This is a genomic window from Spirosoma pulveris, assembly GCF_054781875.1.
Genome location: NZ_BAAGTO010000001.1, coordinates 1,845,489 through 1,903,159 on the forward strand (window position 1 = coordinate 1,845,489; position 57,671 = coordinate 1,903,159).

The following is a 57,671-nucleotide window of genomic DNA, read 5'->3' on the forward strand; positions in this document are numbered from 1 at the left end:
TGGATTCCGGTCGTTTTGCATCAATTACGAAAAGGAGTTCAGCATCAAGGAAAACGCCATCGACGAAACTATTCAGCCGGGTACCGCGTACGTGGTGGTGGAAGAAACGGACCTGTCGGAGCTGGTGAAGAAAGTTCGGCAATCCAATTACGAACTCGGTCAGGAAATCGGTATTATTTCCTTTAATGAAACGACGCTCAAGGAGTTGCTGAACATCACGGTTATTACCACCGACTTTGAAGCCATGGGCTACACGGCAGCTTCGCTACTACTTGATAACAAACGAATTAAAGTAAAGAACCCGTTCTACATGATCCGGCGGGGGTCATTGTGAGTGAGGTACGGGACCAACTGGCTCCGGCCACCCTGCTTGCTGTCCAGCCGTCAGGCTTAAAGTGCATGTACTGATGGTAAAAATTAGCCTGTCGGCTGGACAGCAGGATGCGGTCCCGTACCTTAAACTGCGTTCATAGCAACTCGTTTCCCTCTACTGAAAAAGGAAGTAGTCATAAATAGTTCGTGTAACCTCAGCGATGGTTCGTTCGCGAACAGTGCCGTCTTTTTTGGACGCTTTGACAAAAACAGAAATGGCAACATGACCCGCGTTGTCGGGCAGGCTTATGATGCCAACATCGCTGGCTGTCAGCCCAATAGTACCTGTCTTATGCAGCACTTCGGTGTTGGGCGGCAAAGCACCTTTCAGTCGGGCAAGACCCGTTTCACAACGCTTCATAATGTCCAGCATCAGCGCCTGGCTGGCCGGTTTAAGCACCGGCTGTGTGTAGAGTTTGGTCAATAAAAGCGTCATGGCTTCGGGAGTGGACGTATCCCGAATGTCGTTTTCGAACGCTACGTAACTCGCCTGACGGGTCGATGCCGTGCTATACTTAGCCAGCGAATCATAGCGGGCAGGCGACCAGGGCTGATTCATGTCCATTGGAATCCCCACACAGTCGGCAATGAGCCAGGCTGTTGGCCGGTCGACCCGCAAGCCATCAATGCCCATCCGCTTCATACAGGCGTTCACCGCAGCAGGCCCGCCCGCCAGCCGCAGACAAATATCCGTCGCGCTGTTATCACTGATAAGCAGCATCAGTTCGAGCAGACTCCTGACCGACAAAGAGAGATCGGTATTGGGCGAATTGGGCCAGTTAAACCGCTCAGACAACATCCCACTGCCGGGGTGAAAGTCCGTTTTAACAATCGGAACAAGCTGATCGAGGGCGATACTGCCGCTGTCCACACGGCTCAGGAGTTGGGTAGCAATGGCCACTTTGTACGAGCTGGCCATGGGAAAGTGGTCTTTCCCGTTTTGTTCAATTGTCTTTCCACTTTCAATATGAACGGCGCATATCCCAACGATGCCCTCTGACATGTTGGACAGGCGCAGAAGCTCTTTTTCGAGCCGGACAGGCACCGTAAAAGCTGGTACTGGCGCGGCTGCCTTACTGGCTTTCGGCTTCTGAGCAGTTGCCAGCAGCGTACAGAAAAGCAGGGCGAAGGTTAGAAATCGGGGCGATGCGTACATAACTGAAGGAGTAAGGGCCGGGTTTATTTCTTTTTCCGGGGCATAGCGGCCGTCATGGTCATCTCAACGCTGGAACCGAAAACCAATTTAGCCGCCCCAATGGTAGCGCGGGCAGGGTACGACCCCTCTTTAAAATACTGCTTGTAGATGGCATTCATCTTTGGAAAATCGTCCATATTGCTCAGATACACCGTCACGTTCACCACATCATCGAGAGAAGCCCCGGCATCTTCCAGAATGGTTTTAATATTCTTGATAGTCTGAACGGTTTCGGCCTCGATACCGCCCTCAACCAGTTTACCGGTTTGCGGGTCATTTCCAACCTGACCTGATACAAACACAAACCCGTTACTTATCACCCCCGGACTAAAAGGATAGGGCGTTGCGGGTGCAACCCGTGCTTTCACAATCTGCTTGTGCTGACCGGATACCGAGAAACTTACACTGACTGCCAGGAGACAAAGGAAAATATACTTCATAGGAGAAATTATTAATCAGGTTGTTTTAAAAGTTAGATACGCTCTTTATTTCGACAGAAAATCCCGCAAAACTGTGTTGTATTCGTCTTTTGCGTTCAGGTACGGGAAATGGCCTTTTTGATGGAAGGTATGCACCTGTGCCGTCTTGTAATACTGTTTTAATTGCGTTCGCAGTTCGACTGGAACGAGCGGGTCATTATCCGACTCCAGAATGAGCACCGGAATTTTAGTTTGATTACCGTCCATTGCCTGAAACTTATCGACCACGCAATGGTAGCGAGCCAGAAACTGCGCTTTCGACATGCGCCCATAGGAATTTTCGAGCAACTGCGCCCCAACGAGTGGATTGTTTTCTGAAGCAGGAATGACGACATCCGTTAAATTTTGCCGTAAGCTACCCATCACAACCCACTCGGGCAACCAGCCTGCAACGGCAACTTTACCCTTATTCTTTTCTTCCAGCAAATTGTTTTTCGGAAAGGTATTCCCGAAAACCACTTTTTTGACTCGTTGCGGATAAGCTGCGGCCAAATACTGCGTCAGATAACCACCCAGCGAACTCCCCACCACGATTGTCGAATCGACGTTCTCTTTGTCAAGAATCGCGACAATACCTTTGCCCAGGGCAGTGAGGTTATCAACGGGTGGATAGGTCACACTGATGACCCGGTAAGTAGGGCTGAATTCGTTCATCTGCTGCCACCAGAAATCGTAGCCGCCCGTCATGCCGTGTAAAAACAGGATCGTTTGGGGACCTTTCCCTAACACGGTATACGTCCAGTCGTAGCCCTGCGTGTTTATGGTTGACGTGGGTAATTGTCGAAAAGCAGCCAATCCATTGATGAGTGCTTTGTCGGCTCCCGTGTAGAGTGCAATAGCGTCTTTCTGGGGAACAGGATACAGGTAAACACCCGCAATCAGGAGGACAGGAATCAGCCAGAGTAACCGTTTTTTCATGAAAAGTGCCGGAAGGTTAAAACAAGGTACGTGGGTAAAAATAACCACTTTAGCGGAATCCGGACAGCTTTCCTGCATTCTTTCATCTTTTGTTCCGAAAAATTCAACCATGTACGTTTCTCTAGCTTTTACAGCCAGCAAAACCAACTAAATTCACGATTAGAGTCAACCTCAATTCAGCGAATAGCATGGTAAAACGCATTCTTGTATTCTGTATCGCCTTCCTCGGCTGGCACGTTTCGAAGGCTCAGGTTACCCAAAGCGCCCAAACGTCGTCGGACAGTATTATGATTACGATTTTCCTGAAGCATCAGCAGGACAAAAGCCTGAAGCAGATTCAGGAAATTCAGAATCAGAACAAGTTTCTGGAAATGTTTCCGCCTAAAGAAGCACGCGTCATTTCGTGGTACGTTATGATGGGTATTGGGCAGGTCGTCACTGTCCGAATCCCCGCCAAAAACCTGCGAGCTCTCAATCTGACCATCGAGAATGGCGCCTGGGGAGCCTATAATACCGAGTTTTACCCCACTTACGACTTCGTACCGGTCTGGCAAAACGCCATTAAAAGTAAGAAGTAAGCATTCGATTGACTTGCGAAATGACTGTAATCGGTAGCCATAGCCACTTTTCGTTGTAAGTCAATAAATGAGATTTAGCGATCTATTTAATGTTGAGTTAAAATACATATACATGGTTGCCCCTTTTAGGAGGTCAGCAAATAGACGCCAACTTGGCGCATCCGCATCCAAACCTAACTGCAAATTATCGTAATAGCCTTGAATATCTTTAGTGTAGCGACCCATCGCTTCTAGGAAATCGAGCAAATTCACGTTTCCCCAAGAATCAGGATTGGCCTGTAAATCTTGCACTAAAAGTTGCAGAAAGGCTTCGAAAGATTGTTTGTCAGTAACCTCAAAGTTTAGCATGTTTTCAAAAGCTTCCTTATTTAGGTGTATCTCGTGTCACACGTAACCCGCCAATGAGCAAAGGCTTAACTCACTCATTGCCAGAACAACTACCTATTAGGCCAATAAGCACCCTACCGAGTCAGCCTATAAATGAACAAGGCAGTGCGTTGAATCAGCGATGGAAATTCCTTTGTATTGATGGTTTCTTCGATGCTGTGTGCCCCTTTGCCCGATGCACCCAGGCCATCCAGACAGGGCATGTATTGCGCCACAAACGACACGTCACCCGCCCCGCGTGCGCCGGGGTCGAAGGCGGTTACCGCACCCAGTCCCATATCCCGGCTGAGTTTGTCCAGTTGCTTCCGCAGGTCATCGTTGGCAGCGGTTGGCTCCATAGACGGGATGCCATCGGTGAATGAGATCGTGGCTTTGGTCTGGGGAAGGCTTTTCTCGACAATTTCACGCATTCTGGCGCGGGCGTTCTCTTTCTGGCTTTCGGTCAGGAAACGCAGGTCGCCTTGTACCAAGGCCGTTCCAGCTACAATGTTGGTTTTGCCGATGGTTTCGGCTTTGGCAGTCTTGTCGTCGTAATGCACTTCGGAACCGCCCACAATCAGACCGGGATTGAACGTCAGGTACTGCTCCTGCCCGAGCGTCCGCCGAAACTCGTTTACTATTCGCACAGCTTCGTAAATAGCGCCATAGCCCATTTCGCTGAAAACCCGGGATGAGTGGCCGGTGCGCGCTTTCACGTTCAGTGTCCAGCTGCTGGCACCCCGCCGTCCGGTAGTTACACTGCCTAAGCCTTGAGCCGTTTCAAACGCCAGAGCGATATCACATTTTCGTGCCCGTTCGATGAAGTCAATGCGGCTGGCTTCCCCTCCCCCACTCTCTTCATCGCCCGTAAAGTAAACGGTGATGGATGTATCGTCCAGCAGTTTCTGGGCGTGGAGGGCTTTGAGTGCTGCGATGATCAGCACATCGCCCCCTTTCATATCATTGACGCCCTGTCCGGAAGCCGTCGAGTCGTTGATTCGGGTGAACGGCTCCATAGGCAGGCTCTTTTCGAAGACAGTATCCAGGTGCCCGATCAGGAACAGCTTTTTCCCTTTTTTGCCCTGCCTTGTCGCCACCAGATGGCCGGCCCGGTTAAGCGAATCGGGCAGCGTAACCCATTCCGTTTTGAAGCCTAGCTTGTCCAGTTCGTCCGACATCAGCTTACCAACCGTCCTAACGCCTTCTTTATTGAGCGTCCCGCTGTTGATATTAACTACTTTTTCGAGAAAAGCTTCCGTCTCCGGCATCTGCTTTTTGACGGTGGCCATGACGCTCGCTTCGGGTTTTGACAGTGACTGAGCCGACACGCCATACCCGGCGAGCAGTAAAAAGATGAAGAGCTGTTTCATGTATCGTTTGGCTAGGTACCGGGCTAAAATACGGAATACTATTCTGTTATTCTCACTATCTTCGGTCGAAAATAAACGCCCTGACGACGTTTTCGTCCGGCACACTCATCCCTACATTCATGAAACAGATTTCCCTCTTACTGCTTATCTGCTGCCAAACGCTGGTCAGCACCTACGCACAGAAACCCACTACCGACAAAGCACAGCCTAAAGAAGAAAAACCAGTCTCGCTCAGCCGAGGCCTTAATATTGACTCGCAGGTAGTGACCACCGGTCAGGTAACGATTAAAGGACAGCGTGTTCCCTACAAAGCCACCGTGGGTACCATTCCCGTTTGGGATGAAGAAGGCAAACCCGTTGCCGGGGTATTTTTTACCTATTTTGAACGTTCCGATGTAGCCGATCGGGCGGCTCGTCCGCTGGTGATTTCCTTTAACGGGGGGCCCGGTACAGCGTCCGTCTGGATGATGATAGGCTACACAGGCCCGCGCATCCTGAAAATTGACGACGAAGGTTACCCCATTCAGCCTTACGGCATCAAAGACAACCCGAACTCGATTCTGGACGTTGCCGACATCGTTTATGTGGACCCCGTCAATACGGGTTTCTCCCGTCCGGTCAACAAAGACGTTCCTGCTGCCAAGTTGTTTTTCGGCGTCAACGCTGATATCAAATACTTAGCCGACTGGATCAACACCTTCGTCAGTCGTTACAACCGCTGGGCATCGCCCAAGTACCTGATTGGCGAAAGCTACGGCACCACACGCGTGTCGGGGCTGGCGCTGGAATTGCAGAATGCGCACTGGATGTACCTCAATGGTGTAATTCTGGTATCGCCGACCGATTTGGGCATCGAGCGGGACGGTCCGGCAAAAGGGGTACTGAAACTGCCTTATTTTGCAGCAACGGCCTGGTACCACAAGGCGCTGCCCGCCGATTTGCAGAAGAAAGACCTGACCGACATTTTGCCCGAAGTGGAGAAATTTACCATTCAGGAGTACCTGCCTGCTCTGGCGCTGGGCGGCTCTATCAGCGATCAGAAGCGGAAAGAGATTGCGGCTAAAGTAGCGCGGTATTCGGGGCTTTCGGAAACGGCCGTTATGCAGCAGAATCTGGACGTACCTACTAATTTCTTCTGGAAAGAACTCCTGCGCGACAAAAGCCAGACGGTAGGTCGGCTGGATTCCCGTTACCTGGGAATGGACAGCAAAGACGCCGGTATTGCACCCGATTACAACTCCGAGCTAACCTCCTGGCTCCACTCGTTTACGCCCGCCATCAACATGTTCATGCGCGACGAGCTGAACTACAAGACCGATCTTAAATATTATATGTTTGGCCCTACATTTCCGTGGGATAACAGCAACAACAAAACCGGCGAAAATCTGCGTCAGGCCATGGCACAAAATCCATACCTCCATCTGCTGGTTCAATCGGGCTATTACGATGGTGCCTGTGATTATTTCAACGCCAAATACAACATGTGGCAAATGGACGCCAGTGGCAAGCTGAAAGACCGGATGGATTGGGAAGGCTATCGGAGCGGGCACATGATGTACCTCCGCAAGGAAGACCTTGCCACCAGTAATGAACACCTTCGCAAATTCATCCAGAAAAGCACACCCAAAAACAGCGAGCCCGCCAAATATTCGGGAAGCCGGTAGTAGCAAGGTTTGCTGGCGCGGGCACGAGTATTTTCTCGTGCCCGCGCCAGCAAACCTGCTAACCCTACAATGTTAATTACGCGGATGACTTTAGATAAAACCGATATTTTCAGCCAATTCCGGCACGAACTTCACCAGTTTCCTGAAGTGTCGTGTCAGGAAGTTGAGACCCGGAGACGGATTCAGAACTTCGTTAGCCAGTTCAATCCAACGCGTATTACGGAGGTAGCCCAAACGGGGTTGCTGCTTCAATACGGGCAGGATTTGGCAGGGCCGGTTACACTGGTCCGGGCCGATATTGATGCCCTGCCCATTCAGGAAATCAATACGTTTGGTCATAAATCGTCCGTTGACGGTGTTTCGCACAAATGCGGGCACGATGGTCATGCCACTATCCTGGCAAGACTGGCCGCTTTATTGGCCGAAAAGCCCGTTACACGTGGCCGGGTGTACCTTATTTTTCAACCCGCCGAAGAAAATGGTAAAGGTGCCGAAGCTGTTCTGAACGACCCGGCCTTTGCTGACATCCGACCCGACAGAGCTTTTGCACTGCATAATCTGCCGGGCTACAAACCGGGTGTTATCGTCTGTAGACCGGGATCGTTCACCTCGTCGGTGCTCAGCCTGATCGTATCCTTTACGGGCAAAGTGTCGCATTCGGCCGAGCCCGAAAAAGGAGTGAATCCGGCATATGTGATGGCCGATTTTATTTTACAAACGAGACAAGTCCAGTATCCTGACCCGCAGTCAGAAGACTTCGCGCTGGTCACCCCTGTCTATACCACCATGGGTGAGACATCCTATGGTATATCGGCCGGGTATGGCGAGGTTCACATGACGCTCAGAACCCGGAATGCGAAACGGATGGAATCGCTTACAAACCAGTTGCTGACCCTGCTCTCCGACCTATCTGACGAAAGTGGTATTCTGGTAGAAACCGCCTATACCGAAGCGTTCTACGCCAATGAAAACGATCCGGAGGCTGTTGAGCAAATCAGGCAAAGTGCGCTGAAACTAGGCTATCCTTATATCGAAAATGCAGCACCCTTTAAATGGGGTGAAGATTTTGGACTATTTACCCAGAAATACAAAGGGGCCATGTTTGGCATCGGCAACGGTGAAAACTCGCCCGCCCTGCATAACGATGATTACGATTTCAACGATACCCTCATCGAACCGGCCGCCCGCTTATTCTTCGAATTGATCCAGCTTGAACATCGCTAAGGTTATGTAGTACCTCCCTGGACGGTGGTATGACGAAAAAACAGAGTCAGTACGGGTGATACATCGCAGCACGTACGTAGTAGCGAGTGCTCCCGATTATAACCTACTCTTTCTACTGCAAAGTCATCGATTTGTACCGCTCCCATCGACTTTCCCCTACCTAATTTTGTTTCGGTACCAATTTGAAAACTATGCGCTCAACCACCCTCATGATCCTGCTTACCAGTCTGCTGCTGGGCTCATGCCAGTCGCATAAATCAAGCCTGAGCGCCCTGAGCCATCAAAAAAAATACTGTCAGCCAGCGGTCATGCTGGAGTATGATTCGAGCTACCTGCCCATTCCTGATGTCCAGGCCATCTTACAGACAGACACTAGTCTTACCAATCGCTTTTCAACCCATGATCTGCTCGTCGCCAATGCTGCGGGCATTTTGCCCTTACTCCAGGACTTCATCAGATTGAAGAAGGTGCTCCCGGCAGGCAATGATCAGGAGCGTTCTGCCAAACGGCAACAAATCAATGACCGCCTTTGGCTGGCCTCCATGCAGGTGTCGGGCATTGCGGGTGAACTCGATTGTGAGGCTGAGCGGGCAACCCGACTGGCCACCTACCTGCAACAACTGAATAGCAAACGTATCCAGCAGTTAACCGTACTTTCCATAGTTGTTGGTGCCCTCACGACTGTAGCAACCGCGTTTATTCAGGCCGATACGCCCAATAAAACAGTAAGCATCAGTGGCGGTGTGGCGAGTGCCTTACTGGCTGCCAAAGCTGCAGTTTCGTCGAAGCGAACCATTCATCTGGTGGATGAACGGAATTTACTGACCGACATCTGGGACCAGCGACTACAGTCAACGTTTTATCCGCCGTTTCTCTGGCGAATGCTGACCGAGAACGCACTGAGCTATGGCGGTCAGCATTCGGTCAGTTTTAACATACGACAGCGCTGGGCAGAGTATACGTTAGCGGGCACTTCTCCAGCAGAAAAACAGCTCTATTTCCGAACCGAAGGTGATTACGGAGCCGACGACCTATCGACGCGGGCCGGAATGCTAAACCAGCTTCAGGCGGAAGTCCGCCTTTTTTATCAGGACTTGCAGAGTCTGCACCTCAGCCTATCGAAACAATTTTGATGCCTGTATACGGGTAGATAAACCGGCTTAGGCATACAACTGATCCCGTTTACCTGCTTCTGAATACCGATTGAAATGAACTCGTAAAGCGTCGATCAGTCCAGTACAGGGGCTTAGTCATCCATTTTCTGCTGTTGTATCTCTTCCCGATCGAGTTCATTTTCCAGCTCATGAAACAGGTCGACGTCGATTTGCTGGGTGTCCCGCAAACCCAACAACGCATTTCGTTGCGCCTGAATGGCCGGCAACAGCAGTTTCTGGCGGAGTTGATGCCGGGACGTAACCGTTACCGGATCGCCCTGTTCAAGTTCATCCACGCGTGCCTGATGCCGATCAATGATTTTCCGGACGGTTTCGCCGGTAAGTCCCTCCTTGTCGACCACCCCCTGAATTGCACGTAGCGCCTGCTTCGATAACCGTTGCCGAACTTCTTTTTTAGAAAGATAGTCGGTGGATTGTTGTCCAAAATGCAGCATCCGAATGAAGGCAGGCAGAAAAATGCCCTGTCCCACCAGCGTGAACAGAATGACGCAAAAAGTAATGAACACGATCAGATTTCGATCAGGAAAGGGCATGCCGTTGGGAAGACGGGTCGGAATCGACAGCGCTGCGGCCAGCGAAACGATCCCCCGCATACTGATGTAAGCCAGCAAGGTTATGTGTTTGCGGGATGGGAAAAGCGGAGGGCTTTGCACCACCTTATGCACCTGATTTGACAGCGCATTGACCAGAAAAATATACAGGAAGCGAATCGCCACCGCCGTTACGCTGATGAGCAGACCAACCTCAATCAGTTCGCCCAGCGACTGCCCTTTGATGTCGGCAACAATGTCGGGCAACTGCAACCCAATCAAAATAAAGATCAGCCCGTTCAGCAGAACCACCACAAAGTCCCAGACAGCCACCGCCTGCATCCGCGTTGTTGGGCTATGGACCCTCGATTGCTTGTGACCAACGACCAATCCTGCCGAAACCACGCTTAGTACACCACTTAACGCCATATGTTCGGCAGCTAAATAGGCCAGATAGGCCGTTACGAATGTCAATACGGTTTCCAGTGCCGGTTCCAGATGGGCATATTTATGCAGCCATGCAGAAAGGTAACCCACGGCTAAGCCGGTGGCAACCCCGCCCCCGGCCAGCCGTGCGAAATCCAGCAGCGAGCCAGTCAGCGAAAAGCTTCCCGTACTCACCGTAACCAGCGCCAACTGAAAGATTACCAGCGCCGTCGCATCGTTCACCAGACTTTCTCCTTCCAGAATAATGGCAATTTTTCGGGGCACCGACAGCGTTTTCATGACGGCTGTTGCCGCCACGGCATCGGAAGGCGAAACAACGGCTCCCAGCAACAAACCCGTTGCCAGCGTAAAGCCCGGAATGAACAGATTAGCTACGTAGGCTATGCCGAGACTGGTAGCCAATACAAGGCCCAGGGCAAGCACGACAACAGGTTCCAGATTCCGGCGAAAATCGCCCCAGTTAGTGTACCAGGCCGCACTGTAAAGCAGGGGCGGTAAAAAAACCACCAGCACAACCGACGAGTCCAGGTCTACATTCGGTAAGCCGGGAAAGAAGCTGATAAAAAGACCGCCAACGGTCAGCAAGATCGGAAAGGCTAGGTTCAGCCGACGGGCGATGATGGCCAGTCCGATTACAAAAATTAATAGCAAAAGAACCGTTTCCAGTTGATGCATTCCGTTTTACGCTTCGTAGCTGACTCCTTTACATTGTGGATCAGTTAACAAACGTAGGGCCTATCGCACTGTTAAAACCGGTATAAACAGACGATTTTTCGGTAAAATGTGCGGATTTAACCATAGCCATACGAAGAGGATACTGCCGCTGGCCATAGCCTTTTCCGGGTGAGATACGCATGCGGCTTTCGTCAACGACCCGCTCTGGTCTCCCAGGAGCAGGTTTCCAGAAAGATCCGGCCTTGAAGGGTCTGTTGGGATACGCCCTCGGTAATGGACAAGGTGGCAGGTCCGCCAACGGTTCCCCACACCTGATTGGAATTAGTGGCAGCCTCATACGCCACCAATGTGTGGGTTGTGGCAGGGTTAATGGTAAGCCGAAAGGTGATGTTATCGTGCCGGAACAAAATCTCTCCTCCAGTCAGAATTTTAGGATGGTCGGGGCTGCCAAAGATAGACCACCCCTCCCCGCTGAAGTGATACCACATCCAGCTCCCCCCCTGGCGCTCGGGCGTGTCGTCTATCCGCCCCTGCTCATGATACCCCTGACCGGCAATTGTTGCTCGATACGCATCCCACACCAGTGATCCCGAAACGTTACTGTTCGGAATCTGCGAAACATAGCTAAACCGGGGGCTTCCCCAATCGGCACCACTCATCAGCGTCATCAGGATACCGGGCATCGCCCCCGTAGGAAAGGCCGCAAACGGCGGACGAGTGGGCGTCAGCATAAATGCCCCTGTCACTTCCCGGAAGTTTACCCGAATCGAATGCACACGATCCGTTTCTGAGCCCACAGACTCAATGACCAACTGCGACGAAACGACCAGCCGTTCGGCCGAAGCCTTAATTACCGACTGGGGTATCTCTTTGACAAATCGCTTGACAACGCCCTCCTTCGTTTTCAGCGCCATTGTGAACAACCCGTGCTTACTTTCGGCTGCGTTTGCACTGCTCCACCAGTTTTGTGGAATAAACGCCAGCACAATTGAACTACCATCAGCCAGGAAGAAGTCGAAATACCACCACTGTAGCTGCACGCTGGGCCTGGCAAAATTTCGGGTCTGGAGTTTATACAAGCGGGCGGTATTTTGCCAGTTCTCGTAGTCCAGAAAGTGATCGACCGTTGCACCGGGAATGGCCCAGCTAACCAGTCGCTTTAGAAACGGATCGGGTGGCAGCGTGTACTTGCCTGCTTTATCAGGCTTAACCGGATATGCTTTTTCGATAAACTGCCGGGGCAATTCCCCGTAATAACGGGGTTGGGATGCAGTGCTGCCGGGATTATTTTCCCACTTCAGTTGCAAATCGGTGAACGGAATTTCGATTTTCAACAGGAGCAGATCCGTCCGTTTCGCGAAGCGCGTCTGGAGCATCGGGATGACCTGCTCACGGGCTAGCAGTTGAATAAAATCCGGGGGCGATAACGACGGCCGAAAGCTGACTTTCCGGGAATTGAGTTGCCAATCGGTCTTCGTAACGAGCACATAAAGTGTTTCTGACGCGATAGCGAACCGTAACGGGGCAAAAGTCAACAGGAAAAAGAAGGCAACGGACCGCTTATTCATCATGTGTAGGCCCTACCGTATTCAGCCGTAAGGAATGTGCCTAAAGATAGGCGTCTGGCGTAAATGAACACCGATATGGTGGCTCAAAACAATGAAATTTGCCATTTATCGCTGCCGGGCCCTACCGTTTTTAATAAATTGACGCGTGGCCACAGCGACAGCAGATTTAGGCCCTATTTTGCAGCGCAATGAATCTGAAAAGAAAACTACCCCTGATTAGCTGGCTGCTGTTTGCGAGCCTGCACATATATGGGCAAGCCACCGCTCCCCTTCCGGTAAAAGTCGTTATCGTGACCATGTTTGAAATTGGTGCCGACACTGGCGACCGACCCGGCGAGTTTCAGTATTGGGTCGAGCGGCTGCCGTTGCCGCAAACCATCCCCTTTCCGCAGGGGTATCGAAATCTGCGGTACAACCCCGACAAGCAAGTGCTGGGCATTTGTACTGGCATGGGAACGGCCCGCTCGGCGGCTTCGATCATGGCGCTGGGTATGGACCCCCGCTTCGATTTATCCCATGCCTACTGGCTCGTGGCGGGCATTGCCGGAATCGACCCGCAGGACGGCAGTGCGGGCTCGGCGGTTTGGGCAGAATGGCTGGTCGATGGTGACCTCGCCCACGAAATAGACCCGCGCGAAATGCCAAAGGAATGGTCTACGGGTTACTTGCCCTTACGGCGCACCAAGCCCTATGAGCAACCCGTTCAGGACAACGATTTCACAGTCGCCATTCACCTCAATCCGAGTCTGGCCAACTGGGCGTTCGACCTGACCAAAAACATAAAACTGGCCGACTCCGAAACGCTCCAAAAAATGCGGGCCGTGTACCGCGATTTCCCCGAAGCCCGGAAACCACCCCGTGTGATGATGGGCGACCACATTGCCGCCATGACCTTCTGGCACGGTAAATACCTGAACGATTGGGCCAATGACTGGGTAGACTACTGGACGAAAGGAAAAGGAAATTTCGTTACCTCGGCTATGGAAGATACCGGGACCGGGCAATCACTGCAATGGCTCACCAATGCCGGCAAGGCTGACATCAATCGGTACATGGTGCTCCGAACGGCCAGCAATTATACCATGCAGCCATCCGGCGTAACAGCCGCGCAAAACCTGACCAATGGCGGCAAAGCAGTTGGAGAGCGGTACACGGCCTATATTCCAGCCCTCGAAGCTGCGTACCAAGCAGGTAGTTTGGTTGTCAACAAAGTAGTTGCCGACTGGTCGATTTTCAAAGACAAATTACCGGGAAACTAACACGATTACAGAATCGACCCATGTTTTGTGTGTTGTGCGGGCGGTTTCTCAAAACTGCCCGCACAACACACAAAACACAAAGGCATTGCCCAAATCCATAAATACCCCGAAACCGAATGCGTAAACTGCTTTCACTTTTATCGACTCTCCTACTTACCACACTGGTACAGGCGCAGTCTGGTCAACGACCGGGGCTTTCGGTCACTCCACTCAATGAGCGTGTGTATGTCCATACAACTTATGGTATGTACGGCGGAACGCCCGTTCCATCCAATGGGCTGATTATTAAGACCAAAGATGGCATTGTACTCGTCGACACCGGTTGGGATACCAACACCAATACCGATAACACCCGCGAGTTGCTCCAGTGGGTCAGCAAAAATCTGCATCAGCCGGTTCGGTTATGTATTGTCACGCATGGTCACGAAGACCGGGTGGGTGGCATCAGTGAACTCAGAAAGGCGGGTATCCGGGTGGTGAGTACGCCCCTGACGGCTCAGAAATCAGTGAAACTCGGGTTTGAATCCCCGGAGGGTATTTTATCGAACGATACGACTTTTTCAATCGGCAAAGAACCAATTCGCTGTTACTTTCCGGGGCAGGGCCATACTGCCGACAATATTGTTGTCTGGTTACCGAATCAGAAGATCCTCTACGGTGGCTGTCTCGTAAAAAGCGTTGCCGTCTTTGGGATGGGCAATCTGGCCGACGCTAACCTGAACGAATGGGGAAATTCGATCCAGAATCTGATGACGCAGTTTAAAACGGCCCGGATTGTTGTACCGGGGCATGACGAGTGGACGGATACCCGATCGCTGGCCCATACGCTTCAACTGCTAAAAAAACACGCTGAGGCAAAAAAGTAATCCCATCTATAACGTTCTCTCATGCCTAAACTCCTATTCATGGATCACGACGGGGCGATTGACGACCTGCTGTCGCAGTTGCTGGTCCTGACCATGCCCGATATCGAACTTATCGGCATCACCGTCACGCCCGCCGATTGCTACATCGAGCCCGCCCTCGAATCGGCGTATAAATTACTTCAGTTGATGGGTCAGGAACACGTTCCGCTAGCCCGGGGCGATTACTACGGTATCAATGCCTTTCCGAGCGAATGGCGGGCACGACCCGAAATCATCAACGCCCTGCCGCTCCTCATTAATCTGCCTGCATCGCCCGATCCCTATAGCTATTTGAGTGCTCCGGATCTCATGATCCAGAAGCTGGCTTCGGCAACCGAAAAGGTAACCATCCTGATGACCGGCCCCTGCTCCAATCTGGTTATGGCCCTCGAAAAAGCCCCGGAGCTGAAGGACACTATTGCCGAAATTGTGTGGATGGCCGGTGCTTTTCGCGTAACGGGAAACGTTCAGACATTTCAGCACGATGGCACCGCCGAATGGAATGTATTCTGGGACCCGGTCAATGCGCAGAAGCTGTTCTCGTACGAATTGCCCCTCACGCTGATTCCGCTCGACGTAACGAACCATGTACCCGTCACGAAACAGTTTCTGTCGACGCTGGCCAGCCAGATGGATCATAAACTCTCCAACCTGACCGGTCAGTTCTGGGCGTTGACCCTCGACACTATCCCCAGTTATCACTACACCTATTTCATGTGGGATATTCTGGCTACCAGCTACCTGGCCCTACCGGAACAATTCACGATCGAAGTTGCCAAAGCCAATGTCAGCACGCGACCGCCCAACGCCGGTCAAACGTATCTGGACGAGAACGGCTATACCGTACGCTTCGCAACAGGTGTCAATGTCGCGTATTTTTACGAATACCTGCTGGCGCAGTTCAGGCAGTAAACTGTAGTGCCGATCGTCCCGGTCGGGGGTAGAACGGGTTTCTGAGAACTACCCGACCGGGACAATCGGCATTACACCGCTACTAATTCTTTATTGTATTTATTTCGGTAATCGACGGGAGATAATCCGGTGATTCGTTTGAAAATTGTTCGAAATGCCTTGGTGTCTGAATAGCCAACATCGTACATAATTTCGTTCACTGTTTTTCGACTGGTTTCCAGACTTTTTTTAGCCGCTTCTATTTTCACCCGCTGCATATATTCATTGACCGAATTGGAAGTCGCTTTCTTAAATCGACGCTCCATATTTCGCCGACCCAGTGCGAATTTCGAAGCCAGTTCATCGACGGAAATCTTTTCCTGAAAATTCAGTTCAATAAATTCCTGTGCTTTTCGGATCGGCTCGTCTTCGTGCTCCTTCTGCCCCTGAAAAATAGTGAACGACAATTGATTATCGCGCTGAATTTCTATCGCAAAAACTTTGGCCGAAAGCACAGCAATCTCCCGACCGGCATATTTCCCGATCAGGTGTAAGATCAGATTCAGGTAGGAGAATGCACCACCACTGGAATAAATGCCCTGCTCATCAGTAATTATTTTCTCGGGAACCAGGTCGACTTCGGGAAACAACTGGCGGAACTGATTGGCCGCCAGCCAGTGTGTAGCGCATTTCCGGCCGTTTACCAGGCCCGTCGATGCCAGTAGAAAAGCCCCCAGACAAAGGCTGGCAATTTCGGCGCCACCGCTGCGCTGTTTGAGTATCCAGGGAATAAACTCCCTGTTCTTTTCAATGGCCTCTTCTAGTTCACCATCCAGAGCAGGAATGATAATCAAATCCGTTTTTTTAACGTCCTCAATCAGCGAATCGGCATGTACGGTAAACAGGCCTCCACTCACCGGCGTTTCGCGGGTAAGACCAACTAATTTGACGGAGAAAAGCGGTTTTTCACCCCGCATTTTACAAAACTGATTTACCTGAGTAAACAGTTGCCGTGTACCTTCCAGACTGCCTAAAATAGCCCCTTTCGGTACAAGAATGGATATGTGTTTCATACGTTAAAAATAACAAAATCCGGCGTCGTAATCAACCCGATTTTTGACGTATTTACCCCCGAAATATCCTGCGGCACAGCCCTATATTTGTGAGGCTGAAAACAATATCAAAATGTAGAACCGACCGTCTCAGCCGGGTGACATCTTCGTGTCTTTAGCCCGATAGCGGCAGTCCGTACACCAGCCTGAACCCTACAAATCAATACGATGAGAAAAGTGATTTTATTTATGCACGTCTCGCTCGACGGCTTCGTCTGCGGCCCCAATGGAGAACAGGACTGGATGACGATGGACGATGACGAAGTGGGGCATTATTTGATCCCGGACTTACAGAAAACGGTCGATACCCTGCTGGTTGGCCGCGTTCTTTATCAGGGTTTCCTCAGCTTCTGGCCGACCGTCACGAACAACCCTGACATACCCGCCGAACTCGCCGACTTTGCCAACTGGATGAATACGACACCTAAAGTTGTGTTTTCAAAAACATTGACAAATGTGGACTGGCAAAACTCCCGCCTGGCCGATACCGACGTTGCCACAGAAATTGCCATGTTAAAACAGCAACCGGGGGGCGACATGGTGGTATTTGGCGGTGCTGAATTTGTCGCATCACTGGCCAAACTTAACCTGATCGATGAGTATCGGATTAAACTCGAACCTATTGTTCTCGGCACCGGAAAAGCACTCTTTAAAGACGTTACCGAACGGGTTAAGCTGACGCTTACCAAAGCCAAATCATTCGATTCCGGCGTGGTTGGGCTTTATTATCAGGTTAATAGAAAGTAGTAGAGAAAGGGAACGTTACAAACAAATCCATAAAATGAACACACTAGTCATTTGTAAAAGCACAAGAAGAGACAGGATTATTTATTGGACTGCTACCCTTTTGGTTGTTGGCTTCGATGCAGGGGGCGCCTTGGGCTTTAATACGCCTTTAGCTATCGAAGGAACCCGGCACCTTGGGTTTCCGGACTATTTCAGGGTAGAACTCGGTCTGGGAAAAATCCTTGGCGGTATCTTACTGGTTCTCCCTATGATACCGGCCCGTATTAAAGAATGGGCTTACGTGGGGTTTGGCATTTCAATGATTTCGGCCATTATCGCTAACCTGGTAGTCGACGGACCTGTACAGGCAAGTCTTCCCCTTGTTTGCCTGATGCTGTTAATCGTTTCCTATATATACTACCATCGCACTCATAAGCAACCACAGACACTCACCTAGTTCACGACGTTTAAGTTGTAAGTCTACGGTTTAGGCACGTCCAAACCGTAGGCTTACAACTTAAACTACTGCCGTGGCTTCATCAGTTTCCGTTTGAAGTAATCGGCGGTGGCGGCACTCATTTTAATGGCGTTGCTGTGCTTCATCCAGTGGTGTGTATCATCAACAATGACCAGGGTTTCCATCGGAACACCCTGCTTGTCCAGCCGCCGGACCAGGTCGGTACTCTGAGAAAACCGAACGTTACGGTCATCGTCGCCGTGAATGATCAGCACGGGGGATGTCCAGCTGCCAACCGATGAAACGGGGGATGATTCCCACACCACCTTAGCGGCTTTTTCGGCATCGGGGATTTTCTCGAACCGGTCGGTCTGGCTGCTGCCGTTACGTTGCTGACTCCAGTCGTGAACCCCGTGAATATCAACGCCAGCCGCGAACAGTTTAGAATCGCGGGCGAGGGCCAGCGCGGTCAGGTACCCCCCGTACGAACCGCCATAAATACCAATTTTAGCTGCGTCGACCTGAGGCTGTTCCGTAAGCCAGACGGCGGCCGCCCGAACATCCTGATACTCTGAGGCTCCGTTGGCTCCGCCATTGGCCGGTTGATGGAAGTCGTAGCCGTACCCGATGCCCAGCCGGTAATTCACCGACAGCACCACAAACCCCTGACTGGCCAGGTACTGGTTGAGCGCATACGAATTGGCGTAATAATCGGAGTAATTCCAGCCGAGCAGCATCTGACGGGGCGGACCACCGTGTACATAGATCAACGCGGGCTTTTTTCCCGATCCACCTACGGGCTCAAATAGCTGGCCATGTACAGTCATGCCGTCCGGTGCCTTGAAGACCACCTGTTTGGGCGTCACCAACTGGTTTTGCGGAAAGCTGGCTGGTACCAGATCCTGCGCCAGAATTTTGGGGGTTCCCTTCGAGAAGGCCATAACGGTGGGCAAGGGAGGGCGCTGGGCAGTAGCGCTGATCATGGCTATCGTGGCCCCATCGCCCGTAACAACGGGCGTCCATTCCAGACCTGTTCCGGGCGTTACCACTTCCATAGCGGCTTTATCAACAGGCACCCTCACCACGTGCCGACGGTCGATATCCAGCTTATCAGGGCCAGTATTGCCACTGAACAAAAGCCACTTGCGGTCGGGGCTCAGCGTAATGTGTTCGGCCATAAAGGGCGCGGGTGTCAGCAACAATGGGGAACCGCCCGACGATGGCATGGAATACAGATGGGGCCAGCCATCCTGATACGATAAAAAAACAATGCGCTCGTTCGCTGCCCAGTGCAAATTGAATCCGCCATGCGTAGTGGGCTGCGATCCTGCCAGCGTTTTGGGAGCCTGCCAGATTTGCGAAGCCGTACCCGATGCCACATCGGCAGTCCAGATCGACCATGGGCGGTGTTTACGAGTCAGGAGCGAGTCGGGCGCACCACCGGAACCGGGTGTACGGACAAATACCAACCGCTTGCCATCCGGCGACCAGCGTGGTGACTCATCCTGCGAGAACGACGGCGCAATCCAGGTAATGGGCGTCGTTTCGTTGGTAAAAACGCCCACAAACGCGTGGTCTTTCCGATCGCATACAAAGGCCAGCTTCGACCCATCCGGCGACCATTGAATGGAACTGTTCGTACCCCGTGCGGTAAACAGAGCTTTTGCCGGAGCCGACCCATCCACGGGCGAGATCCAGACCTGACCACCTTTAATGAACGCAATACGGGCTGGCGTGCCACCGGCCGGCGAAATAACGGGGGCATCGCCTTCCGCAATCGCTTTGGGTTCGCCACCCGCGAAAGGCACCGTCCAGATCTGCACTTTGGGGGCCGTTGGCGACGACAGTGTATTGACCGGGAGTTCATCATCCCAGTTGGAGCCGTGGTCGCCACCGCGCACATAAACGACCCATTTCCCGTCATCCGAAATCGACAGACTCGTTAGTTCCTGACCGTCGTCATCGGTATAGTTTGTCAGTTTTCGAGGAGTAAAATTGGGCCCTTCTGCAACATACACATTGCGTTTACCCTGTTCGGCAAAGGCCCACGCAATCCGCGAACCCTGAGCTGCGCTGGTAAGTTCTGTGGGAAAGGGGTAGCTTTTAACGGATTCGAGAGAGAACGTTTGCGCTCTGGCGAATTGATAAAATCCCAGTAACAGGCATAGCCACGTAAACTTTTTCATGATAGCGCGGTATAAGATAAACGGCTTGGTTAGGTTGTCTGTGAAACACAATCAAATAAGCCTTTTATTTTCTATTTTACCCAGTTGTCAGGATAAAATCCTACCATTCAGACCTATTATACCAGCAAGTTATCCGTGAAATTTGTTTTCACTCCATCCTGAGACGACTTATCGGTAACGAGTGCAAACATCCGGGTAAGTACCGTAGTTGACTACTAAATTCATGACGTTATGAACTTATACGAAAGTGTATTTGCCCACAACCGCCAGTGGGTTACCGAACAATTAGAACAGGACTCGAATTATTTCAATCGCATGGCCGACGGCCAACAGCCGGAATTTCTTTACATCGGCTGTTCAGACAGTCGGGTACAACCCGAAGATTTCATGGGTGTGAAGCCGGGCGAAGTATTTGTCCATCGCAACATTGCCAATCTGGTTCCCAACAACGATACCAATGCTTACTCGGTAGTCCAGTATGCAGTTGAACATTTACAGGTACAGCATATCATTGTGTGCGGCCATTACGGCTGCGGAGGCATCAGGGCATCTCTCGATAACAAAGACCTTGGAGCGCTTAACAGTTGGATTCGTAATATTGATGATGTCTATCGCCTGCATCGCCAGGAGCTGGACGCCCTGCCGGATGATGCCGCCCGTTTCCGTCGGCTGGTGGAGTTAAATGTGCAGGAACAATGCCTGAACATCATGAAGCTCTCGTACGTACAAAAAGCCAGAGCACAGGGCGATTATCCCCGCATTCACGGCTGGGTGTACGACATTTCCCAGGGAACGGTTGTCGACTTGAAAATCAACATGGCCAACTTTAAGGAAGAACTGGCCCTGTACCGCTTGATTTAACGACAGGGGTCGGTAAGATACTGGTTGATAACAGCTCAGTATTGTGGTGTCAGCTTCTTTAAGTGACACTACAATACCGAGATCGTTTTCAGGCTGGATGTTGTCAGTCCGGCTCGTCGCTTTTAATTCGAAACACAGCCCCCTCTATCGCTTCATTTACCCGAATCTGGCAGGCCAGTCGGCTATCCGAATCGACATCGGGCAGGGTATCCAGCATATCCAGTTCAGCATCCTGAGCGGCTGGCAGGTCGTCAAAGCCGTTCAACACCTGAACGTGGCAGGTTGCACAGAGAGCCATGCCCCCGCACGTAGCCAGGATGTTGTATTCCGAAGCCTTCAGCACTTCCATCAGGCTCAGGTTAATACCTTCGGGGATTTCGAGATCCTGCCGCTCGCCCTTACGGTCTTCAATGGTGAAATTGATCATGGTTGTCGTTGGCTAAATGAATGACGCCAGCTGCTTACTACTGCAAACGAATGTTTGCTTACTAACAGACACGAGTAAATACCCGCGCCGGCTGGAGCCAGCTACTTGGTCATTAAAATGTGGGAACACCGTTTACGGTGGTGTATTTGAAACTCAGCTTCTGGTTGGGGTGTACGTGACGGAAGGCACCCTGACACATGAGCGCGGCTTCATGAAAACCACATAAAATCAGTTTCAGCTTACCCGGATACGTATTAATATCGCCGATGGCGTAAATACGGTCGACACCGGTCGAGTAGTCGGTTGTATTCACGCTGATGGCGGCTTTGTCGATGGTAAGTCCCCAATCGGCAATGGGTCCGAGTTTGGGCGTCAGGCCAAAGAGCGGAATCAGGTGATCCGCTTCGATGCTTTTGACGGATTTGTCTTTCGCCGTAATGCTCACCTCCTGCAAATGCCCGTTTCCATTGATACTGGTAATATTGGATTGCAGCACCAGATTAATCTTCCCCTGGCTCGCCAGATGGAACACCTTCTCGGCCGAATCAGGAGCACCACGAAAAGTGTCGCTGCGGTGAACCAGCGTCACTTCACGGGCAATGTCGGCCAGGAAAACCGTCCAGTCGAGGGCCGAGTCTCCCCCACCAGCCAGCACCACCCGGCGGTCGCGGAGTTGCTCCGGGTTCTTGACCATGTAGGCAACGCCCTTTCCTTCAAACCGCTCGAGGTTCACGATTTCCGGCTTGCGCGGCTCAAAACAGCCAAGGCCACCGGCAATGACAACCACCTGGCAATGGACAGCCGTGCCATCGCTGGTGGTGACGATGTACGAGCCATCAGGTTGTTTTTCCAATCCGTCAACGCGCTCACCCAGCGTAAAACCGGGGTTAAAGGGAGCTATCTGCTCCATCAGGTTATCGACAAGCGTTTGGGCATTCACCGCCGGATAGCCCGGAATATCGTAGATCGGTTTCTGCGGATAAATTTCTGAAAGCTGACCACCCACCTGCGGCAGGGCATCGATCAGGTGGCAACGCATTTTCAATAAACCAGCTTCAAAAACGGCGAACAGGCCCACCGGACCCGCGCCAATTATGCACATATCTGTTGTTATCATGTTGGGTTGTGAACGAATCGGGTTACCCTTCTTCGTTCGTCTTGGTTGTGTACAGGCGAATGGCCAGGCCGTCAAAAGACTTGTATCCTGCGTTAGAACAGGGTTATCAGGCGATACAAAGGTAAGTCCGACACACCCCTGAGGTAAATCATATCTGGTAATGAAGTATTAACAAATGGAATGAGAGTAGCCTTCTCAGCGCTACATCATGCGTCAAGGAAAATACCTCTGATTACCTCAAATCGGGCCTTTGAGCGGAGTTCTCCATTTCCTAATTGATCCAGAGCGCGACAAAACTGCGTTTCTTTGGGTCGGGTTAACCGGGGCAGTTGGTTGCCCACTATTTGTGGGAATAGCCGATCAACCTAACCAAACAGTAAACTCTCTCAACGACGATGAAAACATTACGCGCAACGGTTCCTTTGTTTTTACTCACACTGGTCCTGTTGAGCGTTACCCCGGCGCTGAGCCAGACCCGAAGTAATCAAAACTCCGACCCTTATGCGGAGGCTTCCCAGAATGACCGGGGAAAGGATAATTCGGTAAGCTTAGGCTGGACTGGTTGAGTTAGTAGGCTTCCGGCAACCGGAGTACCGACGGTAACCCGTCGCTTCAGGTAGACGGACGGTTGATTTGAAGGGAAAGTTTTAGAGCCATACATCCGGAACATAGCGTTTTAAAAACTCCCCTTCAAATCAACCGTTTGCTGTATATTTACGGCTATCCTTACCCAAATTCCTATCCTTATGAAACTCTCTCTACTCCTGGCTGTCTGCCTGTTAACATATTCTGCCTGGGCACAAACCGATGTGCAGAAGCGCTACCAGACCCAGCTCATCATGGCCGAAGATGGCAGCACGGTCGAGCTCGACGCCGGTACGTTCACCTTTACCGGGAGCCTGTCGTTGGAAGATAAAAAGCGCATTGTGATTCGGGGGAAAGGGGTCGACAAAACGATACTTAGTTTCAAAGGACAGACGGACGGAGCCGAAGGCCTGCGCGTGTCCAATGCCGAAAACATCGTTATCGAAAACCTGACCATTCAGGATTCAAAAGGCGATGGCATCAAGACCATGAACGTGAAGGGCATTACGTTCCGAAACGTAAAGGTAGAATGGACGGGGCCGCCCAAAGCCGAGAATGGCGGGTACGGCCTGTATCCGGTGCAGTGCGACAATGTGCTCATCGACGGGTGTACTGCCATTGGCGCTTCCGATGCAGGTATTTACGTGGGGCAGTCCCGCGGGATCGTGGTCAAGAACAGCAAGGCTTACCATAACGTGGCGGGTATAGAGATTGAGAACTCCCGTAATGCCGACGTTTTCGATAACGAAGCCTACGACAATACGGGCGGCATTCTGGTGTTCGACCTGCCCGATCTGGTTCAGAAACAGGGTGGTAATGTGCGGGTGTTCAACAACTATATTCACGACAATAACTTCCCGAATTTTGCACCGGAAGGCAATATCGTTGCCAGCGTTTCGGACGGTACGGGGCTGTTGATTCTGGCTGCTAACAATGTCGAAGTGTTCAATAACCGCTTCCTCCGCAACCAGACCATCGGCACCGGCGTCATTAGTTACCTCATTACCGAACGGCCCATCACCGACAAAGGCTATTACCCGTTTTCGACGGCTATTTCCATTCACGATAACGTCTACGAGCGCAATCCCGGCCCGGCCAGTTCGCGGGGTCGCTACGGCAAGATATTCGATGCGATCCTGAAATCGGGGCAGCCCGTTCCGCACATTTTGTACGATGGCATTGCGGACCCCGCTACGTTCGACAAAGACGGCAAACCACTGGCCAACAAGCGCATTTGTATTCGAAACAACAAAAATCAGAGTCTGGTCAACCTCGATGCCGGGCGTGAGTTCAAAAACGTTTCTTTTAGCCCTGACCCTTTTGACTGCCAGCTAACTCCTTTGAAAACAAGCGCCGGCAACGGCCGTTAACCGCATGCGAACCTACCTGATCTGGTCGCTGCTGCTGCTGGTCGGCTGGCTCACGCTGGCGGGCTGGCGGTCGGACGCGATCCCCGAAAAACTATCCGACTACGGCTTTTTCACCGGTAATCCGGTGGAGCAGAAACCGGCTGCGGGGGTTGTACCGTATGCGCTCAACACGCCCTTATTTTCCGATTATGCCGAAAAGCTGCGGTTCGTAAAACTGCCCGCCGGTCGGTCGGTCGCGTACAATGACTCCAGCGTACTGAACTTCCCGGAAGGCACCACGCTCATTAAGACGTTCTACTACCCCGCGGATTTCCGAAATCCGGCCAAAGGGCGACGCCTGATGGAAACCCGGCTGCTGGTTCATCAGGCCAGCGGCTGGAAAGCCTTCGACTACGTCTGGAATGACGAACAGACCGACGCGTTTCTGGAAGTTGCCGGTGATACCAAAACGGTCAGCTACATCGACGCCGATGGACAGATCCAGCAGCACCCGTACACCATCCCAAATCTCAACCAGTGCAAAGGGTGCCATAACCGAAACGAAGTCATGACACCCATTGGGCCGTCTGTCCGGCAACTGAACGGCAACCTTGCTTACGGCTCTGTAGGTACCGAAAACCAGCTTACGCACTGGCAGAAAGCGGGGATGCTCGCCGGATTACCGTCGCTGGCCAACTGTCCTAAAGCCCCCGTCTGGAACGATCCTCAAACAGGCTCCCTAAACGACCGGGCACGAATCTGGCTCGATATAAACTGCGCTCACTGCCATAACCCCAAAGGCCCGGCCATGACCTCGGGTCTGAATCTGAGCCTTACCGAAACCGACCCCACCGCCCTGGGTATTTTGAAAACGCCCGTTGCTGCCGGTCGTGGATCGGGTGGGCATCCGTATGATATTGTTCCGGGTAAGCCCGAAGAATCCATTCTGATCTACCGACTCAGCTCCACCGACCCCGGCGTCATGATGCCCGAACTCGGGCGTAAAACAGCCCATCGTGAAAGTCTTGCCCTCCTGCGCGACTGGATAAAAGCGATGAAATGAGGGAGAACAGCGGTTATTTAGTAAGTTAGCGGGTGGGTAATTCGCCGTGATCAAACGGGGAATCACCCACAATAAACCATAACGATACAGCCTCAAATTACCTCATGAGATACTTTCTCCCTGCTTTACTGCTGGCAGGCTCGTCTGCATTGGCGCAGCAAGCGCCGTCGGTGGGTCGTACCGTTGCCCATGTCGCGACCTATCAGCCCCCCACATTTACGGATGCCGATCGGCTCAAAAAGCTGGAACCGGCCTTCCCCATCGTCGAAAAACTCTTCCGCGATGTTGCCGAAAAACGGCACATTCCGGGAATGGCTTACGGGATTGTCCTCGACGGAAAACTGGTTTACTCCGGCGGACTAGGTTACACCAACGTCGATAAAAAGATAGCGGCAACGCCTAAATCGCTGTTCCGGATTGCGTCGATGACCAAAAGTCTGACGTCCATGGCGGTCCTGAAACTCCGCGACGATGGCAAGCTCCGGCTCGACGACCCTGCCGAAAAGTACATTCCTGAACTGAAGGCGCACAAGTACCTCACCGCCGACGCCCCTAAAATCCTGGTTCGTAACCTTTTAACCCATTCAGCCGGTTTTCCTGAAGACAATCCCTGGGGCGACCGTCAGTTGGCCGATACCGACGACGACCTGACGAAGCTCATCCAAGGCGGCATCTCGAACGCCAACGTACCGAGCTTCGCCTACGAATACAGCAACCTCGCCTTTGCCATGCTGGGCCGTATCATCTCAACGGTATCCGGCAAACCCTATCAGCAATACATCACCGAAAACATCCTGAAACCGCTGGGCATGAACGATACCCAATGGGAGTACACCAAAGTCCCGGCCGACAGGCTTGCCCTTGGCTACCGCTGGCAGGAGGATGGTTCGGGAACGGGTAAGTGGCTTGACGAACCGCTGCTGCACGACGGTTCGCACGGGGCAATGGGTGGACTGATTACGTCCATTGAAGATTTCAGCAAGTACGTAGCCGTTCATGAAGCCGCCTGGCCACCCCGCAATGACGTTGATAACGGACCCATAAAACGAAGCTCTATTCGGGAGATGCAACAACCCTGGACATTTTCGGGCCTGGCCGCTCAGGCAAAGAACTCGGCGGGTCAGGTGTGCCCCGTAACGAGTGGGTATGGTTATGGGCTGGGCTGGAATAAAAACTGCGTTGGTCTGGTGGGTGTAGGACACAGTGGCGGTCTGCCCGGCTTCGGCAGTCAATGGCGCATTCTGCCCGAGTACGGCATTGGCGTTATTTCCTATGGCAACGTAACGTACGCAGGCCTGGGTGTTGTCAACACCGCCGTGCTCGACACCCTGGTTGCATTGGCCAAACTACAGCCCCGCCAGTTACCCGTGTCGCCAATCCTGGCCCAACGCAAAGCCGAACTGTTAAAGCTCCTGCCCGACTGGACGAATGCAGAACGCAGCGGAATTTTTGCAGAGAACTTCTTCCCGGATAAATCGATCGCCATTCGCCGGAAAATGGTGCAGGATCTATACGCCAAAGCCGGATCCATTAAGCGAGTGGGCGAGTTAATTCCCGAAAACCAGTTACGCGGACATTTTGTGATGGAGGGCGAAAAAGCCAGCATCGACGTTTTCTTTACCCTTACCCCCGAAAACCCCGCCCTGATTCAGCAACTGGATTTTCGGGAAGTGAACAACTAGTTTTACATGTCAGACTTCACAATATCAACCGCTAGCGGGCAGGACATTCCGGCGCTCGACCGTCTGGTCAATAGTGCGTACCGGGGCGACAGTTCGCGCCAAGGATGGACTACCGAGGCCGATCTCCTCGACGGTATCCGCACCAGCGAAGAATCCTTGCGGGCCATTTTCTCCAACCCGAACGCACAAATTTTAAAATACGAGCAAGCCCGCCAGTTGCTGGGATGTGTTTACCTGGAGCAGAAAGGCAACGACCTGTATCTGGGGATGCTTACCGTTTCGCCCGAAGCGCAGGCGGGCGGCATTGGCAAGCAACTACTGATGGCCGCTGAAGAGGTGGCCATCGCTAAAAAATGTCGAGCCGTGACCATGACAGTCATCACCCAGCGGCACGAATTAATTGCCTGGTACGAACGGCGCGGTTACCGATCAACCGGCGAAACCCAGCCTTTTCCCGACGATCCGCGTTTCGGCATCCCCAAACAACCTCTTGCCTTTATCGTTATGGAAAAGGAATTGTAGGCTGAGCGGGTATCCTGCGCTGTATTTTTAAATAGCTTCATTCACAGAGCCATTGATGGGAAAAGGCATTCTTATTCTGTTTTGCCAGCAAACCCTTTTTGCGTTTGCCGATTTAACTCTATAATTTCACCACAGTAAAACAAAACACGATACCTCAAGCCATATGTCAGCTTCCAAACGCGTCCTGATTGCCGAAGATAGCTCTGTTATCCAGAATCTGGCCCGCAAAATCCTTGAATTCCAGAACTACGATATCACAGCCGTAAAAAATGGTGAACAAGTGTTGCAAATTTTGGAGAAAGAAGACTTCAGTATCCTTCTCCTTGACATCAACATGCCGCTGATGGATGGTATGGAATGCGTTCGGCGCGTTCGGGCACTCCCCGAAAAAGAAAAAGCCGCAGTGCCTATTGTAGCCATTACCGGCAACGCCAAAAATTACACCGAAGAAGAGTTTAAAACCGCCGGTTTCAACGACGTTCTGGTGAAACCCCTCAACTTCGATCGCCTGGTTGAAGTGGTTAATCAATTGACGGATAAATAAAAGTAGGAGTCAGGAGTGAGTAGCGAGGAGTGAGGAGGGCTAACGCATGCTTTTGCTGACGCGTCAGCCCTCCTCACTCCTCGCTACTCACTCCTGACTCCTAATAACTATGATCATTACCCTACTCGGTACGGGAACATCGTCGGGGGTGCCGCTTATTGGCTGTACCTGTGAAGTGTGCCGTTCGGTTGACTTTCGGGACAAACGACTCCGTACCTCCGTCCACATTGCCGTGGACGGGCGTAGTTTTGTTATCGATACCGGGCCCGATTTTCGGCAGCAGGTCCTACGGCTCAATCTGCAGCAGCTCGACGCCGTTCTGTTCACCCACGAACACAAAGACCATACAGCAGGGCTCGATGAGATTCGGGCGTATAACTTTCGGTCGGGAAAAGACATTCCGGTTTACGGGCGCCCCACTGTTCTGGCGCAGTTACAGCGTGAATTTGCCTACGTATTCGCCGAAAATAAATATCCCGGAACGCCCCACGTTCAGCTGCATGAGCTGACCAATAAACCGTTCGATGTACTGGGTGTTCAGTTCATACCTATTGAGGTTATGCACCACAAACTACCCGTTTACGGTTTCCGCGTTGGCGACTTCACCTACCTCACCGACCTGAACTACATCTCCGACGAGGAACTGAAAAAAGTGTACGGCACTAAAATTCTGGTACTCGATGCGCTACAGTTAAAACCTCATATTTCGCATTTTACGCTCGATGAAGCAATCGCCCTGGCCAAACGCGTTAATGCCGATCGGACTTACTTCATTCACATCAGCCATAAACTCGGCTTACACCGCGACGTCGAAAAAGAATTGCCCGCCAACATACGGCTCGGCTACGATGGCTTGCAGCTAAAACTGTAATACCGCCTTTCCAGGTCGGTTGGAAGCTATCTGCAACAAGCCAGCCCGAAAGGGTGCTCCGACAAACCAATTCCCTCTACGCATCGTTACGCCAGTAGATTCTTACGCACACGATGCTGACTGCCATAAAGCCTTCCCGCCCGTTTTCGAATACCTTGCTGGATAAGTACCGACAGCAGGGCGATGCTCCTGCCGATGCCTCTATTGCGGCCGTCGTTGAGGCCAGTGGCCCAACGGGCTTGCGTTCACTGATGCAGTGGCTTGCCAACACCAGCGATTTTTCGACCGATAGCCAGCACCCGGCCATCCGGACTTTCTTTACTGAATACAGCACATTACCCGATTGGGCTGAGCCCGACCGAATGAAACGGGGTATGGCTTTTTTCAAGAAACACGCCCAGCAAATTGGTCTGACTCTCGGCTTTTTCTCGCTCCCCTATTCCTATCTGGGAGCCAACGGCGCACAAGTTCTCTGGCTTACCGAACGCATAAAAAATGACACCGCCCGCCGATTGCAGGAAACCGGCGAATGGGTTTTTGCCGTTAATAATGCCAAAGAGTGGCCGTTTAATGGGCAAATAGGCAGTCCAAATGCAGGAACAGCCATCTGCCGTACGCAGAAAATCCGGCTGATCCATGCCGGTGCCCGCTGGTTTTCGCTGCACTCCGGCCGCTGGAACATGGACTGGGGTTATCCGGTCAACCAGGAAGATATGGCCGGTACGAGTCTGTCGTTTTCCTACATCGTGTTGCAGGGATTACGAAAAGCGAAGGTTGCCATGACCGAACAGGAAGAAGAGGATTATCTGCACCATATCAATGTAGTTGGCTACCTCCATGGCGTGGCAGAAGAGCTTATTCCAACGAACATGCGCGAAGCCTACAACCTTGGTACGGCCATTGCCCGGCGGCAATTTGCCCCGTCCGAAGCGGGCATTGGGCTAACCCGCTCGCTGTTAAATGCCATAGCTACAGCGGCATCATCCAGCCAGCTTACCGGCAATGGCCCGGCCCAGTCCGCAACGCCCGCCCGCCAGGGAACGATAGGTCCTGAAACCATCCGGAACCTCGCAGCCGGTGAAATGCGTTTCTTCATGGGCGACCAATACGCCGACTGGCTCGGCATTCCCCACGTTCCCGTTGAGAAGCGGGTTGCCGGGTTATTAAATCGCCTGCCTATTTTCCAGCGACAACTGTTGAGTCTCTAAGTAGAGATCTCTTGAAGAACGGCACTCAAATTACGAGCGTATCTTTTTGGTTGAGTTGGTTGGATCAACGCTATATCTTGAAGATATGCCTTGATCCAACTAGCCTGCTCAAAACATAATTTACAACGACGAACTTGTATCAGTTAGACCCCATTGCTGCTCTTGCTACGGCCCCCGGCATCGGTGCCATCGCCGTAGTCCGCGTATCGGGCGAAGGTGCCATTGACTTAACGAACCGATTGTTTCGCGGCAAAGACCTGACGCAGCAGCCCAGCCACACCGCCCATTTTGGTACCCTTCGGAATGAAGACGGCAGTATCATTGACGAAGTGCTGGCCACCGTTTTCCGGGCACCGAAATCCTTCACCAAAGAAGATGTTGTCGAAATTTCGTGTCACGGCTCAGAGTTTATCATTCAGCAGATTTTACGTCGGCTCATGCAGGAAGGTGTCCGTCTGGCAAAGCCGGGTGAGTTCACCCAGCGGGCGTTTCTGAATGGCCAGTTCGATCTGGTACAGGCCGAAGCGGTTGCCGACCTGATTGCCTCCGACTCCGACGCCAGCCATCGGGCCGCCCTTAATCAACTGCGTGGGGGATTCTCCCGACAGCTTAAAGACCTTCGTCAGCAACTGATCGACTTCGTGGCTTTAGTCGAGTTGGAACTGGATTTTGGTGAAGAAGACGTCGAATTCGCCCACCGCGACCGTTTGCGGCAACTCATGCTCGACATCCGTCGGGTACTTCATCCCTTAATCGACTCCTTCTCCACCGGTAACGCTATCAAGAACGGCGTACCGACGGTTATTGCCGGCAAGCCCAACGCGGGTAAGTCGACGTTGCTCAATGCGCTGCTAAATGAAGAAAAAGCCATCGTTTCTGACATTCCCGGCACCACCCGCGATGTGATTGAAGACGAACTGTTCATTGACGGCATCCGCTTCCGGCTCATCGACACCGCCGGGTTACGCCAGGCTACCGACCGCATCGAAGCCATCGGCATTGAGCGTACCCAGCAGAAAATGCGCGATGCCGCCCTGGTCGTTTACTTGTTCGATGCTAAAAATGTGGAGTCGGACGAACTGCAAATGGCCGTTGATGAAATTCGGGCATCCGGCAAACCGTATCTGCTCGTTGGCAACAAACTCGACGCCATTACCGACGCCACCCGCCAGTCGCTGGAAACGATGCTGAACGAGCCTATAGTCTGGATTTCGGCCGCAAAGCAAACACATCTGCCCGAGTTAAAAGCGGCCCTTTCGGCTCGTGTCCGTACCGATGCGGCTGTACAAACCGGCAGTGCCGTAGTGACTAACGCCCGCCATTATAACCACCTCACCGGCACCGACGAAGCCCTCGCCCGAGCCATCCACGGACTCGACACCGGCGTCACCCCCGACTGGCTGGCCATGGACTTACGCGTAGCCCTGCAACATCTGGGCGAGTTGACGGGCGAGATCACAACGGACGATTTGCTGGAGTCTATTTTCAGTAAGTTCTGTATCGGAAAGTAATCGCACTTAATAAGCATTTTCCACCATATTACTAAACCGTACCTAAAGCCTTGAAAATTGGCTTTTTACGCATATTATACTGCTACTTTACTGAGTGATATAAAACATATATTCAGTCAATATTTGTACCTTTGTTGTACCTCATCGGCGGATCTACATTGAAAGTCCGTTTTTTAGGCGAAATCATGCAACATACAGCACCATATAGCAACACACAGCAACCTCAAGCTACTTACTGCAACATATAAACGAAACTAATTGACTGGTATGAGTTCTAACATCCGAGTAAGGCGAATCTGCGAGCAATGCGGGAACGAATTTGAAGCCCGTACAACCGTTACAAAAACGTGTAGTGACTCTTGTGCTAAACGAGCCTACAAAGCCCGCCAACGAGCCGCAAAGGTTACAGTAAGCAATGAGCAGACCCGGCGAATAATTGAAAAACCTTTAGATGATATTCGAGCTAAAGAAAATCTGAACATTGCTGATGCCAGTAAACTATTAGGCGTAAGTCGATGGACAATTTGGCGGGCAATTGGCTCAGGTAACTTACACGCCGTGAAGTTAGGTAGACGTACTCTTATTCGTCGTTCGGACGTTGACCGCCTGTTTGAGCCGCCAACATTTACCGAGAAGCCAACGCCCGCCCCTGTTGCATTAGTAGATTGTTATACAATGAAAGAGATTCAGGAAAAATACGGCATTTCTGAAAAAGCCCTTTACACACTCATACAGCGTAACAATATTCCCAAACAGTATAAAGGCCCTTACGCTTATGTGCCAAAGGTCAGTATTGATGAATTATTAACAGCCACACAATTATGATAAAAGTCCATCTACGCAAAAAGCCAATTAGCAACGGGCGAACTAGCCTGTATTTAGACTACTACCCGGCTATATCTCATCCTGACACGGGTAAAGACACCCGGCGCGAATTTTTAGGACTCTATCTGTTTAACCGCCCTAAAACGCCCGCCGACAAAGAGCAGAACGCCGAAACGCTGGCACTAGCTGAAAATCTACGAGCCAAAAGACAAATAGACGTTCAAAACGGAGCCTATGGATTCTTGTCAAAAAAAAGCCTGAGTACCTGTTTTGTAGCATATTGTGAACAGTTAACCGCATCAAAAACAGGTAGTAATAAAGATGGCTGGGAAAGTGCCTTACACTACTTAAGGGACTTTACAGGCGGCAAACTTAAGTTCTCTGACCTCACCGCTAAAAAATGCCGGGATTTTCGGGCATATATGATGGATGCACAAAGCCAGCGCAACGAAGAACCATTAGCCGTAAATTCTACCGTCAGTTACTTTAACAAATTTAAAGCAGCCCTCAAACAAGCTTACAAAGACGGACTTGTTAGCGTTGATTTAAACGCGAAAGTTGAAAGTATCAAAGCTGAAGAAACCCGACGCGAATACCTGACGTTGGCCGAACTACAGGCACTAGTACAAACAGACTTACCCTCCCTGCCTGTACTCAAACAAGCCGCCTTATTTTCGGCCCTTACGGGTTTGCGCTATTCCGATATTGAAGCTCTAACGTGGGGGCAAATACGGCATGATGCCAGTAGCGGCTACTTCATTCATTTTACTCAACAGAAAACAAAAGGTGTAGAGGTACTACCTATTTCAGAATTAGCCGTTTCCCTCTTAGGTACTCGTTTAGGCGATAGTCAGCCAGTCTTACCCGGCTTAACCTATTCCGCACACTGGAATAAAGTTTTAAAGCAGTGGGTAAAAGATGCCGGGATAACTAAGCTGATTACATTCCATAGTTTTCGGCATACGTATGCAACCCTGCAATTATCACTTGGAACTGACATCTATACAGTTTCTAAGATGTTAGGCCATCGTGAATTAAAGACTACACAGATTTACGCTAAAATTGTTGACCAATCCAAGCGGGATGCCGCTGATAAAATTAAGCTGACTTTTTAACTGACATTTCAAATGCCAATATTTGACATAATGGACAAGGAAGGTTTTAGTAATTGGTTTAAAGAAACATATAGAAGTAGAGCCGCCTTTTATGATGGAGACCCTGAACAGGGCGGCAAAAGAATTACATTTTTCGAACACTTAGAGTCAATGGGAATCAACTTTATCCCAACAAGTGATTTTGAAAGAATGAAAATCGTACGAGAAGAATCTTACCGAAACGAATTAAAAGAGTTAATGGACCGACGTAAATGGAACGCGGGAATTGAAACCAACGAAAGCGATATAAAAGAATTTCGACGTTTATGGTTAACTGATGAATTAGATCGAATCAAAGGTTGGGAAAATAGTAATCCGCAAGACAGACCTGAAAATCTATTAGAGTTAAAAAAATATACTCGATATATTAATATTGAATTTGAAACTTTAGAAATAATCTCTCAACAATGGAAACCGTTGTCTAACCTGAATGAATACCTTTTGCATTTAAATCGTTTATTGGCTGGGCTACCTAACAAATTAGCCCTGTTGTTCCCACACGCCAAATTGTTACCCAAAGATCAATGGAGCGAATCTAACCGTTTGTTACCAAATGATTATTTAGCAGCAGTACATAGGTATAGTCGGTTAGACTTTAACTGTGATATAGATCTGTTACAAAATATTCGATTAGATCCTGATTTTGCATTCTACCTAAAAGACCCTTCTGTAAGCGTAAAACGTATTAGAGAGCAAGCCGATAATATTCAGAATGTGTTTGATTATCTACGAATGTGTCAAACTTATACAAGCGACTTTGATATAAATAATGTTGATAAGGGTAAGACCGCACTATGGAGTGTCATAAGTGGTATTACTGAAATTATGGATTGGTTGGTTAGCCTATCTGAGTTACTGAATTCATGTTTACCTAAAACACAAAATGACCTAGCTTCCTCAACAGCTTTCTATACTGATGATAAAGGCAACATTTCATTATCAAAGACAGCAAATTACAGAGATACGAATATTTGGCTAAGAAATCGTTTACATCTTGCCTTAGTCAGCGCAGATGATACAGTAGTCAATTGGATAAATTCCTTTCTATCTGATTTGAAAGTAGAGCCTGACCGCGCTGAAATAGTGTTTAATAAACATAGAGAACACTATCTAACACAACGCCAACAGTATATTCAGCATAATAATTTATACTCTGAATTCTTCGACAAGCAAGGCGGATTTAGTGAGGATATGTTACAGGCACTTACAAACAGAGTTCAAACAATGTACCTTAATAGCACACATTCCCTACTGCCTGAAACTCTTGTCGAACGGGTTTATGCCAACAATTTTATGCTTAATCGACTGAATGCATGGAAAGTCGAGAATGATACACATAACTCTTTACATACATCTATAGGTACAGAAAGAAACACTTTAAACCAGCCCATTATAACTATTAACATCGACGTCCAAAATGATTTTTACTGTATACTGAAGCCATATTTTACAGAAAACCAGCACAATATTTTATATAAAAGATTACAGGGCTTTGAGGATAGTAATGATAAATTACTATTTAATGAAAATGGCAATAAGCTGGCTGATGCCTTTAAACAATTGTACAATGCACAATTGATTGTTGGATGTCAGAAGGTCGATCTTGAAAAATGGATTGGCCGTAATTTTTGCTTTACTGATCCCAAAACAAAACAGACAAAGGGCTTTACGGCTAAGTATCTTGGCAAAATAATTTCAAGTAACACAGGGTGCCAAAGTCCAATCATTAACATAATAAAAGTTGATAGTAGATTCAAAGTAGAGCCAGTACAGCGAATCAAAAAGAAAAATGATATTATTTAGTGGGGTTTGAGGGGGGAGAATATAACCCCATTGTATCCCCCCTTACCATTCCTATACTATTGCAGCAAGTTTAACGAAAACAACTTGCCAGCAGTGGAAAACACTCTTATTACATTCGATCAGTTACCCGCCTTCGTAGCTGATTTAGGCCGCAAAGTAGACGACTTAACGGCCTTACTACGTTCGCAAAATGAACGCTCTCAATCCGTTTCAGACCGTTGGTTCTCAATTGAAGAACTAAGCGAGTATTTACCCGGCCACCCCGCCATAACGACCCTATACGGTAAAGTGCAACGGCGCGAAATCCCTTTTTCGCGTAAGGGCAAGCGGCTGGCCTTCCGGCAATCCGATATTGATTTGTGGCTGCAAAGTGGCCGCGTCAAAACTAGTGCTGAAATAGATGCACAGGCCGAACACTATTTATCTAATCCGCGTAAGGGAGGGCGTAAAACAAGATGAACGCCCCTATTATCCTACTTTTTGTAGTATGGCTTCTGTTTGCCTTCACTGAAGTTGCTATACACTTTCTCGCTTGCACAAAAGGCGAGGAACCGCCCGCCGATAGCCCCCTGTTCGATGCCGACGAAGATGCTGATAGCCTACCGTTCGGCCCTACCCCCCACAAGCAGAACTAACCTACCTCAACTAAAAAGGCGTTCCCCCGAACGCCCTTTAAACATTAACTCAATGTCGAATCTACCAAACAAAGATACGCTGTCAGCCGACAACATCACAGCGTACCTTAGCGACGAAGCAAAGCACCTCAAGCAGACCGCGTATGTCTGTTTATCCCATGAGCAACTAATGGGCAGTCTGTTAGAACAGGTTGAGAAAGTTGATTTTAGAACGTTGGCGGGGTTTGATCCTGACGACGAAGCAACCCGATTAAAGAAACCTCACTATCTCATTATTGCTGTTGAAAGAGTTTTAGAACTGGCTACCCTTAACCAATGGAATCTGTGCCAGCGTGAAGGATTCTTTTATACGTTTAACGGCGCGTTCTGGAAACCATTGGACAAAGACGACCTGAAAGCGTTCTTACGCCAAGCCGCCGAAAAAATGGGCGTTGATAAGTTTACAGCCCGATACGTAGAATTTTCAAAAACCCTGTTCGAGCAATTTACCGAATTGGCCTATCTACCCGCGCCGGTAGTTAACCGTGATACGGTAAGAATCAACCTTACAAATGGAACGTTTGAGATCAGTACTGAAAGTCAACATTTACGCGCTCCTGATGCCGCTGACTTTTTAACGTATCAACTACCGTTTGCTTATGACCCAACAGCAACAGCCCAACAGTTTCAGACATTTTTAGACCGGGTGCAACCGGATACTGATTGCCAAAAGCTACTAGCTGAATATTTGGGGTATGTGTTTATTAGTCCTGCCAAACTTAAATTAGAAAAGACCCTGTTGCTGTATGGTTCAGGCGCAAACGGCAAAAGCGTATTTTTCGAGATTGTAACAGCATTGCTTGGTAAAGACAATGTATCACATTACTCGCTACAAAGTCTGACAAATGAACCCGCCTATTGTCGCGCTCATTTGGGTACAAAGTTGGTCAACTATGCCAGCGAGATACACGGCAAATTAGAAGCCGATGCATTTAAGCAAATGGTTTCAGGTGAACCCGTTGAAGCCCGTTTGCCCTATGGTCAACCCTTCATTTTGACGAACTACGCAAAACTCATTTTCAACTGTAACGAATTGCCCGCCGATGTAGAACACAGCCCGGCATATTTTCGGCGGTTCCTCATCGTACCCTTTAACGTAACGATACCAGAAGAAGAACAGGATAAAGAGCTAGCCGCTAGAATTATAGATAGCGAACTATCAGGCGTGTTCAATTGGATTTTAGCGGGCTTAGGTCGATTACTTGCCCAAAGAAAGTTTACGGATTGTGAAGCGGTACGGGAGCAATTGGAAAGCTATAAACGTCAGTCTGATACGGTACGGCTCTTTTTGGATGAGCAGGGATACCAAGTAAGTACCGAATATACCGCCCTGAAAGACCTCTATCGAGATTATAAAGTCTTCTGTATTGAGGGCGGGTATAAACCTGTTAATAATCGAAACTTTCAAAAACGGTTAATTGCCAACGGAATAAGCACCGGCCGTACCCGGTTTGGCTATATAGCTTACACTCGCCAAATAATCATACCCTTTTAAAAAAGATGTTTTGAAACATACACTTTCTACACAACCTACACGAACAAGCTAAGCTGTTTTGAAACGTGTGTAGGAAGTGTAGCGAGTGTAAGTAAAAACAAACCTTTTATTTTTTCAGTATGCCAGTCACCACAAAAGATTATCGCTATCAGCTTCCTAAAAAAGCTATTAAAACTGATTGTCCCGATTGTAGCCCGAAACATCGTAAGACGCTTAGTCGGTACATTGACACTAAAACAGGTGAACCATTGCCTGACCTATACGGACGGTGCGACCGGGAAAGTAATTGCGGCTACTATCTGTCACCCTATCATAAAGGTGCGTCAGGCGTAAGTTATGCTGATGAGGTTAAAGAGTATAAAGAGATTCCGAAAGAATGGTTTCGTATGGCTGGAAAATGGAAACGAAACGGCGTAAATCAACAGGGAGTAATAAGCGGGCTTAAAGATGGTTTAGTAGGAGCACCCCCTGAACAGGCCGAATACATTGCCCGCTTTGTTTTTAACAAGCCTACACGTTCTACACAAACTACACCCGCCCCGGTGATTTTTACGCTACCTGATGAGGTTGTTAGTCCATCGTTAGGCCATTATGAACGCAATCAATTTTCCAGCTTGCTCTGTCAGCAGTTCGGGAAACGTAAAGCCGACGAATTATTGTACCAATTTAAGATTGGCACGTCGAAGCGTTGGCCGGGTGCATGTATATTCTGGCTTATTGATGAACAAGACCGCGCCCGGGCTGGTCAAGTAGTACTATTCGTTAACGACTGGCATAAAGCTAAATACATTGATAAGGAAGGCAATTCGAAAGTTTGCATCAGTTCGGTAAGTTATAGCCTTATACGGCGTTTTAGGAAGCAAGGCCAGCCCGCGCCGGATTGGTTAACCGACTATGATAAAAACGCCCCCCGTTGGCCTATTTTGTTTGGTCTTCACCAATTAGTAACCGCGCCTTTAGAACAGCCCGTAGCGGTTGTAGAGGCCCCCAAAACCGCCGTTGTCTGTTCAGCTATGATACCGGGTTTCGTGTGGTTGGCGGTTGGTGCATTATCTTATTTGAACGCTGAACGATTGGCCCCTTTACGTTCCCGTTCTGTTATGCTATTCCCTGATTTATCAAAAAGCGGTAAAGCGTTTACTCAATGGAGCCAGGTTGCTAATGACCTCAATAAAAAAGGGTTTCAGATTACCGTATCTGATTATTTGGAACAGCGGGCCACCGATGAGCAAAAAGCGCAAGGGTTAGACCTTGCCGACTTTCTACTAATGCCAGATAATACGCGCCCGCGATGGATTCGAGACGGGCAAACCATTTACGGTGAAGTACTAACGGTCGAGCCATGCCATAATTACCCCGCTGAATGGGATTTTTAGCCAGCCTGACAGGTAAATTCAAGGCTGTATGCCCTTAACTTTACGCTAAAAGGAATCTTACGAGCAGTACCCTATGTCAGTAGATCAGAAAAAACAGTTAGAACAACAACTTTGGAACATTGCCAACACCCTACGGGGCAAGATGGATGCCGACGATTTTAGAGATTACATTTTAGGCTTCATCTTTTATAAATATCTCTCCGAGAAAATGGAACTGTACGCCAATCAGTTATTGGCGGAGGATGGAATTACTTACGTCAAACTAGACGAGCAGAGTAACGAAGGCCGGGAGTTTTTGGATGCAATCAAAGAAGAGTCCATTCAGAAATTAGGCTTCTTTCTTAAGCCATCTGAACTCTTCAAAGAGATTGTCAGACGTGGACAGGGCAAAGAAGATGAAGAAAACCAATCAAACTTTATTTTGGGAGATTTGGCTAACATCCTCAACAACATTGAACAAAGTACGATGGGTACGGATAGTGAGGAGGATTTTAACCGACTCTTTGAAGACCTAGACCTAACCTCAAGTAAGCTAGGCCGTACAGAAGCCGCTAAAAACAGCCTAATTATTAAAGTGCTGGAACACCTAAACGTTATTGATTTCCAGTTAGAAAACGTTGAAGCCGACATACTAGGCGATGCTTACGAATACCTGATTGGTCAGTTTGCCAGTGGTGCCGGGAAAAAGGCAGGTGAATTTTATACCCCTCAGCAAGTATCTAAAATTCTGGCTAAGATCGTAACCAGTGGCAAAACTAAACTTAAGTCTGTATATGATCCTACCTGTGGTTCCGGTTCGCTACTGCTACGGGTAGCTAAAGAAGTAAAGGAGGTGTCGAACTTCTACGGACAGGAATTAAACCGAACGACCTACAACCTTGCCAGAATGAACATGATTTTGCATGATGTGCATTATCGTAAGTTTGATATTCGGCAGGACGACACCTTAGAACACCCCGGCCATATTGACAAGCGATTTGAAGCCATTGTAGCGAACCCACCGTTTTCGGCCCAATGGAGCGCGAATCCGTTACACATATCTGACGACCGCTTTAGCCAGTACGGACGGTTGGCCCCGGCTGGTAAAGCCGACTTTGCCTTTGTTCAACATATGGTACACCATCTGGCCGAAAACGGAACAATGGCCGTAGTTGTGGCACACGGTGTACTATTTAGAGGAGGAGCCGAAGGCCATATACGGGAACACCTTATAGCCGATAAAAATTACTTAGACGCGGTTATTGGCTTACCGGCTAATATCTTTTATGGCACCACCATTCCAACGGCTATACTGGTATTTAAGAAGTGCCGGGAACAGCCCAACCACATTCTATTCATTGATGCCAGTGCCCACTACGAAAAGGGCAAGAATCAGAATACGCTACGGGAAAGCGACGTTGATAAAATTGTTGGAACTTATCGAAAATGGACAATAGAAGATAAGTACAGTTACCGAGCAACGCTCGATGAGGTGAAGCAAAACGACTACAACCTAAATATTCCGCGCTATGTAGATACGTTTGCCGAGGAAAAAACTATAGACATACAAAGCATAGCGGAGCAGTTGAAGGCACTGGAAATAGATGTTACATCAACAGACGCAACAATTGCCAACTTTTGCCAACAACTTAACATTGCTACACCGTTTTGAGCATGAATAACCAAATAAACATACCTACTTTACGCTTTCCTGATTTTGATGATAACTGGGTAATTAGCCCAATAGGTGATTACACAGAACTAATTTCAGGTGTTGCTTTGAAAGGAGAAGAAATAACAGAAAATAAAAACCATCAAATCATTTTAAGAGGTATCAATATAACAGAGGGTAATATTCGTCACAGTGACGATATTGACCGGTATTATTCAGGGAAGACCAAACTGTCTGAAAAATTTTATGTCAAAAAGGGTGATATGGTTATTGGCATGGACGGGTCAAAAGTTGGCAAAAATGTAGCAATCGTTAGTGAAGTAGATGCTGGCTCAATTCTTATCCAAAGGGTAGCTAGAGTTAGGCGCAAAGAGAATGCTGATATAAGCTTTATATATCAAAAGGTTTTCTCATCCGACTTTCATAAATATGTAGATGCTGTTAACACAAGCTCGGCAATACCCCATATCAGTTTACAACAAATCAGAGATTATTCAATTGGTTTCCCTTCCCTCCCCGAACAACAAAAGATAGCTTCTTTCCTTACGGCTATTGATACCAAGACGGAGCTTCTTGCCAAAAAGAAAAGCTTATTAGAAGAGTTTAAAAAAGGCGTTATGCAGCAGATTTTTAGCCAGAAAATACGCTTTAAAGATGATGAGGGCAATAATTTTCCTGAGTGGGAAACACTTATGTTAGAAGAAGCGGCTGTCATTAATCCAAAATCTAATAAGTTGCCTAGCACTTTCACATACATTGATCTTGAGAGTGTTGAGAATGGAGCGTTAGTAAAGGAGGAGATAATAAAGGCTGAAAATGCTCCAAGTCGTGCCCAACGCTTAGTTCAGAACAATGATATTCTTTTTCAAACTGTTAGGCCATACCAAAAAAACAATCTTCTTTTTAACAAAGGAGATAATTATGTTGCTTCAACTGGTTACGCGCAGATACGCACCAATTACAATCCAAAATATATTTACTACTATTTACATACAAATGAATTTGTTGATGCCGTGATGATGCGATGTACAGGAACAGGATACCCCGCAATCAATTCAAATGATCTTGCTAAAATAAAAATTCCAATACCCTCACTAACTGAGCAACATAAAATTGCTTTATTTTTATCGGCAATTGATGAAAAAATAGGCATAATTAATACACAAATGGTGAAGACTATCAATTGGAAAAAGGGTCTAATGGTGAAAATGTTTTGTTAATAATGGAACAGACAAAAAATATATTAAACCAACTTGAAAGTCAATATAAAAGTATTGGCTATTACTTTACAGTTATTGAGAAAATAGAAGAAAATACAAATAGCAATCCTGATATAGCTATTGAAAGCTGTAAGGCACTTTTGGAAGGAATGTCAAAGTTTATCTGGAAACACATAGACTTTTCATATGATGCCATTAAAGTAGACAAAATGGACTTCCAACCACTAGTAAGACAAGCTGTTAGTAAATTAGGAGACTTAAATGAAGATATAGAGGTAGACTTTGTAAATAAATTAAATAAGCTGATTGTTTGTATTGGCGAAGTGAGAAATAAAAGGGGAGATATTTCTCATGGTAAACTTGCTCCAAAAGCGTACGTAAGTGATGCTCAATTTTCAAATTTGGTAGTGAACATAACTGACAACATGCTTCACTATATTCTATATTGTTTCTCTAACATAAGAACACCTGTAAAAGAGATTAAGTATGAAGATAACCCAAAACTTAATGAAAAATTAGACAATGAAAACCCCTTCGGCTTTCTGAGTTATAGCAAAGCATTATTTAATCAGGATATTGAAGCATATCGGCAAGAAATACTAAATTATCAAGATCAATTGACAACGGGGGAAGATTAATTATATAAGTTAAATAAGCATCTTGAATGCTTCACCATTAATATAGTTTGTAAATAAATGGCTACACAATCCGAACAGGCGTTAGAAGAAAACCTTATCCGGCAATTAGTCGGCTTAACTTATAAGCAAGTAGTTATAAAGGATGAAGCCGATTTATTAATCAACCTCAAAAGCCAATTAGAGAAGCATAACGGCGTACAGTTGACCAACAATGAGTTTGCCGTAGTCTTAAATCACCTCAACAAAGGCAACGTCTTTGAACGGGCTAAAATCCTACGGGATAAAATGCAGCTTACTCGCGCTGATGGGAGTAGCCTGTATCTGGAATTTATCAATCAGGAATTTTGGTGCCAAAATCAATATCAGGTAACCAATCAAATCAGTATTGAAGGCACCTACAAAAACCGCTACGACGTAACGATTTTGATTAATGGCTTGCCACTGGTTCAGATCGAACTTAAACGCCGTGGACTAGAACTAAAAGAAGCCTTCAATCAGACTAATCGCTATCAACGCCATTCCTATTCGGCGGGGTTCGGCCTGTTTCAGTATGTGCAGTTATTCGTAATCAGCAATGGAGTCAATACCAAGTATTATGCCAACAACCGCAAACAGTCATTCAAGCAAACGTTCTATTGGTCGGACGTTGAGAACAAGCCCATAAAGCAATTAGAAGCCTTTACCCAAGTCTTTTTGGAGCCTTGCCACCTCTCCAAGATGATAACACGCTACATTGTCTTGCCTACAACCAATGTGCTGATGGTGCTTAGGCCCTATCAGTACTACGCTGTAGAAGCGATTATAGATCGGGTAAAAACGGGTAACAAAAACGGATACATTTGGCATACAACCGGCAGTGGCAAAACGCTTACCTCCTTTAAAGCCAGTCAACTATTAACCGCTTTACCACAAGTACATAAGGTTGTTTTTGTCGTTGACCGGAAAGATCTGGACTACCAGACCCAGCGGGAGTTTGATACATTCGCTAAAGGCAGCGTCGATACCACCGACAATACTAGCAAGCTTGTTACCCAATTTGCCGATGACAGTAAAATCATTGTCACCACCATTCAGAAGCTAAACACCGCTATTAGCAAAGGCAGGCATTTAAGCAAAATGGATGCCCTGAAGGATAAACGGATTGTCTTTATTTTTGATGAGTGCCACCGCTCGCAGTTTGGCGAAACCCACAACCGGATTAAAGCCTATTTCAGCAATAGCCAGCTTTTTGGCTTTACCGGAACGCCCATTTTTGCCGATAATGCGGTAAAGAACGAATTAGGCAAACGCACCACCAAAGAACTATTTGGCGAGTGCTTGCATAAGTATGTGATTACCGATGCCATACGAGATGAGAACGTTTTAAAGTTTTCTGTGGAGTATATAGGCCGCTACCGGCATAAAGATGACAGCCGTACCGAACTGGATATAAACGTTGAAGCCATTGACACCAAAGAGTTAATGGAATCAGAAGACCGGCTTGATAAAATCGTTGATTACATCATAGACAACCACAACCGCAAAACCCACAGTAAAGAGTTTTCGGCAATGTTATGCGTCAGTAGCGTAGATATGCTGATGCGTTATTATGATACCTTTAAACGTAAAAAGCAGGAGGGCAAACACAGTTTACGGCTCGCTACTATTTTCTCTTACACCGCTAACGAAGAGGATAAAGACGCTAACGGCTTTATTCCTGATGTAGATGTAGACGTACCAGAAGGAACGCCCATTAATCAGCATAGCCGGGATAAATTAGAAGAATACATAGGCGACTATAACACCTTGTACGGCACCAAATACACCACTAAAGACAGTCAGTCTTTCTATAATTACTACAAGGATATTGCCAAGCGGGTAAAAGAACGTGAGAAAGAAGGGTTTTTGGATACTGACCGGGTCGATATTCTATTAGTCGTCAATATGTTTCTAACGGGCTTTGATGCCAAGAAACTTAATACATTATACGTTGATAAGAATTTACGCTATCATGGGTTACTGCAAGCCTTTTCACGTACAAATCGGATACTGAACGAGCAAAAATCACAGGGCAATATTGTATGTTTTCGTAACCTCAAAGCCGCTACGGATGAATCTATTACGCTCTTTTCCAATAAAGAAGCGATAGAAGAAATCATTATGCAGCCCTATGAAGACTATGTAGACAAATTTGATAAAGCCTATCAAAAACTAATTGCCCTAACGCCTACCGTCGATAGTGTGGATGAGTTACCGAGTGAAGACGAGGAATTAGCGTTTATTAAAGCTTTTCGGGACTTAATCCGGCTCAAAAATATACTATCCTGCTTTAGTGATTTCAGCTTTGATGGTCTGGCAATGGATGAACAGACCTTTGAAGATTACAAGAGCAAGTATTTAGACCTCTACGAAAAAGTAAAAACCAATACTCACAAGGAAAAGGAATCTATCTTGAATGATGTTGATTTTGAGCTTGAGTTAATTCAACGCGACGAAATCAACGTAGCTTACATTATTCGTCTGTTAGTGGCTCTTAAAGCCGCTAAGCCAGCCGATCAAGAGAAGAAACGGCAAGAGATTCATAAAGCCCTGACAAATGAAGTACAGCTACGCAGCAAACGAGAATTGATAGAAAAATTCATTGCTGAAAATCTCCCCGGTATCGCTACGGCTGATGAGGTGCCTAAATCATTTGATGAGTACATACAGGCCGAACGAAGCAAAGCTCTTGATAAGCTGTCAGCAGAGGAAAAGCTAAATAAAGACGGGCTACAAAAAGTAATCAGTGATTACCTGTTTACTGAACGGGAGCCGTTGAATGATGATGTAGTAAGCATACTTCTTGAGAAGCCGAAGCTATTAGCCCGTAAATCCATTACCGAGCGGGTTAAAGAAAAGATATTAGATTTTATAGAAACGTACTTTACCGGCATTCCTGAAGTGGAATAAGTCGAAACTTGAACGCCATTTCATTTGGCAATACAGTAAAATAAAAATTTTCCTTAGCGATCAATTCAAAATTATAAAGATATTTGTCTATGTCGTTTGTCTATAACAATTATGGGATAAATAACCTTTAGGATTATTTATCAAAAGGCCCTAAACCTCAATACTAATTATGGATATTACTTATTATCAAATCCGCCGAAACTCTAAGCAAGAGATTAAGGACTTGTTTTCGGTAATGAATAGTTACGTTTTATATAATTTTGAGAAGTATTGTTTAGAAATTTTATCCATCAAAAGCTTACCTAATCTATCTGATGATGTATTTATAGAATACATCTTTAAATCTAATTTTCAGGCTCTGGATAAAGTTAGACTTACAAAAAATTATTATATATATTTACTTACAATAAACTTAAATCAAATAAAAAAGATAATTAACACAAACTTAGATGAACTAGAAGTATATATAGAAGATAATAAAGAAAAACCTTACTTGGTACTATATGATGTAATAAGCCCTTACAATAGGCTTTTGGAAGACTCTATGCTAATTCTACAAGAGTATACTCAATATTTTCCAAATAGCGATCATAAGCCAAACTGGTATTCTATTAATATTCAAAACCCTCACCCTGACGTTGTTTTTCAGATTGCATATAAGAGTTTAATGGGAACATTGATTGACAATGCTGACATGAGGTTAGATTCACCTCATCATATTCAACTATTAATTAGGTACTCAATCGAACTAGAACTAAGACAAGCATCAGGCACTTACGCTATTATTAATAGAAAAGATAATCTATACCTACCTATTGGAATGGATAAAATATTCAATGTATTGTGGATTTATAAATCAGACCTACCGAAAACCTTACCATTGAAATCATTCTTACTTATAAGTAAATGGTGTAACTTATATACACACAGTGGTTTTTCAGACTATTTTACTAAATTACACTTCGCATCTGTCTATTTGAAAAATTACTTTAATGCTGATAGAGTGAAAATTTTAGATTTTGAATTAAGGCAAAAAATACATGCAACTTTAATTGAAAAATTAATAAAAAATACCAATTCAATTGATGATTATTCAATTCTTGAAAGGATACCTGCCAACTTATGGGGAGGTAAATCTTGAAAATTTATTAATTTTACTAAAATTATATTAATATATAATTAGTATCAAAATAGCCCACTATTAGCTATAAAAGATTCATTTTTCATACAACGTCTTACAATAATATCTTATATTATTTCTTCTAAAGAAACTAATCATTCTTCTATAAAAAAACTCTATTTTCCACTATATTAGAGAGAAAATAGAGAGGAAATGAAGTTTGAAAAAGGTAGAGAAAAAACGGGAGGACGCCAGCCGGGTAGCCCGAATAAGGTTAGCACCGATATAAGGAGTAAGATTACCTCCTTAATAGACAATCAATTTGATAAGATTCAAGCCGACTTAGAAACTCTAGAACCAAAAGACCGGGTAGCGGCCTATCTTAAATTCATGGAATATGTATTGTCTAAACAGCGAGAACAGAAAATAGACCTATCAACCTTAACGGATGAACAGGTAGATGATTTGTTAAATAAAGCAATGGCTAAACTTGATTAACCATGAGATACACCGGATTGAATCGAACAAGAAAGACACGAATCTTACTTAAGCTGTTTGACGGGCAAACGGCTCCTTTAGTGAGTATACGGAAACCGCTTGGCACTGACTTATCACAATGGGCTAAAGAGGAACTGCACAGTGAATATGAGCGAATACGAAAAAAGCAATACAGACAAACCCGCGTACTACTTCCACCGATGCCAGACTTTGGCGCGATGAGTGCGGATCAATTGCGGAGCTATAAAACCGACCGTTTAAAAGTCATTCAGCAGTTATGAAACGTATTCAAAAGATACATTTGTTAACGGCACTACTAACCGGAACGGCCACGGCCAAACAGCTTGCCGATTTACGGCAAAGTCAGGAGCCAATATACCTGACGTTAAATCTTGGAACTGACGGCAACCCAATTGAGCAAGACCCCAATGAACCGACCTATCATATTGACGTTCATTCAGACGGTACGGTAAACCGCTACGACCGTTACCCGAACGGACAAATTACCTATCGAAATAACTAGCTATGAATAGAACTGAAAAGATTACTTTGCTTAAAAAGATAGTAACAGGTAAAGCCAGTGATGAAAACTTAAGCCAGTTACGCCAATCAAACGGCCCCGGTGCAATTGTTATCACTTATCAGCCTGGAACAGCTAAACCCGGCCCAAACGATGAAGTCACTTTTCATTATGAAGGCAAAAAAGTAACGATGCCTTATAAAAACATTCAGGCGTTCACACATTACGAGCCGTTAACTATTTGCATGATGCCGGACAATGGCCGTAGAAAAGTACCTGATTCAAAATGAGCCAGAACAATTTAAGCCATAAACGCCAACTACTTGCCGATCTGTTTACGGGTAACACCGACAGTTTGCAGCAATATCGAGCCAGTCAGCAACAGGCAATGAGTCCGTATAGATGGATTGTAAATGATACTGTAGCCGGAACAGTATACGGGGTTGGTAAGGACGGTAGCCAGCACCCGCTTACATCTAATGCTTTGGCTGAAGCACCGCCAAACATCGTTTTTCAAATAGTTGACCATTCATGCTGTAAACGAATACCTGAACCTGATGAGGATTACCATTAAACATAAGGCCGTAACTGGCCTTTTTTCATATTAATAGCAAATAATGGCCCTTATTTGTACCTCTTATAAATATATCATTAGTTAATAAGTTGAATATCAGTAGTATATAAACTATAATTACATTCTGTATCGGAAAGTAAGGTATATGCCTACTGACTACCTGACAGTAGCTTAAGACCTTAGTCTGAATACGATTAAAACGATCGAAGTCGGTAACCTTATAGACTGCATGGAGCAGAAACACGAAATTTCAGTACGCAATTGAATAACGAGCAATTTGAAGATACAATGATCGCCATGATTTTGAAGAAAATCGATAAGCGTAATAATGGGTCAAGAGTGAAGCCTGTTTTTACAAAAACAGGCTCTTCCAGATGTACCTCAGCCGATGGCTTCAGCCAGAAGGTCAACAGACGCTTTTGTGGTGAAATAATTTAAATGATGACAACTCACACAAGTTGTTTTGGCATTCGGTACTGAAAAAATACTGGCAGTACTCACAGCAATATCATTTTGACTGTCTTTATACACCCATCCCCCAATCTGGCTTACGGCCTTTTCCAGTAAAGGCAAATTTTGGCTACCAGCTAAATAAGCCTCCAGATCTCCGCCCACTATATGATAGGCAATGGTAGATTGCCTGCTTTCTGCCAGCTTTCTGATAAAGTCACTGTCCGCATCCATTTGTTTTAGCGAAGGGAGCAACACATTGTCAGCTGCCTTGAGCAACGTCGAAACAAAGCCGGCCACCGCTCCAAGTTGAGGAGGGAAAATTTTTGTCCCCATACCCAGCAGCATCGAAGACCAATTCAGGTAATCAGGAATACTGCCGAACTTACTACCCTTATTGGGCGTACCCGCCATTACCAATCTATCGATAAACTCGTCCCCTCCCAACTGTTCAATAAGATAGCGAGCAACCAGACCGCCCATTGAATGAACCACCAAAACCAACTCTCTGCCGTCCTGGGGACCGAACCCTTCAGCCCTCAGCTTAGCCAGCAGTATTTTTGCATTTTCTTCAATAGGCGTGTTCAGGTTCTCGTAGTCGTAAGTAAGTACAAGATCATATCCTTTCTGATGGGCCATGTGGAAAGTCTTTGCCATTTCCTCAGTATCGCCAATAATACCATGTATGAGTAACAGAACTTTCCGGGACGCCTTTATCATTTCCGATAAGTTTATCGTTTCCCGACGGGCATCATGCTCATAATTGACCCAGGCCAGTTGCTGCGGCTCTTTATTGACACCCAGTTTTTTCGAAAACTTAATAAACAGCATTCGTATAGCACCCCCTAAACTTCGCGTTTTGTCATCTCCTGTTTCGTCAGGTATGTACGTAACGCTTACCTGCATACGCTTCTGCTCATCAACACTGGCTACGCCTGCCGGCACAATGTCTTCGCCGTCGAAGAAGAACGGTAAGATCAACTCATCGCTTTGTTCTAAGGGTATCGTGATAAGGAGAGGCTGTGCTTTTAAACTGTCTTTTTGCTGAATATCGACAACTTCTATAACACTCCTGTCGTCTAAGTCCCGGGATTGTGCCGAGAAGTTAACAACCTCAAAATAGGGGTTACCGGCGAAGTACTCGTTTTGAATGACGGATTCGGCCAGGCTTCTTGTTGAAGGGATGAGCGATGCCCAGTTCATATTTCCGCGAAAGGCGGGATGCGGTTCAATGACGATACCATGACCGATAGAAATCGACTGCTGGCCAACAACAGATTTCCCTTTTTTGACCAGCCGAACAGTCGTTGTTCTGGTTGTCCAATCCGATTTTTTATCTCCGCCAATTCCCCTATAACTAGTGCCTTCGCTTTGTACGGACGGGTCAATAATTTCACCTATCGCCAATTCTTCCTGACTAAAAACCTGGCTATCGATAGGTTCGGTAGAAAGAATGAGCTTTAAGGTATCAATTTCTTCGTCTTCATCCAGTGTAAACGTTCTATCCAGTAAGGTGACGCTGCCTTTACCGATAGCCTGAGAGTCTTCAAAAACGACCGTTATACCGTATTTGGGTGATAGATACAACAAGCTAACATAAAGCAATTGATTACTTTTATTGGTTAAGATTACCTGAAAAGGAATGTCCTCGCCATCATGTTCCAGGGTGATCAATGGCTCTCTGAACTCGTGTGTTTCTGTTTGCAGGCTGACCTGAATAGTAAAATCGATATCCTTAATGGCTGATTTGTTGTTTTTGAGTTCCAGTAGCCTGTTCCACCGCGCCAGTTTTTGTACAATCGTTAACACGGCTCCCACCGAATCCGGTCCCGTCCCCCTAACGCCCTGTACCAGCATATTTAAGCTATTGTCATAGATAAGGATTGCATCATTTTCGGTTGTCAGCCAGTAACGCCCGGACTTCAGATCAGCAACCATTGAAATCCCGGATTCAATAGCCTGCTCAACAGTGGGCTTCATCAGGGTAAAAGTCTTGGGGTCTGCTGCCATCAGAAATGGACTTAGCGGTAGTTTGTCGGGCTCGCCCCAGTAAATGGTATTTTTATCCAGTTGGTCCGGATGGTCGGGTTTCAGGTCACTGCTGGTCACGTTTAGGCTTATGATAGTTGCCGTAGATAGGGTTATACCGCCTGAAACAACAGCATACAGGTCGACCCGAATGACCGAACCCGGCTCCGGCTCAATGCCGGTGCTTACGCCAAGATCAATGATCCATTTTTTACCATTGAAATGGACCCGGTATCTGCCCAGGGTACCCTGATCGACGTTTCGCCCTAAAAAACCTTGTCGTGCGCTGAATCCCCCAATGGTTTCCAGTTGTGGCGTCTGGTTTTTGAGTCGTCCTTTAACGGAAGCCCTCACCTGAACAAACAGATCCGAATACCAAATTTGTCCTCCGCTTTTCGCTAAAACCGATAAGAGCGCCTTTGTAAATTGGCCTTCCCCATTAGACTCCCAGGCGCGTTCGGTTCGTTCGCAGGCCGCCATAAGGAGGTGACTGGATGAAGGAATGTCTCGATCCCGTCGGGTAAGATAAGCTCCGTTCAGATAGGTTTTGAGGGGACGGGGGTTATTTACTCCCGATGTAAAACGAGGTTGAAGCTGCATGAATTCTTCCACCTCCCGTGTTATAGAACCCGAGTGGCACGAGTCGGCCACCACCACCACATGCGGTTTGTTTAGGGAGACCTCTTCCAGCAACAGCGCAATTTCTTTATCGGCCAGATCGAATTGTCCCGGTTCACGGCTATCGTAGAGTACCCAGGTCTGCTCCTGTTTATCCGTTGTACCGGCCTGAAACTCAGGAGCCGTAATGCCATAAGAGCCGTGTCCTGAATAATATAACAAGGCTACATCACCTTTGGAGGCCTGAGTCAAGTGTGATCGAAAACCATTAATCACCCCATCGCGGGTAGCGTGCTCATTTGTAAGTGTCAGAATCTGGCTATGGTCAGGAACCATGTCGCTGTAATTTTCCAGCAGGAAACGCTGCACACTACTCACATCATTCAGGCAGGCATTGAGTTCACGAATAGGCAGCACCGAGTTCGGACTGTATTCATCAATCCCGATTAAGAGTGCGAATAATTTCATCTCTAGGTAGGGTTTAGTAACCAGTTTTCAGGCGAGCCTATTACCCGTGGCGTAGTTTAGCTGCGGCCAAATTGCTGATTTATCGACAGGACGCCAGTATCCATCATTTGCTGGCCAGAGAAGCATTGCCCTGCTTAGACTGAAGCATTTGCCGAATAGCCTTTATACGTTTCTTCTGTTCAGCAGACAAATTATTTTTCTGGCTGTCTTCCAATTCAACAAGGTCATCGAGGAAAGCCTGTCGAAATAGAATGTTCGACACCCGGTACCGGTAAGACGTATACGGTTTGTCTTCGTACGCCTGATAAATAGCTTTAGCTTCCTCTAGTTGACCAACCATCAAGAGAGCCAGTGCCAAATTACTTTTAATCCAGTCGGTAGGTATCGTTTTATCGTCAGGTTTAAGCTGAACACCTTTGCGGGCGGTTTTGATAGCCTCATCATAATTTCCCTCTATCGTCTGATAAAAGGCTAACGAACCATAAATAAGAATCAGGTGATCGTTAACGGAATAGGGTTTATGATTACGCCGTTCGTATTCCCGGGCAAGAATACTCCACCAAGTTCCGGTTCGATCTTTGGTCGACAGTAGGTAGTCAAGCCCTTCAATGCGTTTAAAAGCCGTGGCAGAAAGGCTGGATAATTGTTGGGCCAGACAATCTGTGGCATCCTGATAGGGTTTGTCCGCTTTTGTCTTGGCATGCAGCTGAAAGACCAGTTCGTGCAACTGATACATCTGCATTGCATCCGTCAACAGCTTTTTTGGCCGACAGGCTACATCAATAATGGATTGTATATTTAGCCGGTCTTTTTCTGTCAACGTATCAATGTCCATTTGTACCAGCTCGGTGGTCGTTCTCAAGAGCTTATAGGAGATGACAGACGGGTTTTTAGCAGCCCATGCCGCGAACAGTTCTATGATCCCGCTTGCCTGTTGCTTATAGCGATTCTGCCCCGTTGTATCGACGATTCTCTGGTAATTTTCAGGCGGAAGCCCCTGCAGGTATGTCTTTAGACTTTCAGACAGCTCGTGGTACCCACTTTGCACCTGGGGGTTAATCTCTTCATTCAGATTTGGCAGTAATCGTAGCCAGAAACGATATACTCTCACGGGGTCCTGCTGATGCAGCAACGCTGGATTGCCGATTTTTTTCAGCATCGCAGCAAACTTATCGGCCAGACTATGTTGTCGGTGATAATGCTCTTCGGCTTTGAAAAGGTTTTGCGTTAATCGACTCCAGTCGGATGATTCAAATAAAGCATCAACAAGTTCAGTGTCATCAAGCGGCATATTCAAAGACGCTTTTTCGATGGGCAGCAGATTGGCAATGGGCAGGTTGTCCCGTTGCTGAGATGTCGAATAAACCCGCATAATCCCGGCCGCATCAGTAGTACTAAAAAGCTTTCCATCCGGCGAAAAATCGGTGCCACAAATCGGATGACTATGGCCGAGTATAGCAACCTCCGTTAAATCATGCCGGGCATAATGAATTACGTTCGACCGCTCTCCCGGTCTGGCCCCAAGCAGAAATTCAGGATTGCTATTTGACACCGATGCACTAATAGCAGTTAAGGCCAGGTTAGGCAGTTCGCGTATTGTTACCAATTCACTGGCACTCCTATGACTTGGGTCGACATCTGATCGTTCGACGAGGTAGGCCGATGCCAGTTCGTTGGTGTTACCCGGCTCGTTGGTCGAGTTGGTGTTCTTTTTGATCCGGATGACCGTCCTGGCACCGTAGGGCAATATTATTTTGACGATATGCTCCGACCGGCCCGAAGGCAAATTGAGTAACTGGAGCCTTTTTGTTCCATTTTTAGGCAGCCAGCGATAAACCCGTCCGTCCGAAAAGCTTAACAGAGCCTGTTTTGACTTCCCATCAATAGACAAGGCCGTTAATGTGTCGGATGGTCCAATGGCCTTCTCACCAGTAAAGCCCAGTAATCGGGTTTTCGTTAATCGGAACTGTTTTAATGGTTGTCTTCTATCAGGCAAGCCAGCATCAGCTAGTTTAGCAAGTACGTCCAACTGATTGGCTGTCAACACAGTAACGACTGCCTTCCCCGCTCCCCCCTTAACACTGACAAGTGTGTAGGGCGAAAGATCATTTACTGGTTGGGCCAGCCAGCTGTCTTTGGCATCCCCAACCGACCACACCGCTAATCCTATCGACGGTTTCTTTACCGACGCGGCCAATGATTCATCAGGATTTATAGCCGCAAATAGTTTCCCATCTTCCGTAAACCCTGTAATTGGACTCGGTAGGTGTGTGTCGACAGACAGTTGATAAAAGAAGTTATCGTTTTTCGATTTTTTTAACCGTTGAATCCACTCTTTTGCGCGTTCGTTGGTATCTTTTTCGACCATGCCGGCCGCTTTGACTGCAATCTGCCTGACCAACGTGGGGTTGTCATACAATTCACCGATATCGTTGGCCGAACCACCAACTGTTTTTTGGGTTTCGTAGTCATCCAGCAGTTGAATTAATCGACTACTCTCATCCTTGTTTAATTTTAGCTTACTGTCACTTAATTGTCTACTCAACAAGATCGTTACTATAAGGGCAACTATTACTATACCGACGACTCCAAAACCAATCAGTTTCAGCTTTCTTTCTTTTTGAAGCTTTTCTTTCAGATCGCGTTGCAGTTCATCTTCATGGGCTTTTTTGCTTTGATCTACATATTGCCAAATCTTTGGCTCCAGTTCATCCTTAAGGCGAGCGCGGTGGGTATGGGCAGAGGCCAGTTCATCTTCATTCAAATACCGGCGCGGTGGCACACCCGGCCGCTCAGTTAGCTGAAAGACCTGATCGATATAATTTTTGGTTCGAATATAATCCAGTTCACTGTCCGACCGGTGGTCATGAATATGCCTGGCCAGCGCATCGTGTGCAAGTTCATAGATATCGTGTTCGGTCTTCCCGTACTGGTCCTCGTCCTGCCGAATGATCCGGGCATCGACCAGCAGTAAAATAGCGGACTGAACAATGACCGGATCTACGCCCGCAATACGCAGTTGATAGCCTTGACGCTGCAATTTCGTTCCTTCGGGCGTAACAAAAGCATTGACAACCTGCTTCGGCAAATCGTTGGGCAAATTGGCGCCAGGGTATTGCTTTTTCAATTCAACAAGTACTTTCTTTTGCTGCGAATCCAGAAAAGAACCGAGTACGTGCCCTACATCACCAGTCCGGACGACCAGTTCTTCCGAAAACGTCACGGGCCTATCGTCTCTGTTTTCATTGTCTACCCCTTCGCTTTTGACTGACATATGCCATAGCCGGTCCAGGTAAAGCTGCAGATACGGCAGATTAACCGTTGCATCACGCCCTTTAACTTGATTGACAATAGATTCTGCAACCTGGCGGGGCTCAGGATTCAACTCAATAGAAAAGTGTTGACACGTTTTAGGAATCACTTCATCCCGCAGTATTTCATCCGGTATGGCTTCAACCCGCATGCGCATCTGTTTTAGCTGGGGCAACTCTGCCTCCAGCTTACTCAGTCTGGCAATGAATTCTTCCCGCATAACGAGAATAACTTTACACTTTATAGACGTGTCACCAACAATCTTTTTCAGCGTAGAAGCAAATAGATTTCGTTCTTCTGCATCACCTAAAATGTAAAGCTCTTCCAACTGGTCGAAGACCAGATAAATTGGTTTAAAATAATCGAGGTAGAGATGGTGCAACAACTGAATTGTATCCAGCGAATCAATATCTTCGATGTGGTCGATCAGTTCATTGCTGATAGCCTTTCGTAGTGACTCGTTAATGTTATGTAGTCTCCGGATGTGTAGATCCTGCCAGTTGGAAAGCTGAAAGCGATTTGCCAGACCACATTGGATGAGACTTGTCTTACCCACGCCGGAAGGGCCGTAAATCAGCAGGCAGCCCGTGCTGCAAACCAGTTGATACAACCGGTTTACCTCCGCATCTCTGCCAAAGAACTCGTTCTCGTCCGATTTATCGTAGGGATCAAGAAATTTGAATGGACTATTCTGTGTCTTTACCATGACCGTTGCTGTTGAACGCGTTGACAAACTCTTCGAATACCGACACAACAGGCCCTACCCGCCTTTTCCGATGCACCTGATTTTCCATGTCAGGTATGGCTATTTCGTTTGAGAGATTCTCGATCTGTTTATAGATGTATACGTTACGATCATTGTCATAACATTCGAAGAAAAGCATGTCGATGTCCTGCTCTTCTTTCAATGAGTTATTGTCGATGACGAATGGAGACAAATTGAGATAATCTACCGTTGGACTCTTCAGCACTTTATGCTTCTTATCTAACTGTAAAGTACTGGGTACTAGCTGTATCTCTTCGTTTTTTATCAGTAGTATGGAATGGTCATCGTAGCAGTCTTCGGAGGTAAACACATCCTCGGCAAATTCTTCTACCATACGATGATCCAGTGCAATTTGAATATGATTATAGCCAAAGTGGAGGGCGCGACGCTTTATGACAAAGATCTCGCGAATGTTGAGGAGCTTATATCGCGTGATGAACCCCACCCGGCGAAGCAGGTTAATAAATTGGCGTTCAGCATCCTTACAGTAACTAGCCTTTAATTGGTTGTCGTATTTTGCCTGTTTCATTACCTGCAAAAACCCATAAGCTTCCTTAAACTCGATATCTTCTTCGACCAGGTTTTTCAGCTCATCGATTTCATCCACAAAAACAGTCACCTGATTCATTACCAATACCTCTCTGATGGCTCTGATAATGGGCAGCACATCCGTTTTTCGAAAAACTCCGGATGACCGGTTAAAATAGTCACGCAAAATTGTCCGGCATGAATCAGATAGCTCAAAATTAGATTTCTGTTCATGCATGCCTTTCCACAATTGCGCCATAAGTACATACAGTAGTAGTTCTGTTATAACCTCGAACGCATTGACCAGCCGAAGCAGACGTTTTGTACCAAAATAACTTAACCGATCACTGCCGTTTTTGAGATCAGTAGCCAGTAACTCCCGTATCTGAACGCCAATAGGATAGGGCAGCGATTCAAACAAAACTTTTTGTACAGATCGACTTCCACCCGCCTGTATTAATTTATCTGGCTGATACTTTTGAACAATTTCACTCAGCGTTTCAACGAGTGACTCATTTACTTCGTCATTCAGCCGCAGAACGTTTTCTTCCGGCTCCCGTACCGGTTCATCGCCCCTGGGCAATACCCACTGTTCAACTTCACGTTTCCTCTCCGGCAGGTAGCTTAGTTCCCAGGCCAGTTCATCGGCCTGTCCATCCTGAGTAATAAGCTTTATTCCGCGATGGGTAGCGCTTATTTCCAGATTCGATTCGTTCATTGATCGACGGGCAAGTGCGAATTCGAAAGCCTCGGTAAGTGTTTTGCTTTCTGCCAATGACGCATAGAAATTCTGCGCAAACTCCTGGGCAAGCCGGTCATTGACCGGCCGTCTGGTTGCAACTACTGCCGGGATACCAATATCCAGTAAACGCTTCACCTGACTGGCAGTTGAGCAGCCATTGAGAACCACCAGAAACAACTGTTTCTGTAACTTCAGCATCGGTACTATACCCTTAATATCAGCCCGCTGGTCTTCAAATAAAAGCTGACGACTGTTGGCATGGCCGGCAAAGTGAAACACACAAACACGCTGATTTTTCAGCAATGCATCGGCAAGGCTTTCAGTGGTTTGATGGTTGTCTTCAAAATTTATCAGGTTGGCCCTCTTTAAAGGATTAAGACTAGCCGCAATCGCTTTCTTCTCAAGCTCCAGCGCCGGGAGTTGCTCGTCCTTATCGTTGGCATATG

The 57,671-nt window shown here is 47.7% G+C and carries 49 protein-coding genes (2 of these 49 cut by a window edge); 35 read left to right on the forward strand and 14 right to left on the reverse strand.

What is annotated here, in order from left to right:
- Positions 1-334: the final stretch of a GntR family transcriptional regulator gene (locus ACYVJM_RS07480; protein ID WP_461147565.1), read on the forward strand. Its footprint begins 764 nt before the window's first position; 334 of the gene's 1,098 nt are visible here — the last part of the coding sequence; its start codon lies beyond the left edge, outside the window; it ends in the stop codon at positions 332-334.
- A gap of 153 nt (positions 335-487) precedes the next feature.
- On the opposite strand, the gene bla (ACYVJM_RS07485) is transcribed toward ACYVJM_RS07480, so the two are convergent.
- Genes bla (ACYVJM_RS07485) through ACYVJM_RS07495 form a run of 3 tightly spaced genes read right to left on the reverse strand, consistent with a single transcriptional unit; the run spans position 488 to position 2,964 of the window.
- Positions 488-1,528 (reverse strand): class A beta-lactamase, encoded by a 1,041-nt coding sequence (gene bla / locus ACYVJM_RS07485; RefSeq protein WP_461147566.1) that lies wholly within the window; start codon positions 1,526-1,528, stop codon positions 488-490.
- 23 nt (positions 1,529-1,551) lie between these two features.
- Positions 1,552-2,007, reverse strand: coding sequence for a RidA family protein (locus tag ACYVJM_RS07490; protein ID WP_461147567.1), 456 nt, complete (start codon positions 2,005-2,007; stop codon positions 1,552-1,554).
- 45 nt (positions 2,008-2,052) lie between these two features.
- On the reverse strand, positions 2,053-2,964 hold the full coding sequence (locus tag ACYVJM_RS07495) for an alpha/beta fold hydrolase (RefSeq protein WP_461147568.1): 912 nt from the start codon (positions 2,962-2,964) through the stop codon (positions 2,053-2,055).
- Between the two features lie 188 nt (positions 2,965-3,152).
- Here ACYVJM_RS07495 and ACYVJM_RS07500 point away from each other — a divergent pair, with 188 nt between their 5' ends.
- Entirely contained in the window at positions 3,153-3,542 is a 390-nt protein-coding gene (locus ACYVJM_RS07500; protein ID WP_461147569.1) for a hypothetical protein, read from the forward strand.
- 60 nt (positions 3,543-3,602) lie between these two features.
- Here the strand turns inward: ACYVJM_RS07500 and ACYVJM_RS07505 are convergent, their stop codons facing one another.
- Positions 3,603-3,890 carry a DUF7660 family protein gene (locus ACYVJM_RS07505; protein ID WP_461147570.1) on the reverse strand — a complete coding sequence of 96 codons (288 nt, stop codon included), beginning with the start codon at positions 3,888-3,890 and terminating at the stop codon, positions 3,603-3,605.
- A 113-nt stretch (positions 3,891-4,003) separates the two neighbouring features.
- Entirely contained in the window at positions 4,004-5,278 is a 1,275-nt protein-coding gene (locus ACYVJM_RS07510) for a M20/M25/M40 family metallo-hydrolase (RefSeq protein WP_461147571.1), read from the reverse strand.
- 119 nt (positions 5,279-5,397) lie between these two features.
- Between ACYVJM_RS07510 and ACYVJM_RS07515 the strand changes: the two genes are divergently transcribed.
- The 3 genes from ACYVJM_RS07515 to ACYVJM_RS07525 all read left to right on the forward strand — a co-directional run bounded on the left by ACYVJM_RS07515 (position 5,398) and on the right by ACYVJM_RS07525 (position 9,299).
- The gene (locus ACYVJM_RS07515) at positions 5,398-6,942 is read left to right on the forward strand and encodes a S10 family peptidase (protein WP_461147572.1); all 1,545 of its coding nucleotides are present in this window, start codon (positions 5,398-5,400) and stop codon (positions 6,940-6,942) included.
- 84 nt (positions 6,943-7,026) lie between these two features.
- Positions 7,027-8,166, forward strand: a complete 1,140-nt coding sequence (locus ACYVJM_RS07520; protein ID WP_461147573.1) for an amidohydrolase — start codon at positions 7,027-7,029, stop codon at positions 8,164-8,166.
- A 191-nt stretch (positions 8,167-8,357) separates the two neighbouring features.
- Complete coding sequence (locus ACYVJM_RS07525) at positions 8,358-9,299, forward strand: hypothetical protein (RefSeq protein ID WP_461147574.1); 942 nt, start codon at positions 8,358-8,360, stop codon at positions 9,297-9,299.
- Between the two features lie 113 nt (positions 9,300-9,412).
- On the opposite strand, the gene ACYVJM_RS07530 is transcribed toward ACYVJM_RS07525, so the two are convergent.
- Both ACYVJM_RS07530 and ACYVJM_RS07535 read right to left on the reverse strand, forming a co-directional pair.
- Complete coding sequence (locus tag ACYVJM_RS07530) at positions 9,413-10,993, reverse strand: Na+/H+ antiporter (RefSeq protein ID WP_461147575.1); 1,581 nt, start codon at positions 10,991-10,993, stop codon at positions 9,413-9,415.
- 191 nt (positions 10,994-11,184) lie between these two features.
- A complete protein-coding gene (locus ACYVJM_RS07535; protein WP_461147576.1) occupies positions 11,185-12,564 on the reverse strand; it encodes a DUF952 domain-containing protein in 1,380 nt (459 codons plus the stop codon).
- Positions 12,565-12,749: 185 nt separating this feature from the next.
- Here ACYVJM_RS07535 and ACYVJM_RS07540 point away from each other — a divergent pair, with 185 nt between their 5' ends.
- The 3 genes from ACYVJM_RS07540 to ACYVJM_RS07550 all read left to right on the forward strand — a co-directional run bounded on the left by ACYVJM_RS07540 (position 12,750) and on the right by ACYVJM_RS07550 (position 15,637).
- Positions 12,750-13,820 (forward strand): purine nucleoside permease, encoded by a 1,071-nt coding sequence (locus ACYVJM_RS07540; protein WP_461147577.1) that lies wholly within the window; start codon positions 12,750-12,752, stop codon positions 13,818-13,820.
- A 116-nt stretch (positions 13,821-13,936) separates the two neighbouring features.
- On the forward strand, positions 13,937-14,686 hold the full coding sequence (gene bla, locus ACYVJM_RS07545) for a subclass B1 metallo-beta-lactamase (protein ID WP_461147578.1): 750 nt from the start codon (positions 13,937-13,939) through the stop codon (positions 14,684-14,686).
- A gap of 21 nt (positions 14,687-14,707) precedes the next feature.
- Complete coding sequence (locus ACYVJM_RS07550) at positions 14,708-15,637, forward strand: nucleoside hydrolase (protein WP_461147579.1); 930 nt, start codon at positions 14,708-14,710, stop codon at positions 15,635-15,637.
- 71 nt (positions 15,638-15,708) lie between these two features.
- On the opposite strand, the gene ACYVJM_RS07555 is transcribed toward ACYVJM_RS07550, so the two are convergent.
- Complete coding sequence (locus ACYVJM_RS07555) at positions 15,709-16,689, reverse strand: GlxA family transcriptional regulator (protein WP_461147580.1); 981 nt, start codon at positions 16,687-16,689, stop codon at positions 15,709-15,711.
- A 207-nt stretch (positions 16,690-16,896) separates the two neighbouring features.
- Here ACYVJM_RS07555 and ACYVJM_RS07560 point away from each other — a divergent pair, with 207 nt between their 5' ends.
- On the forward strand, positions 16,897-17,475 hold the full coding sequence (locus tag ACYVJM_RS07560; protein ID WP_461147581.1) for a dihydrofolate reductase family protein: 579 nt from the start codon (positions 16,897-16,899) through the stop codon (positions 17,473-17,475).
- 34 nt (positions 17,476-17,509) lie between these two features.
- The gene (locus ACYVJM_RS07565) at positions 17,510-17,911 is read left to right on the forward strand and encodes a DoxX family protein (RefSeq protein ID WP_461147582.1); all 402 of its coding nucleotides are present in this window, start codon (positions 17,510-17,512) and stop codon (positions 17,909-17,911) included.
- Positions 17,912-17,976: 65 nt separating this feature from the next.
- Here the strand turns inward: ACYVJM_RS07565 and ACYVJM_RS07570 are convergent, their stop codons facing one another.
- Entirely contained in the window at positions 17,977-20,097 is a 2,121-nt protein-coding gene (locus ACYVJM_RS07570; RefSeq protein WP_461147583.1) for a prolyl oligopeptidase family serine peptidase, read from the reverse strand.
- A gap of 231 nt (positions 20,098-20,328) precedes the next feature.
- Between ACYVJM_RS07570 and ACYVJM_RS07575 the strand changes: the two genes are divergently transcribed.
- The gene (locus tag ACYVJM_RS07575; RefSeq protein ID WP_461147584.1) at positions 20,329-20,958 is read left to right on the forward strand and encodes a carbonic anhydrase; all 630 of its coding nucleotides are present in this window, start codon (positions 20,329-20,331) and stop codon (positions 20,956-20,958) included.
- Positions 20,959-21,061: 103 nt separating this feature from the next.
- On the opposite strand, the gene ACYVJM_RS07580 is transcribed toward ACYVJM_RS07575, so the two are convergent.
- A complete protein-coding gene (locus ACYVJM_RS07580; protein WP_461147585.1) occupies positions 21,062-21,385 on the reverse strand; it encodes a 2Fe-2S iron-sulfur cluster-binding protein in 324 nt (107 codons plus the stop codon).
- Between the two features lie 112 nt (positions 21,386-21,497).
- On the reverse strand, positions 21,498-22,502 hold the full coding sequence (locus ACYVJM_RS07585) for an NAD(P)/FAD-dependent oxidoreductase (RefSeq protein ID WP_461147586.1): 1,005 nt from the start codon (positions 22,500-22,502) through the stop codon (positions 21,498-21,500).
- A gap of 395 nt (positions 22,503-22,897) precedes the next feature.
- On the opposite strand from ACYVJM_RS07585, the gene ACYVJM_RS07590 reads away from it, so the two are divergent.
- From ACYVJM_RS07590 to ACYVJM_RS07705, 24 genes are all read left to right on the forward strand, one after another.
- Positions 22,898-23,068, forward strand: a complete 171-nt coding sequence (locus ACYVJM_RS07590; protein ID WP_461147587.1) for a hypothetical protein — start codon at positions 22,898-22,900, stop codon at positions 23,066-23,068.
- A gap of 180 nt (positions 23,069-23,248) precedes the next feature.
- The gene (locus ACYVJM_RS07595; protein ID WP_461147588.1) at positions 23,249-24,457 is read left to right on the forward strand and encodes a parallel beta-helix domain-containing protein; all 1,209 of its coding nucleotides are present in this window, start codon (positions 23,249-23,251) and stop codon (positions 24,455-24,457) included.
- Positions 24,458-24,461: 4 nt separating this feature from the next.
- Complete coding sequence (locus tag ACYVJM_RS07600) at positions 24,462-25,499, forward strand: SO2930 family diheme c-type cytochrome (protein WP_461147589.1); 1,038 nt, start codon at positions 24,462-24,464, stop codon at positions 25,497-25,499.
- Positions 25,500-25,603: 104 nt separating this feature from the next.
- Positions 25,604-27,181 carry a serine hydrolase domain-containing protein gene (locus ACYVJM_RS07605; RefSeq protein WP_461147590.1) on the forward strand — a complete coding sequence of 526 codons (1,578 nt, stop codon included), beginning with the start codon at positions 25,604-25,606 and terminating at the stop codon, positions 27,179-27,181.
- Between the two features lie 6 nt (positions 27,182-27,187).
- Positions 27,188-27,703, forward strand: a complete 516-nt coding sequence (locus ACYVJM_RS07610; protein ID WP_461147591.1) for a GNAT family N-acetyltransferase — start codon at positions 27,188-27,190, stop codon at positions 27,701-27,703.
- A gap of 163 nt (positions 27,704-27,866) precedes the next feature.
- Positions 27,867-28,247 carry a response regulator gene (locus ACYVJM_RS07615; protein ID WP_012927810.1) on the forward strand — a complete coding sequence of 127 codons (381 nt, stop codon included), beginning with the start codon at positions 27,867-27,869 and terminating at the stop codon, positions 28,245-28,247.
- 109 nt (positions 28,248-28,356) lie between these two features.
- Positions 28,357-29,118 (forward strand): MBL fold metallo-hydrolase, encoded by a 762-nt coding sequence (locus ACYVJM_RS07620; RefSeq protein WP_461147592.1) that lies wholly within the window; start codon positions 28,357-28,359, stop codon positions 29,116-29,118.
- A gap of 113 nt (positions 29,119-29,231) precedes the next feature.
- A complete protein-coding gene (locus ACYVJM_RS07625; protein WP_461147593.1) occupies positions 29,232-30,326 on the forward strand; it encodes an oxygenase MpaB family protein in 1,095 nt (364 codons plus the stop codon).
- 134 nt (positions 30,327-30,460) lie between these two features.
- On the forward strand, positions 30,461-31,837 hold the full coding sequence (gene mnmE, locus ACYVJM_RS07630; RefSeq protein WP_461147594.1) for a tRNA uridine-5-carboxymethylaminomethyl(34) synthesis GTPase MnmE: 1,377 nt from the start codon (positions 30,461-30,463) through the stop codon (positions 31,835-31,837).
- Between the two features lie 267 nt (positions 31,838-32,104).
- On the forward strand, positions 32,105-32,662 hold the full coding sequence (locus ACYVJM_RS07635) for a helix-turn-helix domain-containing protein (RefSeq protein ID WP_461147595.1): 558 nt from the start codon (positions 32,105-32,107) through the stop codon (positions 32,660-32,662).
- Entirely contained in the window at positions 32,659-33,777 is a 1,119-nt protein-coding gene (locus ACYVJM_RS07640) for a tyrosine-type recombinase/integrase (RefSeq protein ID WP_461147596.1), read from the forward strand. The genes ACYVJM_RS07635 and ACYVJM_RS07640 overlap by 4 nt, the downstream gene beginning before the upstream one ends.
- Positions 33,778-33,789: 12 nt before the next feature.
- Positions 33,790-35,619, forward strand: a complete 1,830-nt coding sequence (locus ACYVJM_RS07645) for a hypothetical protein (protein WP_461147597.1) — start codon at positions 33,790-33,792, stop codon at positions 35,617-35,619.
- Between the two features lie 93 nt (positions 35,620-35,712).
- Positions 35,713-36,078, forward strand: coding sequence for a helix-turn-helix domain-containing protein (locus tag ACYVJM_RS07650; protein ID WP_461147598.1), 366 nt, complete (start codon positions 35,713-35,715; stop codon positions 36,076-36,078).
- The gene (locus tag ACYVJM_RS07655; protein WP_461147599.1) at positions 36,075-36,254 is read left to right on the forward strand and encodes a hypothetical protein; all 180 of its coding nucleotides are present in this window, start codon (positions 36,075-36,077) and stop codon (positions 36,252-36,254) included. Before ACYVJM_RS07650 ends, ACYVJM_RS07655 begins: the two co-directional genes overlap by 4 nt.
- 52 nt (positions 36,255-36,306) lie before the next feature.
- Entirely contained in the window at positions 36,307-37,788 is a 1,482-nt protein-coding gene (locus ACYVJM_RS07660; protein WP_461147600.1) for a DNA primase family protein, read from the forward strand.
- 119 nt (positions 37,789-37,907) lie between these two features.
- Positions 37,908-39,164 (forward strand): DUF6371 domain-containing protein, encoded by a 1,257-nt coding sequence (locus ACYVJM_RS07665; protein WP_461147601.1) that lies wholly within the window; start codon positions 37,908-37,910, stop codon positions 39,162-39,164.
- 73 nt (positions 39,165-39,237) lie between these two features.
- Complete coding sequence (locus tag ACYVJM_RS07670) at positions 39,238-40,815, forward strand: type I restriction-modification system subunit M (RefSeq protein ID WP_461147602.1); 1,578 nt, start codon at positions 39,238-39,240, stop codon at positions 40,813-40,815.
- Between the two features lie 2 nt (positions 40,816-40,817).
- Positions 40,818-42,035: a restriction endonuclease subunit S gene (locus ACYVJM_RS07675; RefSeq protein WP_461147603.1), complete on the forward strand. Its 1,218-nt coding sequence runs from the start codon at positions 40,818-40,820 to the stop codon at positions 42,033-42,035.
- Positions 42,036-42,037: 2 nt separating this feature from the next.
- Entirely contained in the window at positions 42,038-42,673 is a 636-nt protein-coding gene (locus ACYVJM_RS07680; RefSeq protein WP_461147604.1) for an abortive infection family protein, read from the forward strand.
- 57 nt (positions 42,674-42,730) lie between these two features.
- Positions 42,731-45,601 (forward strand): type I restriction endonuclease subunit R, encoded by a 2,871-nt coding sequence (locus tag ACYVJM_RS07685; protein ID WP_461147605.1) that lies wholly within the window; start codon positions 42,731-42,733, stop codon positions 45,599-45,601.
- 169 nt (positions 45,602-45,770) lie between these two features.
- Complete coding sequence (locus ACYVJM_RS07690; protein WP_461147606.1) at positions 45,771-46,742, forward strand: hypothetical protein; 972 nt, start codon at positions 45,771-45,773, stop codon at positions 46,740-46,742.
- Positions 46,743-46,934: 192 nt separating this feature from the next.
- Positions 46,935-47,219, forward strand: a complete 285-nt coding sequence (locus ACYVJM_RS07695) for a hypothetical protein (protein WP_461147607.1) — start codon at positions 46,935-46,937, stop codon at positions 47,217-47,219.
- Between the two features lie 277 nt (positions 47,220-47,496).
- Positions 47,497-47,742, forward strand: a complete 246-nt coding sequence (locus ACYVJM_RS07700) for a hypothetical protein (protein ID WP_461147608.1) — start codon at positions 47,497-47,499, stop codon at positions 47,740-47,742.
- 2 nt (positions 47,743-47,744) lie between these two features.
- Positions 47,745-48,029, forward strand: coding sequence for a hypothetical protein (locus tag ACYVJM_RS07705; RefSeq protein ID WP_461147609.1), 285 nt, complete (start codon positions 47,745-47,747; stop codon positions 48,027-48,029).
- A 665-nt stretch (positions 48,030-48,694) separates the two neighbouring features.
- On the opposite strand, the gene ACYVJM_RS07710 is transcribed toward ACYVJM_RS07705, so the two are convergent.
- From ACYVJM_RS07710 to ACYVJM_RS07720, 3 genes are all read right to left on the reverse strand, one after another.
- Positions 48,695-51,877, reverse strand: coding sequence for a caspase family protein (locus tag ACYVJM_RS07710; RefSeq protein WP_461147610.1), 3,183 nt, complete (start codon positions 51,875-51,877; stop codon positions 48,695-48,697).
- 103 nt (positions 51,878-51,980) lie between these two features.
- A complete protein-coding gene (locus ACYVJM_RS07715) occupies positions 51,981-55,895 on the reverse strand; it encodes an nSTAND1 domain-containing NTPase (RefSeq protein ID WP_461147611.1) in 3,915 nt (1,304 codons plus the stop codon).
- A protein-coding gene (locus ACYVJM_RS07720) for a CHAT domain-containing protein (RefSeq protein ID WP_461147747.1) crosses the window boundary here: on the reverse strand, positions 55,876-57,671 show its 3' portion. It continues 46 nt past the right edge of the window; 1,796 of the gene's 1,842 nt are visible here — the last part of the coding sequence; its start codon lies beyond the right edge, outside the window; the stop codon is at positions 55,876-55,878. Before ACYVJM_RS07720 ends, ACYVJM_RS07715 begins: the two co-directional genes overlap by 20 nt.

Bases quoted from the DNA above. Each gene is read 5' to 3' on its own strand.
- bla (WP_461147566.1), bottom strand. From the start codon at position 1,528: ATGTACGCATCGCCCCGATTTCTAACCTTCGCCCTGCTTTTCTGTACG.
- ACYVJM_RS07490 (WP_461147567.1), bottom strand. From the start codon at position 2,007: ATGAAGTATATTTTCCTTTGTCTCCTGGCAGTCAGTGTAAGTTTCTCG.
- ACYVJM_RS07495 (WP_461147568.1), bottom strand. From the start codon at position 2,964: ATGAAAAAACGGTTACTCTGGCTGATTCCTGTCCTCCTGATTGCGGGT.
- ACYVJM_RS07500 (WP_461147569.1), top strand. From the start codon at position 3,153: ATGGTAAAACGCATTCTTGTATTCTGTATCGCCTTCCTCGGCTGGCAC.
- ACYVJM_RS07505 (WP_461147570.1), bottom strand. From the start codon at position 3,890: ATGCTAAACTTTGAGGTTACTGACAAACAATCTTTCGAAGCCTTTCTG.
- ACYVJM_RS07510 (WP_461147571.1), bottom strand. From the start codon at position 5,278: ATGAAACAGCTCTTCATCTTTTTACTGCTCGCCGGGTATGGCGTGTCG.
- ACYVJM_RS07515 (WP_461147572.1), top strand. From the start codon at position 5,398: ATGAAACAGATTTCCCTCTTACTGCTTATCTGCTGCCAAACGCTGGTC.
- ACYVJM_RS07520 (WP_461147573.1), top strand. From the start codon at position 7,027: ATGACTTTAGATAAAACCGATATTTTCAGCCAATTCCGGCACGAACTT.
- ACYVJM_RS07525 (WP_461147574.1), top strand. From the start codon at position 8,358: ATGCGCTCAACCACCCTCATGATCCTGCTTACCAGTCTGCTGCTGGGC.
- ACYVJM_RS07530 (WP_461147575.1), bottom strand. From the start codon at position 10,993: ATGCATCAACTGGAAACGGTTCTTTTGCTATTAATTTTTGTAATCGGA.
- ACYVJM_RS07535 (WP_461147576.1), bottom strand. From the start codon at position 12,564: ATGATGAATAAGCGGTCCGTTGCCTTCTTTTTCCTGTTGACTTTTGCC.
- ACYVJM_RS07540 (WP_461147577.1), top strand. From the start codon at position 12,750: ATGAATCTGAAAAGAAAACTACCCCTGATTAGCTGGCTGCTGTTTGCG.
- bla (WP_461147578.1), top strand. From the start codon at position 13,937: ATGCGTAAACTGCTTTCACTTTTATCGACTCTCCTACTTACCACACTG.
- ACYVJM_RS07550 (WP_461147579.1), top strand. From the start codon at position 14,708: ATGCCTAAACTCCTATTCATGGATCACGACGGGGCGATTGACGACCTG.
- ACYVJM_RS07555 (WP_461147580.1), bottom strand. From the start codon at position 16,689: ATGAAACACATATCCATTCTTGTACCGAAAGGGGCTATTTTAGGCAGT.
- ACYVJM_RS07560 (WP_461147581.1), top strand. From the start codon at position 16,897: ATGAGAAAAGTGATTTTATTTATGCACGTCTCGCTCGACGGCTTCGTC.
- ACYVJM_RS07565 (WP_461147582.1), top strand. From the start codon at position 17,510: ATGAACACACTAGTCATTTGTAAAAGCACAAGAAGAGACAGGATTATT.
- ACYVJM_RS07570 (WP_461147583.1), bottom strand. From the start codon at position 20,097: ATGAAAAAGTTTACGTGGCTATGCCTGTTACTGGGATTTTATCAATTC.
- ACYVJM_RS07575 (WP_461147584.1), top strand. From the start codon at position 20,329: ATGAACTTATACGAAAGTGTATTTGCCCACAACCGCCAGTGGGTTACC.
- ACYVJM_RS07580 (WP_461147585.1), bottom strand. From the start codon at position 21,385: ATGATCAATTTCACCATTGAAGACCGTAAGGGCGAGCGGCAGGATCTC.
- ACYVJM_RS07585 (WP_461147586.1), bottom strand. From the start codon at position 22,502: ATGATAACAACAGATATGTGCATAATTGGCGCGGGTCCGGTGGGCCTG.
- ACYVJM_RS07590 (WP_461147587.1), top strand. From the start codon at position 22,898: ATGAAAACATTACGCGCAACGGTTCCTTTGTTTTTACTCACACTGGTC.
- ACYVJM_RS07595 (WP_461147588.1), top strand. From the start codon at position 23,249: ATGAAACTCTCTCTACTCCTGGCTGTCTGCCTGTTAACATATTCTGCC.
- ACYVJM_RS07600 (WP_461147589.1), top strand. From the start codon at position 24,462: ATGCGAACCTACCTGATCTGGTCGCTGCTGCTGCTGGTCGGCTGGCTC.
- ACYVJM_RS07605 (WP_461147590.1), top strand. From the start codon at position 25,604: ATGAGATACTTTCTCCCTGCTTTACTGCTGGCAGGCTCGTCTGCATTG.
- ACYVJM_RS07610 (WP_461147591.1), top strand. From the start codon at position 27,188: ATGTCAGACTTCACAATATCAACCGCTAGCGGGCAGGACATTCCGGCG.
- ACYVJM_RS07615 (WP_012927810.1), top strand. From the start codon at position 27,867: ATGTCAGCTTCCAAACGCGTCCTGATTGCCGAAGATAGCTCTGTTATC.
- ACYVJM_RS07620 (WP_461147592.1), top strand. From the start codon at position 28,357: ATGATCATTACCCTACTCGGTACGGGAACATCGTCGGGGGTGCCGCTT.
- ACYVJM_RS07625 (WP_461147593.1), top strand. From the start codon at position 29,232: ATGCTGACTGCCATAAAGCCTTCCCGCCCGTTTTCGAATACCTTGCTG.
- ACYVJM_RS07635 (WP_461147595.1), top strand. From the start codon at position 32,105: ATGAGTTCTAACATCCGAGTAAGGCGAATCTGCGAGCAATGCGGGAAC.
- ACYVJM_RS07640 (WP_461147596.1), top strand. From the start codon at position 32,659: ATGATAAAAGTCCATCTACGCAAAAAGCCAATTAGCAACGGGCGAACT.
- ACYVJM_RS07645 (WP_461147597.1), top strand. From the start codon at position 33,790: ATGCCAATATTTGACATAATGGACAAGGAAGGTTTTAGTAATTGGTTT.
- ACYVJM_RS07655 (WP_461147599.1), top strand. From the start codon at position 36,075: ATGAACGCCCCTATTATCCTACTTTTTGTAGTATGGCTTCTGTTTGCC.
- ACYVJM_RS07660 (WP_461147600.1), top strand. From the start codon at position 36,307: ATGTCGAATCTACCAAACAAAGATACGCTGTCAGCCGACAACATCACA.
- ACYVJM_RS07665 (WP_461147601.1), top strand. From the start codon at position 37,908: ATGCCAGTCACCACAAAAGATTATCGCTATCAGCTTCCTAAAAAAGCT.
- ACYVJM_RS07670 (WP_461147602.1), top strand. From the start codon at position 39,238: ATGTCAGTAGATCAGAAAAAACAGTTAGAACAACAACTTTGGAACATT.
- ACYVJM_RS07675 (WP_461147603.1), top strand. From the start codon at position 40,818: ATGAATAACCAAATAAACATACCTACTTTACGCTTTCCTGATTTTGAT.
- ACYVJM_RS07680 (WP_461147604.1), top strand. From the start codon at position 42,038: ATGGAACAGACAAAAAATATATTAAACCAACTTGAAAGTCAATATAAA.
- ACYVJM_RS07685 (WP_461147605.1), top strand. From the start codon at position 42,731: ATGGCTACACAATCCGAACAGGCGTTAGAAGAAAACCTTATCCGGCAA.
- ACYVJM_RS07690 (WP_461147606.1), top strand. From the start codon at position 45,771: ATGGATATTACTTATTATCAAATCCGCCGAAACTCTAAGCAAGAGATT.
- ACYVJM_RS07695 (WP_461147607.1), top strand. From the start codon at position 46,935: ATGAAGTTTGAAAAAGGTAGAGAAAAAACGGGAGGACGCCAGCCGGGT.
- ACYVJM_RS07700 (WP_461147608.1), top strand. From the start codon at position 47,497: ATGAAACGTATTCAAAAGATACATTTGTTAACGGCACTACTAACCGGA.
- ACYVJM_RS07705 (WP_461147609.1), top strand. From the start codon at position 47,745: ATGAATAGAACTGAAAAGATTACTTTGCTTAAAAAGATAGTAACAGGT.
- ACYVJM_RS07710 (WP_461147610.1), bottom strand. From the start codon at position 51,877: ATGAAATTATTCGCACTCTTAATCGGGATTGATGAATACAGTCCGAAC.
- ACYVJM_RS07715 (WP_461147611.1), bottom strand. From the start codon at position 55,895: ATGGTAAAGACACAGAATAGTCCATTCAAATTTCTTGATCCCTACGAT.